The following is a 57,671-nucleotide window of genomic DNA, read 5'->3' on the forward strand; positions in this document are numbered from 1 at the left end:
GATCGCCCTCGTGGCCCCTCCCTCATCCCCCCGGATGAAAGTTCGTCGGCCCGAAAGACTCGAAGGAGTCGAAAGACCCGGAAGACCGGATCAGGCCCCGGGCCTCAGCCCACGTTCTCGATCCCGGCCATGCCCTTCTCCACGTCCAGCACCTCGACCGAGGAGACCTTGCGGCCGGTGTTGCTCTGCGCCCACTGCTTCGCCTCGTTGGCGAGCTTGCCCGCCTTGTCCATCCGGGCGCTCTCGGCGGTCGGGTTCTCGCCGAGCGAGACCTCGGCGGGCAGCGTGGTCATGACGGCGATGTCGTAGCCGGAGTACGTCTTGGCGATCCGAACCTTGGTGACCAGGGAGCCGTAGGTGGTGGTTTTCAGCTTGGCCAGCATGTCGGCGGCGTACTTCTCCGAGCCGGCCTTGTCGCCGTCCTTCTCCGCGCCGTTCTCGATCCCGGCGGTGCCCTTCTCCTTGTCGAGCACCGACACCGAGGAGATCGTCAGCGTGGCCGAGTCCTGGGTCCACTGCAACGCCTCGACGGCGAGCTTCCGGCCCTTGTCCATCCGGGCGTTGGCGCCCTTGATGTCCTCGGTGATGGAGATCTCGGCGGGCAGCGTGGTGTTGATGGTGACCTCGTACCGCTCGTACTGCTTCGCGATCCGCACCTCGGACACCACACCGCCGTGCTTGGTGGTCTTGAGGTAGGCCAGCAGGTCCTGGGCGACCTTGTCGGTGCCTCCCTTCGGCTCGCTCTTGTCGCCCTTGTCGCTCTTCTGTGTCTTGGCCGGCCCGGCGCCGGGCGCCGCGCTCGCGTCCGCCGCGCCGGTGGTCTTCGGCGACTCGACCGTCGCACTGGACGCCTTGCCCTCGTGCTTCTTCGGGCCGCACGCGGCGAGCGAGCCGGTCAGGGCGATCGTCGCGGCGACCGCCACGGTGATGATCAGGCCCCGGCGCCGGCCCCGCGAAGTCGCGGTCGAAGCGGACTGCCGGAAAACGATCGGCCGGGGAGCGATCGGGGACATGAGGTTTCCCTTCGGAAGCACTGCTTGGAGTCACTGCTTGGCGTCACTGCCCGGAGGCACTGCGGAAACAGGCGGACGGTGCGGGTGTTTCCGGGGTCACACCGTGCTGCCTGCATCAATGGAAACAGTAGCTGTGAACTCTGTCAACACCTTCCCTGTTCTGCCATCACGTTGCTTCTCTATGATTGACTTCTCGCGGTTCACACCCCAGGTCATGAGGAGGAGACGGTGCCCACCAGCCCCCAGGTCACCGCTGCCGAGATCGCCCGCATCGCGGGTGTCGGGCGCGCCGCCGTGAGCAACTGGCGTCGGCGCTTCGACGACTTCCCGCGACCCGTGGGCGGCAGCGACGCGAGCCCCACGTTCGCGCTGGCCGATGTGGAGGGCTGGTTGCGTGCCCAGGGCAAGATCGCCGAGGTCGCGCCCGAGGAGCGGCTGTGGCGCCTGATCGCGGCCGACGGCGACGTGGCCGAGCGGCTCGCCGACATCGGCGAATACCTGCTCGCGGGTGCACCCGCGCCGGTCGGCCCGCACGCCGATCGACTCCGCGCCGCCGGCGACCTCGCCGCGACCCGGGGCGCGCCCGCCGTGTTCGCCGACCTGTACGCGCGCTTCGCCGAGTCGCCCGCCGGCCCCGGCGGCGCCACCCCCGCGGCCACCGTCGCGCTGATCGCCGAACTCGCGGGCGCCGGGCGGGAGAAGCCAGTCACCGTACTCGATCCCGCGACCACCCACGGCGACCCGCTGCTCGGCTTCGTCCGCTCGGCGCGCACACTGCGCGGGCAGACCGAGGCACCGGCCCTGGCCCGGTTGATCCGGGTCCGCCTGGCGCTGCATCCGGACGCCGCGCCGGACACCGACGTCGCCATCGCCGAGGGCGACGGACTGCGCACCGACGCGTGGCCCGGCGCCCGCTTCGACGCCGTCGTGGGCAACCCGCCGTTCAACGACCGCAACTGGGGGCACGACGAACTGGCCTACGACCAGCGCTGGGAGTACGGCCTGCCGCCGCGCACCGAATCCGAGCTGGCCTGGGTGCAACACGCGCTCGGGCACACCGAGGCGGGCGGGCGGGTGGTGCTGCTGATGCCGCCGGCGGTGGCGGCCCGCGGCTCGGGGCGTCGGATCCGGGCCGAACTGCTGCGCCGGGGCGCGCTGCGCGCGGTGTTCGGCCTGCCCGCCGGAGCCGCGCCGCCGTTCGGGGTGGCGCTGCACCTGTGGATCCTGGAGCGGCCCTCGGGCGAGCACATGCCCTCACACGTGCTGTTCGCCGAGCTCGACGATCTGGCGGACCCCGTCGCGGCGGACACCGCGCTGCGTGCCTGGCGCGACTTCCGCGCCGATCCGGCGGGCCTGACCGAGATCCCGGGCCGACACCGCGCCGTACCGCTGATCGAACTCCTCGACGACAACGTCGACCTGACCCCGGCGCACAACCTGCCCGCGCAGACCGACGTGAACGTGGCCGAGCGGGTACAGGACACCCGCGCCCGGCTGCTCGCCCTGCTGGCCCGGCTGCCGCACCTGGTGCCCGCCGTGCCGGCCGCCGAGGAGGGCGCCGGGACGTGGCGCTCGGTCGCGCTCGCCGACCTGGCCCGCACCGGCGCGGTCACCCTGTACCGCAGCGCATCGCGGGCCGGGCGGGTCGGCCACGAGACGCCCCCCGGCCCGACCGTGCCGATGCTCACCACCACCGACCTGGCCGCCGCCGTGCCGCCCAGCGCGCGCCTGTCCGCGGCCGAGGCGGACGAGGCGCAGCACCCCCGAATCCACGCCGGCGACGTGATCGTGCCGACCCTGCTCGGCGGCGACGAGCACGGCTGGGCGAGCGCGGTCCGGGTCGCCGGGACAGCCGAGCAGGGCGCGGTCCTCGGGCCCAACCTGCACCTGCTGCGCCCCGACCCGGCCGCGCTGGACCCGTGGTTCCTGGCCGGATTCCTGACCGACCCCGCGCACGCGCGGCGGGCCGGCTACGGCTCCAGCATCGTGCGCGTCGACGTGCGGCGGATCGAGATCCCGCTGCTGCCGCCGGACCGGCAGCGCGCGTACGGCGAGACCTTCCGCGCGCTGCGCACGTTCGTCACCGACCTGCGCGGCGCCGCCGCGCTCGGCGAGGACCTGGGCCGGGGCCTGCTGGAGGGCCTGACCGCGGGCCTGCTGCGACCGCCGGGGTAGCCGCGACGGCGGGCTCTCAGCGCCCCTCCAAGGCCCGCAGCACGCGCCGGGAGCGGTCGGCGGGCGCGGCGGCGCGGAGCGGGCCCGACGGGGTCAGCCCGGCCGCCGCGGCGCTCCAGTCGGGGCCGGTGTAGCAGCGCACCAGGGCCTCGGCGGCGGCGCGGTGCACGTCGCCCATCGAGTACAGCTCCTCGCCCGGGACGATGCGATGCCGCCGCCGCCCGGCTGCCCGCGCCTCCTGCTCCGGCCACCGCGCGTGCACCACCACGCGCGGCTCGTCGACCGGCTCCGGCGCGGCCAGCGTGGAGAAGGACAGCGTGTAGGGCAGCAGCGGGCCGACCAGGTCGCACAGGCCCCACAACACCGCCTCGGGGTCCGGCACGCCGTCCGCCTCGGACAGCGCGAAGGTCTCGTCGGGCCGGGCGAGCACCGCCGCGACCACGTCCGTCAGCACGTCGGCGTGTTTGCCGGCGCGGGCCCGCAGGCGGGGCGCGCAGCGGGCCAGTTCGGCGTCGAGCACCTTCGGGTCGATCCGCGGCGAGGGACGACCGGTGGGCTGCTCCAGGGCGGCCGGGTCCCCCGAGGCGGCGAGGGCGAGCGCGTGCCGGGGCCCGGCGAGCGAGACCGCGGCGGGGTCGGGGCGGGCCGGGGCCATCAGCACCAGTGCCCGGCCGGGGGTGCGCCGGATCAGCGTGGGCCGACCGCCGAGCGGGCCGAATCGGACCGCGGGCCGGTCCGCCGTGCGCCCTCCGCCCGGTTCGGGGTCGATCATCGGCGCCAGCACCGGGTGCCACCGGCGCAGGTCGGCGTCGGCCAGGGACGAGGCGAGCACGCCGGCCGGTCCCGCTCCGGGCAGGTCGTACAGGATCCGGTCCAGCATCGGCGCCCGCGCCGACCGGTACGGCTCGCGCGTGTAGGGCCGGGTGGGCGCGGGCGCGGGCATCGGCTGGGTCGGCTCGGCGGGCGGCGGGCGGTCCGGTCCGGTGCGGTGGGCCCCGCCCGGGCGCGGCCGCTCGGGCGTGGGCGCGCGCACCGCCTCGGGCTCCGGCGCGGGGCGCGGGGCGCGCGGCCGGGGCGCGTCCACGGCGGGCCGAATCCGCCGCTCGTGCTCGTGCAGCAGGTCCAGCACCGGCCGGGGCAACCACGCGGCGGCCTCGTACGGGCGCCGGCGGCCGGTCAGCAGCTCGGCGAAGTCGGCCACCACCCGCTCCGGCGTCGGCCGCCGATCGGCCCGGCGGCGCAGGCACGACTCGATCAGCGGCAGCAGTTCCGGAGGCAGCCCGCTCAGGTCCGGGTCGCGGTTGCGCACGGCGCTCATCACCCGCATCGCGCTGCCCTGGTACGGCGCGTGCCCGGTGCCCGCGAACAGCAGCGTGGCGCCCATCGCGTACACGTCGGAGCGGACCGTGCCGGATTCGCCCTCGACCTGCTCGGGGGCCATGTAGGCGATCGTGCCGACCAGGTTGACGGTGTCCTGGTCCTGGGCGAGGGCGAGCCCGAAGTCGATCACCTTCGGCCCGTCCAGGGTGACCAGGATGTTGCCCGGGGCCAGATCACGGTGCACCAGGCCCGCCCCGTGGATCGCGCCCAGCGCCTCGGCCACTCCGGCGGCCAGCCAGCGCACCGCGTCCGGCGGCAGTGGGCCGCACTCGTCGACCACCTCGCGCAGCGACGGCGCCGGCACGTACGCGGTGGCCAGCCAGGGCCGCGCGGCCGCCGGGTCGGCGGCCACCACCGCGGCCGTGAACACCCCGCTCACCAGCCGCGCCGCCTGCACCTCACGGGCGAACCGCCGCCGGAAGTCCTCGTCGTGGTCCAACTCGGCCAGGATCGTCTTGATCGCCACCAGCCGACCCGCCGGGGACAGCCCCAAAAAGACCCGGGCCATGCCGCCGCGGCCGAGCCGGGACAACACCCGGTAGGGCCCGATCCGGCGCGGATCGTAGGCGTCCAGGGGCGCCGGCCCCCGTCGTCCGTCGTCGGTCACGCAACGTCCCCCCGGCTGCCCGATCGTGTGCCCCTCATCATGACGCCGCATGGGTGACCCCCGAAGCGGGAAGCCGAAACACAGGGCACCGTCGCGACTCGAGCCGGCGGTGACCAAGGGCGTTGCGACCCGGCACCCTGGGTCAGGTGACGCGGCTCACGGTTTGTCCCCCAGGTGGGAGGTGGCTGCGAGGCCGCCTCGTGCGCCTGCTATTCGTACTGATGCACACATGTCACAAAGACCGGAACCGCACGGACACGATCCGGGTGGCTGCCGGAGCCTGAGCCGAGAAGTAGGGGACCCCCATGAGCGAGGACTCGGTAGTACTGCGCCACCAAGGAAACGAGCACACCTTCCCGCTGATCGAGGGCACCATCGGCGACACCGCCATGGACATCTCGACGCTGCGCGCCAAGACGGGGCTGGTGACCTACGACGGAGGGTTCGTCAACACCGCCGCGTGTAAATCGGCGATCACCTTCATCGACGGCGAGGAGGGCATCCTCCGCTACCGTGGCTACCCGATCGAGCAGATCGCGGAGCAGGGGACCTTCCTGGAGACGGCGTATCTGCTGATCTACGGCGAGTTGCCGTCGGTGAGCGCGCTGGACAACTTCCGCGACGAGATAACCCAGCACACGCTGCTGCACGAGGACGTCAAGCGGTTCTACGACGGCTTCCCGCGCGACGCGCACCCGATGGCGATGTTGTCGTCCGTGGTGTCCGCGCTGTCGACGTTCTACCAGGACAGCCACAACCCGTTCGACGAGGAGCAGGTCCGGCTCTCGGCGATACGGCTGCTGGCGAAGCTGCCGACGATCGCGGCCTACGCGTTCAAGAAGTCGGTCGGCCAGCCGATGCTCTACCCGGACAACTCGCTCGGCTACGTCGAGAACTTCCTGCGGATGACCTTCGCCGTCCCGGCCGAGTCCTACAAGGCGGACCCGGTCGTGGTGGACGCGCTGGACAAGCTGCTCATCCTGCACGGCGACCACGAGCAGAACTGCTCGACCTCGACGGTGCGCCTCGTCGGCTCCAGCCAGGCGAACATGTTCGCGTCCATCTCGGCCGGGATCAACGCGCTGTGGGGCCCGCTGCACGGCGGCGCCAACCAGCAGGTCCTCGAGATGCTGGAGCAGATCAAGAACGACGGCGGCGACATCGACGCCTTCGTGAACAAGGTGAAGAACAAGGAGGACGGCGTCCGCCTGATGGGCTTCGGCCACCGGGTGTACAAGAGCCGCGACCCGCGCGCCACGATCATCAAGAAGGCCGCCGACGACGTCCTGTCCCGGATGGGCAAGAAGGACGAACTGCTCGACCTCGCGATGCAGTTGGAGGAGCGCGCGCTGGCCGACGACTACTTCGTCGAGCGCAAGCTCTACCCGAACGTGGACTTCTACACCGGGCTGATCTACCGGGCGATGGGCTTCCCCACCGAGATGTTCACGGTGCTGTTCGCGATCGGCCGGCTGCCGGGCTGGATCGCGCACTGGCAGGAGATGATCGCCGACCCGAAGGCCAAGATCGGCCGTCCGCGCCAGGTGTACACGGGCGTCGCGCTGCGCGACTACACCCCCATCGGTGCCCGCTGACCCGGATCGAACACCCGACGACGATCCCGGAGTCGAAGGTCGCGAACCGCGGTTCGCGAGCGACGGCTCCGGGATCGTTGCGTGTCGGGGGTGTCGGGGCGGGCGCGTGCGCCCGCCCCGCGCTCAGCCGTTGGTCCCGACCGACGGGCCCTTGCCGGTGACCGCGTCCAGGACGTACAGGTGGCGGTCGGCGCTGCCCACGAAGAGCAGGCCGTCGGCCACGATCGGGGAGGTCACCCGACCGCCGGTGGTGAACCGCCAGCGGGGCTCACCGCCCATGCCGACCGCGAGCACCGAGCCGTTGCTGCTGCCCGCGTACACCATGTCCTCGGCGACCACGGGCGAGGTCACCCAGCCCTCGGCGCCGTAACGCCACACGCAGCGCGTGGTGTTGACGTCGACCGCGTACAGGCCGCCGTCGCCGCTGCCGAAGAAGGACAGGTTGCCCGAGGTGGCCGGTTGGGCGACCGGGCCGCCCGCGCCGAACCAGCCGCGCATCGCGCCGTCGCCGGCGTTGAGCAGGTACAGGTACTGATCGGTGCTGCCGACGTGCACGATCCCGTTGGCCACCGTCGGCGAGGACACCCAACCGCCGGTGGGGAAGCGCCAGCGGCACCAGCCGGTGGCCGCGTCCAGCGCGTAGACGCAGCGGTCGCTGGAGCCGAAGTAGACCGTGCCGTCCACGACGGTGGGCGAGGTGGCCCAGCCGCCGGTGGGGAACCGCCAGCGACAGCGCCCGGTGGCCGCGTCCACGGCGTAGAGCGCGTTGTCGCTGGACCCGAAGTAGACGGTGCCGTCGGCGACCACGGGGGCGGCCACGACCTCGCCGCCGGTGGGGAAGCTCCAGCGCCACTGTCGCGAGGTCAGCTCCAGGGCGTAGACGTGGTTGTCCTGGCTGCTGAGGTACATCAGCTCGCCGTCCACGGCCGGCGGGTGCGACCAGCCCGAGGAGTCGAACCGCCACTCGCGCGTGGCCAGATGCAGGGTGTGCAGCCCGTTGTCGTTGCTGTGCACGTGTACGCGGGCGGTCCGCCCGGAACCCGCGCGCACCGGCGGGGTCAGGATCTCGCCGGTCGCGGCGAACCGCCACACCGGCGCGGCCTCCATGCCGCCGGTGGGGGTGCGCGGCGGCGTGGGGTGCTGGCGGGGCACGTCGGGACCGCTCTCCGGCCACGTGACCGGAGAGTTGGGTATGGGGGCGGGCGGCCGGGCCACCCGCTCGGTGGGCAGCGCCGGCGAGGGGGAGGACGTGGACACCGGTCGTCCCGAGACCGGTCGCGAGCCGCCCGGCGGGCCACCCGTCGGCGAGTTCGTCGGCGGGGCCGGCGGCCGGGGCGGCGGCTTGCGGGTCGGGTTCGTCGGCGGGCGCTGCGGCGGTGGCGGCCGGTGGGTCTCCGGGCGCGGCGCCGGACGCGGTTCCTGGCGGACCTGGTTGGGCAGTTTGCCCATGTTGTTCGGGTCCGGGCGCACGTTCTCCGGCAGTTCGGGCCGCTGCTCGCCGTCGGGCTCGACGAGTTCGCGGACCGGCGGCGTGCGCGGGCCCATCGTCGGCCGGTACTGGCTCTCGAACCGCTGCACCATCGCCGACGCGTTGTCGGGCAGTTGGCTGTCCGCGTCGCTGTCGTCCAGGAGCGGGGCGAGCTGGTTGAGCAACTGGGTCGGGCTCGGCCGGTGTTCGGCGGCGCGCTGCATGCACAGGTTGACCAGGCCGGTCAGCTCGGTCGGCAACCCCTCCAGGTCCGGCGAGCCGGTGACCAGGCGCAGCAGCGCCTCGGCGGGCTTGCGGTCGGGGTAGGGCGAGTGCCCGGTGGCCGCGTACACCAGCGTGGCGCCGAGCGAGAACATGTCGCTGGCGGGGGTGATGTCGCGCACGCCCTGCGCCTGTTCGGGCGACATGTACGCCGGGGTGCCCACGGCGACGCCGGTCATGGTGAGCGAGCCGAAGTCGGCGGCGCGCGAGATGCCGAAGTCGATCACCTTGGGGCCGTCGCTGGCGACCAGCACGTTGGACGGCTTCAGGTCGCGGTGCACCAGGCCGGCGGCGTGTACGGACTCCAGCGCCTCGGCGATGCCGGCGGCCATCCAGCGCACCGCGCGCGGCGGCAGCGGGCCGCAGGCGCGGACCAGCGACTCCAGCGAGGGCGCGGGTACGTACGCGGTGGCCAGCCACGGCACCGCGGCGTCGGGATCGGCGTTGACCACGGCGGCGGTGAACACGCCGCTGACCCGGCGGGCCGCGGCCACCTCCTGGGCGAAGCGCGCGCGAAAGCCCGGGTCGCCGCCCAGCTCCGAGCGGATGGTCTTGATCGCGACCAGTCGCCCGAAGGGCGAACGCCCCAGATAGATACGGCCCATGCCGCCGGCACCGAGTCGGCCGAGCACCGCGTAGGGGCCGATCCGTTCCGGATCCCCCTTGGCCGGTGGCTCACCCGGCCATCCGTGTTCCGTCACAATCCCCCCGAAGTCGCTCCACCGCCCATCATCCCCGCCGAGCGGCTGTTTCGACAGGAACAGGCGGGAGGAGTGCCACGGCGCCGGTCGTCCCGTCGTCGCGATAGAGGTGCCCCGGGGCGGAGCACCCGCTGCCTGTCGCAGGGTACCCGCCTGCTCGCTCTGCCGCCCACGCCGCGTCCCGCTTGGACCGAAACACGGGGGAATCCCCCAGGCGTCGATCACGAAGAGTGGCCGCCGAAGCGGAAATTACTCCACTGATCGGTGTTTTTCGGACGTGTCGCACCTTCGGACCGCGAACACCCGGGCCGGTTCGCGGGAACCGGTCCGGGTGTCGAGGTGTCGACGGGCGAGCGGAGGACCGCCCGGCGACGACGGCCGATGCCGTTCTAGTGCAGACCGCCGGTGGTCTCGGCGGGCAGCTCCGACTTGTCCACCCGCAGCACCGCGACCGCGATCACCGCGGCGACGGCGAGCAGGATGCCGGCGGTCGTGAAGCCCGCCGTGTAGCCCTCGGTGAGGGCGACCTTGATCGCGTGCAGGTCCGGGGCCTTGCCGCCGAGCTTGGCCACCTCGTCCCGCAGCTTGTCGTCCTTGGCGCTGGAGTAGATCGTGGTCAGCACCGCGATCGCCACGGCGCCGCCCACCTGCTGGGTGACGTTGAGCATCGCCGAGCCGATGCCCGCGTCCTCCGGGGCGATGCCGGCCACCGCGGTGGCCATGATCGCGACGAAGATCAGGCCCATGCCCAGACCGAAGATGATCATCGCAGGCAGCAGGCCGGTGACGTAGCTCGAGTCGACGTCGAGCATCGCGTAGTAGAACAGGCCGACCGCGGCCAGCACCGGACCCACGGTCAGCAGCACCCGCGGGCCGATCTTCGGCAGCATCACGCTGGTGAACTGGGCCGAGACCATCACGCCCGCGCACAGCGGGAGATAGGCGAGACCGGACTTGATCGGCGAGTAGCCCGCGACGAGCTGCATGTAGAGGGTGATGAAGAAGAACGAACCCATCATGCCGCCGGCGGCGAGCGCCATCACCACGTAGCTGGCGGAGCGGTTGCGGTTGCGGAAGAGCCGCATCGGCATGAGCGGTCGCTCGACCTTGAGTTCGATCACGATGAAGGCGGCGATCAGCACCGCGGACAGGGTCAGCGAGCCGATGGTCAGCCCGTCGCCCCAACTCTTGTCCGCGGCCCGGATCACGCCGTAGACCAGCGCGGTCACACCGAGCGTGGAGGTGAGCGCGCCGGGGATGTCCAACCGGCCGCGCCAGATGGCCTTCTCGCCGGTCTTCGCGTCGTCCGGGATGGCCAGCGGGAGCGCGGCCACCAAGGCTATGCCGATCGGCACGTTGACGAACATGACCCAGCGCCAGGACAGGTACTCCACGAGCAGGCCGCCCATGAGCAGGCCGACCGCCGAACCCATGCCCGACACCGCGGCGTAGACGCCGAACGCCTTGTTGCGTTCCGGCCCTTCCTCGAAGGTGGTGGTCACCAACGACAGGACCGCGGGGGCCACCATCGCGCCGCCCACGCCCTGGAGGGCGCGCGAGGCGAGCAGCATGGCCTCGTTGCCGGCGAACCCGCCGAGCAGGCTCGCGACCGTGAACACGATCAGGCCGAGCGCCAGGAGCCGGCGTCGGCCGAAGAGGTCACCGAGTCGACCACCGAGCAGCAGCAGGCCGCCGAAGGTCAGCATGTAGGCGTTCATCACCCAGGAGAGCGATGTTTCGCTGATGTCGAGCGCCTTGCCCATGTCGGGAAGGGCGATGTTCACGATGGTCGCGTCGAGCACGATCATCAACTGAGCCCCTGCGAGCAGGGCCAGGGCCAGTCCGCGACGCGCGTGCGGCGCCTCGGCGGACGGGGATCCGGTCGAACCGGCCACCTCGGGAGGTGCCGTCGTCATGGATTGCCTCGCATTGCTAGTGGACGTGAGCGTTCTCTACGTGAATCTAGAGGTTATGCCTTAGAGAACGCAAACGTTTTCTGTAGCATGGCAGTCGGAGGTGACAGTGAGCACAGGAGTACGCGCCGGTCACGTCGAGACAGCCCTGCTGGTCTCCGACTACCGACAGCGCCCCCGCAAGCGCGGCGTCACGCTGGAGCGGGCGATCACCGAGGCCGTGGTCGCCGAGCTGGGCGAACGCGGCTACGCCGGGGTCACCTTCGAGGGCGTCGCGACAAGGGCCGGGACCGGCAAGTCGGCGCTGTACCGGCGCTGGCCGGACAAGGTGGGCATGGTCGCCGACGCGCTCTCCGCCACGCTGCCCGACCCGGAATCCCTGTCCTTCCCGGGCACCTTGCGCGGCGACCTGATCGTCTACCTGGAGGCCATCGCGCGCGGCATGCTCGGCCCGCTGGGCCTGGGCACGCGGATGTTGTGCAGCGAATTGAGCCGGCACCACGAGTTCGCCGAGATGTGGGAGCAGCGGGTGGTCGGCCCGTGGACGGCGCTGCTGACCGACGTGATCGCCGACGCCATCGCCCGCGGCGAGGCCCGCCAGGGTGCCCTGGCCCCGGAATGTGTGCTGGCCGGACCCACGTTCCTGTGCCAGCGCTTCACCGTCTCGGGCGTGCCGATGACCGGCGCCGAGATCGAGTCCCTGGTGGACAACGCGCTGATCCCGATGCTGGCCTTCCACGACTGAGGACGGGCTCGCTCCGCCCCATGGCGGAAGCGGACACAGATCGCCGAGGCGCCCGGCAAGGCGTAGCGGGGGCCGGACGCTACTCCCAGGGCAGGTCGGCCAGGGCCGTGGCGGCTTCGTCGCGCAGGACCGTGCCCTCGATCAGGCCGTACGGCCGGTCCGTGACCTGGTACACCTCCCCCGGGTTGGTTTGGCCGAACGGGCTCAGGTCCACCTCGACGTGATGGCGGTTGGGCAGCGTCAGGCGTACCTCGGCCAGGTGCTCCTGCTCCGCCAGGACCGCCTCGCCCATCGTGTACAGGGTGTGCTGGAGCGAGAGGCTGTGCGTCTCGGCGAAGGTGCGCAGCAGGGTGTCCCGGGCGGCGCGGAACGAGGCGTCCCAGTCGGCCGGTGCGTCGCGGTCGCGGCGATGGCGCCAACGCGCCCGCACGGTGGTGGCCAGGATCCGGTCCCGGGTCGGCGCGAGCGTCGTGTAACGGTCCGTCGGGAAGCCGTGGAACTCGGATCCGGTGGACTTGAGCACGGCCACGTCCGCCAGGCCGGAGCAGACCTCGACGCCCTCCGGCCCGTGCACGACCCCGGCGCAGCGCACCCCCGCCGCCCGGGTCCACGCGTGCGGGTGCGGACCGTGCGTGCCGGCGATCCGGACCCAGGGGTATTCGAGCAGGCGCACCCGCGCGGTGTCGATCGAGGCGTGCGCGTCGACGAAGTGTCCGGCCAGGCGCAGGCCGAACTCCTCGATCGAGGGCAGCGGTCGGTCCTGGGCGAAGGCGTACACCACGGCGCGCATCGTGTCCGTGGGCACCACCCGGGCGTTGTCGCCGCGCAGATGAGTGTCGGCGAGGTCGCCGGACAGGGACACCGAGACGTCGAGATCGCACAGTTCGTGATCGGTCGCGGTGGCCCGGGTCACCCGGGCCAGGCGCACCTCCGCCTTGCCATATCGATTCGGCCCCAGAACGATCGCCATCGGTCCGACTCCCTCGTCATATCGGGGTGTGGTTGCCGCGAAGCCAGTGTGCCCACACGGCCCGGCAGAACCTCGTAATCCGGACATGTCCCGGTGTTCCGGCGCCCGTCCGGAGTCGGTAACAGGAGATCGACGGGGCGGTCCGGGTCCTCGGTGACACCCCGACCCGAGGGGTAGGCTGCGGCGAAGTCCGCGGGGAGGCGAGACCGACAGGGCCGTCGGCGTGCCCTGGGGCCACTCCCTGCCTTGGCACAGAACGTACGTACGTGGAGGGGGCGGCAGTCATGGATCCGCTGAAGCCGGGCGATCCCGGGGTTGTCGGGCGGTACCGACTGTCGGCCCGACTCGGTCGGGCCGGCCTGGGGACCGTGTTCCTCGGTCGAGCGCCCGGTGGTGAGCAGGTCGCGGTCAAACTGGTGCGGTCGGACCTGGCGGCCGACAAGAAGTTCCTCGAACGGTTCCGTACGGACATGGCGACCGCGCGCGAGGTCGGCGGCACGCATGTCGCCCACGTTCTGGACGCCGACGCCGACGGCACGCCCCCGTGGCTGGTGGTCGAGCATGTCGCGGGGCCGTCCCTGGAGGCGGCCGTCGAGGCGCACGGGGCGTTTCCGGAGCGGACGTTGCGGGTGTTGGGCGCCGGGTTGGCCGAGGGCCTGGCGGCCGTGCACGAGGCGGGTCTGACGCACCGTGACCTGAAGCCGGCGAACGTCCTGCTGGCCGCCGACGGGCCCCGGGTCGCGGACTACGCGCTGGCCCGGGCGCTGGGTGCGGCCGGGCTGAACCGGACCGGCGTGGTGGAGATACCGGTGCTGCCGGCGCCGGAGCAGGTCACCGGCGGGTCCATCGGTCCGGCGATCGACGTGTTCGCCCTGGGCGGTGTGCTCTGCCATGCGGCGGGCGTGGCGCCGTTCGGTACGGGGTCGGCCGCCGAACTGGCCCAGCGGGTGGTCCGGGAGACGCCGGACCTGACCGAACTCCCGGACTGGCTGCGCGAGATCGTCGCCGACTGCCTGAAGAAGCGGCCCACCGCGCGACCCACCGCGGCCGACCTGGTGGCCCGCTTCGCGGCGGCCGACCCGGCGACGGACTGGCTGCCGAAGGCGACGGCGGCCCTGCTGGCGACCCACGCGGCGGAGGCGGCAGCGGCCTCGGCCAAGCGGGTGGAGATACCGGACGCCGACGAGGCGGACACGGTGGAACCGGGCGACGCGGACGGCTTGGACGCGGACGGCTCGGACGGCTCGGACCCGGCGGAGGAGCCGGAGACGGCCGAGGTCGCGGCTTCGGCCGCGCTCGCGACACCTGCGGCAGCGCCGGCCACCGGGGCCAAGGCGAGCAAAAAGACCAAACCGCGCACCAGCGTAGCGGTGGCTCGGAAGACGGACGACGAGGCGGATCGGCCCGATGCGGCGGCCGACGACACCGAGGCGAAGCCCGCTCGAACGGCGGCCAAGGCCACGAAGCCGAAGCCGGGCGGCCCGGCGGCCGACGACAATGACGACGCGGACGACGCAACGCCCGTCGCCACCCCGGCGGCACGAGGCAACAAGGTCGGCAAGGCCGGGCCCGCCACCGATGTGCCTTCCGACACGGAAGCCCCCGAGGAAGACGCAACCCCGGTTGCCACCCCGGCGGCGCGAAGCGCCAAGGCCAAGCCCAACAGGCCCACCAGCGAAGCAAGTTCGGACTCGAACGACGCCGAGGACGACGCCACACCCGTTGCCACACCGGCAGCGCGAAGCGCCAAAGCCAAGCCCAATACGCCCACCACCGAAGCAAGTTCGGACACGGACGACGCCGAGGACGACGCGACCACCCCCGTGGCCGTGCCTGCCGCCCGCGACGACAAGCCGAAGGGCAAGGCCGGAGCGAAGGACGCGCCGCCCGCGGACGACGACGTGACCACTCCCGTGGCGGTGCCCGCCGTCCGTATCGGCAAGGACGAGGACGACGCGCCGGCCGCCGATCCCGCGCCCCCCGCGCCCGAGTCGGGCAAGCCGAAGGGGGGCTACGACGGCGGCGAGCCGGTCAAGGTGCCGGTCGTCCGGCGCGGCAACAACGCCGAGACGGTCAAGGTCCCGCGCAAGCCCGACGGCCCCGCACCGGCGGGGGCCGGCGCCGAGACGGTCAAGGTGGAGCATCCGGCCGTGAGCCCGGTCGGCGCCACCACGGTGTTGCCCGCCCCCGCGCCACCGGTCGCCGCACCGCCGCTCCCGACCGCGACCCCCGCGGCCGCCGCGACGGCGGCCCCGCAACCGGGCTCCGGCCTGCCCTTCCCACTCGGCCTGACCGAGCAGCGCCCCACTCCCGAGCAGCGTCCGGCCAATCCGCTGCTCTGGCACGCGGTAATCGCGCTGCTCGGCGTGACCGCCGTCGGAATAGGGCTGTTCCGGCTCACCGACTCCGCGTGGCGCGACGCCCAGAACACGATCCTGGGCATGGTGCTCCCCGGCATCTCCGTACTGGCCGGCCTCGCCGGCCTGGGCACGCTGGTCCTCGCCGTCATCGACGCCCGCAAGCCCACCTCCCAGGGCGCACCCCCACTCGGCGCCGCTCCCCACCACCACCCCACCGAGGCGGACTCACCCCGCTAGCGCGTGTCTTCGAACCCCCGTCGGGCTCCGCGGCGTGAGCGCAGCGAGGAGCCCGAAGGGCGGATGCCGTGCATCGGCGTGCCGGAGAAGCAGGTGCACAGTGGTTCTATTCGCCTGTTTCTCCGGGGCGGCGAGGTGCGGTGCCGGGCGTCGTGGAGCTCGGCGGGGGTTTGAAGACACGCGCTAGGGCCCATCACGCGGCACCCGGTCCGCCGGTCGTCCACCCGACGACCGGCGGACTCGGTTCCGGGCTCAGTACGAGCCGGCGCAACTGCCCGACGTGTCCGGGTAGCTACCAATGTCGTAGTTCCGGAACGTGGAGTTGTAGCCGCTGCTCGGGTCGTACATCTCCCGCCCACCCTCGTCCGCCGGGCGCTTGCCGCGTTTCCCCTCCCGCAGCCGCCGGATCCGCGCGTCGGACACACGGAAGGCGGCGCCCGTTTCGGCGTCGTGCAGCCCGCGTCGCCCGAACAGCGCCGCTCCGCCGATCACATCCGGCGGGCCCTCCGCCGCCCAGTCGACCCGGCCCCACTCCCTCCGCGCCGCCCCCAGGCACCGCACGCCGGCCGGCGTCACCGCCGCCACCCGCCGACCGAACGGTCGCGGCGCCCGCCGCAGCAGTCCGACCGCCACCAGTTCGTCCCGCACCGCGAGGATCGCCGGAGCCCCTGCCGCGGTCAGCCGTACCTCGGTGAGATCGGCCCCGCTCTCGGCCGGCACCAGGGCCAGAATCGTGTCCTCGATCGGCCCCTCCCCCACGCGCGCCGTCGCGGTCAACCGGCCGTCCCGGGCCACGAGCAGCAGTTCGCGGACCCGCAGGCCGACGATCGTGGTGTCCACCACGCGTCCGGGGCCACCGGCCAGGAAGGCGAGTTCGTGGACGCCGACGGAGATGGGAGTCGACCCGGAAGTCTTCATGGGTCAGGTGTACCGCTCCACCCGCCATGCTCGAACATTCGGTCGACCATCGTGGGCAACTCCCTCACCGTCCCCGCCCGTTCAGGCGCGGGCCGCGCCCGTGGGCCACACCACGTGGACCTGCTTGCCGGCCGCGCGGGCCCGGGTCACCGCTTCGGCGGTGCTGCCCCGGTTGTCGTCGGGCCGGCCGTCCCAGACGGCGAAGAGCACGTCGGCCGCCGCAATCAGGTTCTCGTTGGCCGCCGCGTAGGCGTCCCGCGAGGCGTGGGGGTACGGCATCACCCGAACCTCGTCGGCCTCCGCCAACAGGTGGTCGAAGGTCGTGCGATAGGCCGCGCCGACCCTGGACTCGCCGTAGTCGGCAGACGGCAGCAACACCACCAGCCGGCCGCCCAGGTCGAGCACGGCCCGGGCGAAGATCGCGTCCGCACCGGCCGCCAGGCAGCTGTAGCCGACCAGTTCGTCCGCCGCGACACCGGCGAGCAGATCGCGGAGCGCACGGTCGACCAAGGGCGCCGTTCCCGCCGCGAGGCTGATGTGCCCGGTGATGCCATAGCTGGTCACACGCGCTCCAAAGTTGATCGATCACACCGAGGGAACCCCCCATTATTTGGGTAGCCGGTCCCGATTTCCGGCGGATCCGATCGATAATCGGACCGCACCGGCACTCGGGAACACCGGCCCACGGGGAGTGGCATGCACTGGGGAGCCCACCGCACGGCGACCGCGGCAGCCGCCGTCGCCCTGGCCGCCACGCTGGCCGCCTGTACCGGCTCGTCGGGCGCGCCGCCGGCGGAGGTCCGTACCGCCGCCGAACCGATCGTCTCGGGAGCACATCCGGCCGGCCCGGACGACTACCCGAAACCGTCCACCGCCGCGCCGTGCGACCCGCGCCGGAGCCTCACCCCGCCCGACCCGCTGCCCGCCGGCGGTCGCATGCCGGCGGGGTCCACGATGGAGACCGTCCAGCGGCGCGGCTACCTGATCGTCGGGGTGGACCAGAACACCCGCTACTTCGCCGAGTTGGATCGGCGCAGCGGCCGGATCCAGGGCTTCGACATCGAGATGGCCAAGTCCCTCGCGCAGGCGATCTTCGGCGGCCCCGACGACCCCGCGCGCATCCGGTACAAGGTGATCACCCAGGCCCAGCGGCCCGAGGTGCTCCGGTCCGGGGTGGTCGACGTGGTGATCGACACGATGACCATCACGTGCGAGCGCAAGCACGAGGTGGCGTTCAGCAGCGACTACTACACCGACGGCCAGCGGGTGCTGGTCCGCAGCGACTCCGATGTGCATTCGCTCGCCGATCTGCGCGGCAGGCGGGTGTGTACGGTGCGGGCGACCACCTCGATCGTGTTCCTGCGCGACGATCCGGCGGGCGTGCTGCCCTACGCGGTGGAGAACTGGACGGACTGCCTGGTCGCGTTGCAGCAGGGCGAGGTGGACGCGATCTCGACGACCTCCGCGCTGCTGCACGGACTTCGTGCGCAGGACTCGGACACCGTCGTGGTCGGGCCGGCGTTCAGCGACGAACCGCACGGCATGGCCTTCCCGTTGGCGCACGAGGACTTCGTACGCTTCGCCAACGGGCTGCTGGAGCGGATGAAGCGCGACGGGTCGTGGCAGCGGTTGTACGACACCTGGCTGGCCGTGCCGCTGGGCCCGCAGTCGCCGCCGCCCGCGTCCTACGCGAACTGATCGCGCCGCACCCCGGATCCGCGGTGTCCTACTCGTCGACGAGCGTCGGCCGCAGGGCGTCGAGTACGGCGGGATCCTCGATCGTGGACGGCGGTTCGGGTCGTTTGCCGTCGGCGATGTCGCGCATCGTGCGGCGCAGGATCTTGCCGGACCGGGTCTTGGGCAGCGCGGGGACCACGTCCACCCGACGCAGCGCGGCCACCGCGCCGATGGTGTCCCGCACCCGGCGAACCAACTCCTCGGCCACCTCGGCCGGTTCCCGGTCCACGCCGGCCTTGAGCACGACCAGGCCGCGCGGCACCTGGCCCTTGAGCTCGTCGGCCACCCCGATCACCGCGCACTCCGCCACGTCCGGATGGCCCGCCAGGACCTCCTCCATCGAGCCGGTGGACAGCCGGTGTCCGGCCACGTTGATCACGTCGTCGGTGCGGCCCATCACGTAGACGTAGCCGTCGGCGTCCTTGCGTCCGCCGTCGCCGGTGAGGTAGTGGCCGGGGAAGGCGGTCAGGTAGGAGGCGACATAACGCGCGTCGTCGCCCCACAGGCCGGTCAACGTGCCCGGCGGCATGGGCAGTTTGAGCACCACGGATCCGTCCGTGCCGGGCGGCATCTCGACGCCGTCCGGGTCCAGGATCCGCACATCGTAGCCGGGTACCGGCAGGGTCGGCGAGCCGGGCCGGGTCGGTTGCGGCTCCAGGCCGATCGGGTCGGCCACGATCGGCCATCCGGTCTCGGTCTGCCACCAGTTGTCCACCACGGGCACGCCGAGCAGGTCGCCGGCCCAGCGGTAGGTCTCCGGGTCGAGGCGCTCGCCGGCCAGGAACAGGGCGCGCAGGGCGGACAGATCGTGTCCGGCGAGCAGCTTCCCCTCCGGGTCCGCCTTGCGGATCGCGCGAAACGCGGTCGGCGCGGTGAACAGCATCGTGGTCCGGTGCTCGGCGGCCACCCGCCAGAACGCGCCCGCGTCGGGGGTGCCGACCGGTTTGCCCTCGTACAGCACGGAGGTGCAACCGGTGAGCAGCGGCGCGTAGACGATGTACGAGTGGCCGACCACCCAGCCCACGTCGGAGGCGGTCCAGCTCACCTCGCCCGGCCGCACGCCGTAGATGTTCTCCATCGACCAGCGCAGCGCCACCGCGTGCCCGCCGTTGTCCCGGACGATGCCCTTGGGCGGGCCGGTGGTGCCGGAGGTGTAGAGGATGTAGAGCGGGTCGGTGGCCGCCACCGGCACACACGCGACCGGCTCGGCGCTCGCCATCGCGGTGTCCCAGTCGAGGTCGGTGTCCGTCAACTCGGCGGTGAGCTGTGGGCGTTGCAGGATCACCACGTGGTCCGGGCGGTGTGTGGCCTCGGCCAGGGCGGCGTCCACGAGCGGTTTGTAGGCGATGGTGCGGGTCGGCTCGATGCCGCAGGACGCGGCCACCACCACGGTGGGCCGGGCGTCGTCGATCCGCACCGCCAACTCGTGGGCGGCGAATCCGCCGAACACCACGGAGTGCACCGCGCCGAGCCGGGCGCAGGCGAGCATCGCCACCACCGCCTCGGGCACCATCGGAAGGTAGAGCACGACCCGATCGCCCCCGGCGACCCCGAGGCCGCGCAACACGCCGGCGAACCTCGCGGTCAGGTCGAGGAGTTCGGCGTAGCTCAACCGGCGCCGGGTGTCGGTGACGGGCGAGTCGTACACGATGGCCGCCTGGTCGCCGCGGCCGGCCGCCACGTGCCGGTCCAGGGCGTTGAAGCAGGTGTTCAGCACGCCGTCGGGGAACCAGCGGTACAGCGGCGCGGCGGAGTCGTCCAGGGCCCGGGTGGGCGGGGTGATCCAGTCGATCGCCTCGGCCGCCGCCAACCAGAATCCGTCGGGGTCGTCGAGGCTTCGCCGATACGCCGACGCGTACGCCCCGCCCTGGTCGCGACTCATCCGCGGTTCCTCTCGGTGGTTGCGGCAGGGCGCGGTGTGACGATGCCGCCCCGCCGGCAGGATCCCGACGGAGCGGCACGAAGTCAAGACGCACGAACGGGCGTTCGGACGCGCGCCGGCGGGTCGGGGCGGCCGGTTCGGGTCACCCGTGCAGGCCGCCGATACGAGCCGGTTCGGGCCGCCCTGTTCAGGCCACCGGGTTCAGCGTGGTGACGATGCTGGACGCGGTCGGCATGGCGTCCCGGCCGCTCTGCTTGCCGGCGTCGATCGCGGCGTCCAGGTCGTAGCCGTTGCGCGCGCCGAGTTCGTTCTCCACCAGTTGGGACAGCAGTTCGTTGGCGGTGCCTTCGAGGGCGGCCACGGCGGGTGCGGTGGCGATCTCGATCACCCGGGCCATCAGCTCTTCCTCGAGTTCCTTGAAGATGCGTTTGACCGCGGTGCGCACGATACCGACCTCGGCAAGGCCGGCGATCGCGGACAGGCCGAAGGTGAAGGTGGCCGCAGCCGCGGCGGCGGCGATCGCATCGGCCAGGATGATCAGTTGGGCGATGGCTCTGCCCTTGGCCACCTCGATCACCACCGCCGCCGCGTCCAGCGCCTTGGCCAACATCCGGGCGCCCTCGGCCAGGTCGTGCAGATGCTCGTTGTTCAGCTTGCCGTAGTGCGCCTCGAACGCCTCGGCGGCCATCCCGCTGGTGCCGGAGAGGATCCACGCCGCGCCGTTCTTGCCGTCGGCCCGCGCCTCGTCGATCTCGTCCGCGAACTCGCGGTAGGCGACCGCCAGTTCCTTGAACTCGTCCTCGTCGAGATTGGGCCAGTCGATCCCGATGACGTCCAGTGCCGTGTCCAGATAGCCCGGTACGGTGATGCCCACAGTCGACCCCCGTCGTCGTCGCCCACGCCCGAGCCGGCGGGGCGCGTCCTGTCGACGCTACGCACCGATTCCGGCCTTGTACATGCTTTTCGGGCCCGGTCGGCCCGTCCCACGCCTGCGCCGAACATGCGAACAACCGTCATCCGGCGGGTCGTTCGAGGCGCAGTCCGATCACCCCCGCGGCCGTGCCCAGCACGATGTGGCCCTCCACCGACATCGCGATCCCGGTCACCGGCAGACCCGGGTTCAGGTCCACCGTCGTGTCGTCGCCCGGTCGGCGCAGTCGGACCGGGCCGTCCGCCCACGCCACCGCGATCAGCAGGCCCTCGGTGGTCTGTTCGCAGGCGAGCGCGGTCACCGGGGCGGCGCGCGCGTCCAGCGCGTCCGGGCCCGGCTCGGCGCCCGGGCTCCACATCCGCACCCGGCCGTCGCGTCCGCCGCTGATCACCAGCGTCGGCGCTCCGGCGGTGCCAGTGCGGACCGCGCCCAGCGCGGTGACCGGGCCGGTGTGCAGCGGCGCGGAGAACACGCCGCGCGGCGGTGGCTCGTCGCCGGCCGGGGCCGATGCCGAGGTCGGCGCCGGGGCGTAGCACCACACCGCGCCCTCGGCGTCGCCGAGCGCGGGCAGCGGGTGTGCGCACAGCACGGTCGGCTCGGCCCCGCAGGTGTTGACCAGGCGCTGGAATCCGGCCTCGAGCGCGCCGCGCGGGCCGTGGTAGGCCGCGTCCAGGACGTCCACGCCGCCCCATCGGTTCAGCGTGGCCACCCGGCCGCCGTAGGTGCTCGCGAGCGCGCGCAGCGGAATCGGCCCGAAGGAGGCGCCGACCCGGCCGACGATGCCGCCGTCGGCGCCGCGCACGGTGCGGATCGTGCCGGTGTCGTCCACGAGGAGCGCCTGTCCCGCCAGCGCCCCGCGGCCGGATGCGGCGGCGAGCACCGGTCCCGGCCACCGGTCGGGCCGCTGTGGGTCGCCCTCGCCCCACCGGGCCCACTCGGCCCGCCAGCCCGGCGCCGCGGCCCGGGCCGCGAGTCGGCGCGCGGCGTCGTCGTCGCGGCCGAGTCGGTGCATCGCGAGCAGGGCCGCCCGCACCCCCGGCGCGGGCTCCGCGACCAGCGTGCCGTACGCGCCGCGAAACGCCGCCTGCGCCGGGTCCGCCCACTGCCCGGTGGCCACCAGTGCGCCGGCCACCACGTGCGGCCGGGCCAGCGCCTGCACGATCGGGTCGACCGCGAGCGCCGCCGCGTCCCCGATCCGCACGCTGTGCTCCAGGATCGCCGACAACCGCTCCTCGCCCGCCTCGTAGAGCGCGGCCAGGTCCACGATGCCCGCGTCCGCGTCCCGCCGCAGTGCCGCGTGCACCCGGGCCGCCCGGCCGGGATCGCGGCATTCCCGGCGCTGCCCTGCCACGAAGTCGGCGAGCGGCCCGGCCGGCAGCGCCCAGGTGTCGCCGCCGTCGAGCAGCGGGGGCAGCGCACGGGTCGCCGCCGCGATCGGCGCATCCGTAGCGGCGCCGCCGGGGCCCGGCACCGGGCCCGGATACAGGGTCGAACAGGCGATCGCCCACTGCCGGGCGGTCAGCGGCAGGTCGAGGCCGTACAGGGCGGCCACGGCCGAGCGCACGTCCTCACCCAGGCCCGCCCACCACGCCCGGTGGATCCGGGCGAACCGCTCCGTCGTGCCGCCCGGGTCGACCGCCGAGACCGCCGAGACCGCCGAGGCGGGCGAACCGGGCGACGCCGAGGCCCCGTCCACCCGCGCGGCGAGCCGGGCCAGGCCGGGGTGCGGGTAGGCGACATCGGCGTCGGGCGGCGCCGTGCCCGGCGCGGCGGCGAGCAGTTCGGCGTACCAGCGGGCGAACCGGCCCGGATGGGTCCACCTGGGTTCGTCCAGATCCAGCGCGGCCGGCCCGGCCACCCGGGTGAACGCGGCCCGGGTCGCGGCGTCCGCGCACTCCACGAGCAGCCGTACGTGCGGCAGGTCGAGCAGCGGGTCGAGCAGGTCGGTGACGATCCGGGCGCCCTCCCCGGGGCGACCCGGCACGCCCGCGTGGTCGAGATCGGCGATCGTGATCACCGTGCGCCGGGGGTCCAGGGCCGCCCAGGCCACGAGGTGGCGGGGGGTCCTGGCCGCGACCCCCAGGTGTCGCGCCAGTTCGACGGTGACCCCGGGCAGCGTCGATCCGCCGGCCGGGACGAACGCGTGCAGTCGGCGTGCGGGCGGCGTGTCCTGCCCGGCAGTGGCCGCGTACAGCCAGGCCAGCAGGTGCGACTTGCCCGCCCCCGGCGAGCCGCCGACCAGACACAACCGGGGCGAGCGCGGATCGTCGAGCCACCCGAGCAGCGCGCGGGCGGCGAGGTGTCGCCCACCCGTCATGTGCGGCAGCCGATGCCCGTCCTGGTCGACCACGGTCTCCGTCCCCCGATTCCCACCGCTCGTACCGCTGTGTGCCGCCCGTACCGTGCCCGGTCGGTGTGGCGCTCCGTCAGCGGTTTCCCGCCTGCTCGGCGATGTGCGTCATCAGCGCCCGTACGCCGTCCTCCCGGGACTGCGCGCTCTCCCCGTAGCCGAAGCCGTGGGTGAACTCGGCGTCGGGAAACAGGCGACCCATCCAGAGCGCGCAGTAGTGGCCGGGCATCAGGCAGGGTTCGAGTTCGCAGTAGACCCGCCGAACGTCCTCGGCGTCCACTCCCCCGGCCGCCAGCCGATACCACAGCAGTTCCTCCGGATGCGGCAGCCCCGGGCGCGACGACTCGGTCAGGATCTTCGGTTCGCCGCCGGCGTCCACGATCTCGAAGGCGGCCGAACTGCCGATGTTCAGCGGCAGTCGCACGTCGTCCAGGACCCTGGGCCACCACGCCTCGCGCTCGACGAACGCGGCGGGATCGGCCGCCGTCAACGCCTCGCGCAGCTCCCGGTACAGCGGGAACCCCTCCATCGGCTCGTCCACGGCGGCGATCCGGGGCAACATCTGATCGAGCGTCAACAACCCTTCGGCGAACGCCTCCACACTGCTCGCCACGGCCATCGCGGGCAGGTCGACGCCGAGGAACAGGGCTCGCACCGACCCGTCGCCGGCGACGTACAGCTCCGCCCCCTGGTCGGTCCCGAGCCGAACCCGGTCCCGAAGCTCGGCATCGGGCAGCACCTCACCCACCGCGTCGGCGAACGCCCCCATGGTGAGCGGGTGTTCGTCCTCCGCGGCGATGAAGTACGCGCCGACCTGCACGGGCAGCGGCAGGCCGTCGAGGTCCGGCGACGCGTACGTGCGCAGCCCGTCCCGGCCGAAGCGCTGGTGGAGGGCGGCGGAGAGGTCGACGTTCATGGTGGTGCGGGTTTCCTTCCCGATCGCTCGGCTCGATCGCTCAGCTCAGTGGATACAGGCCGTCGGTGTACGACCCGAAATAAAAGACCCACAGGCTGTCCCCCTGATAGGGAAGCGGATCGTGTGGCTCGACCCGCGCTCGAATGGAGTCGGCCACGTGCGCGTATTCGTCGTTGCTCGGGCCCCGGGTTCCCGGTGCCGTGCGCGGGGTCTCCTGTTCCAGCAGGCACAACATGGTGCACAACGAGGACAGATCCCCGTTGATCGTGCAGTAGTCCGACCCGTCCTCGGGAAATGCGTGGATCCGGCCGGTCTCCAGGTGCAGGAAGACGTACCAGTACTGGATTCCGCCCAGCAGGAGTACCGGGCCGACGCCGTCCAGCTCGGGCAGGTCCACACCCTCGTCCGGATCGCCGAGATCCAGCAGCCGCGACAGTTGCGCGCCTTCCTCGCCGGCCAGCGCGGGGGCGATCTGGAACAGCCCCTGCGGCAGGCCCACGTCGCACAGGAAGTCCAGATCCTCGGCCCGACCCTCCACCTCGGCGAGTGCGGCGCGCGAGGCACGCACGACCCGTCGCTCGGGAAACGCCTCCAGGAGCCGGCCCCGGTCGATGTCGAAGATCATCCGTTACTCCAGCGTCGGCCTCAGGGATACCGGTACGTGTATACACCGGCGAGCGGACTCGTGTTGCCGGCCTGGTGCTGCTGCTCCAAGTCGAACATGTACAGGTTGAACGGCCCGTTGCGGTCCGCCCCGTCGAGCCGACTCGAATCGAAGTCCGCGACGTGACCGACCTCCAGCGGGGAGCTGCGCCCCGGGCCGTTGAGATGCATGTCGACCCACAGGTCGCAGCCGGCCCCGCCGGTCCGCGGGAAAACCTGGCAGGGCGCACGTTCGGTATACAGCCGGGTCACGTCGTTCTGCATGCCGTTGTGCACCATCGGCAACCCGATCGCTCGTTCCGAGTGACCGCCGTTCTGGCCGCTGCTGCCCACCAGGATGAAGTCGCCGGCGGCTTGTCCGGAAGGGTCCCGATAGTACAGCGACGCATAGTTGTTCCCGCCGTAGTCGTTGCCCGCCCGGCGCACGTCCTCCACCGCCTGGGACAGATCCGTGGGGTGTTCCAGGCGCTGCGATTGCACGGGAGTGCGCGGACCGGCGCCGTCGTTGTTGTCCGCCTGCTCCTGCTTCGCGAACCGGTCGTATCTCCCCTTGCCACCCGGCACCGGGACCCGTTTCGGTTTTCCCTTGGGGGTGAGTTCGGGATTGCCGTCGTCGTCGGTCTTGATGTTGACCCTGATCGTGCCGTCCGGATTGAGCACCCGGTCGATGCCGCTGTTCGTGCCTCCGGGGGTGACCGGCACGAGTTGGCCGTTCACCAATTGGTGGACCCGGCCGTTCTCGTCGACGAAGTACACCGGGGTGCGGTTCGAGCCGGGCTTTTGCGCGGCGTTGCCCGACGGGCCCTTGCCGTCGCGCTCGGCGTCGCCGATCTTCTTCGGGTCGCCGTCGATGCGCTGCCCGAACTTCTTGAGGTTGGCCTCCTCGGTGGCGGCCGTCTTCTTGGCGCTGACCCGCACGTTCCCGGCGGTCTTGGCGACCGCCTGCTGGAGCGCCCCGCCGGCCCGGGAATGGCCGGTGGACAGCGGCTCGAAGACCTTGCCGAAGGTCTGGCCCAGGCTGTCCTTGTTCCAGAACGAACCCTTGGCCTGGAGTACGCCGCTCAACTTCGTGTGCGCGGCCTCGATCCGGGCGGCGGAGGCGTCGATGCCCCGGGCGCCGGACTCCACGTGTTCCGGCTTGTGGCTGAAGCCGTTGCCGCCCCTGGGCGGTGGTCCGGCGGGCGCGCCGGTCTTGGTGGTGGTGGTCGCCGGCGGGCCGCCGGGGGCGCCGCCGGTGTCGCCGCCGGTGTCGCCGCCGGGACGTTTGGGTGCCTTGGGCACGGTCGCGGTCGGCGCTCCGCCGCTCGGCTTGGTCGTGTCGTGGCCGGTGCCCGAGGCGCCCGAATTGCCACCTTTCGGGCCGGTCTTCGTCTTGCCCATCCCCGATCGCCTCCCCGTAGGACGTCGTGTGCGTACGACGTTCCGGGAGAAGGCGAACCGAGGTCGCCGAGGCCGACGCGAGGCGCGCCCGCCCGTTCGATGCGGGGCGGCCCACTCGCGGCCGCCGCGCGCCACTGCCCCCGTAGTGATCGAACGACGCCGACCAACCTACGTTCGATGCGCGAGGGAACCAACCGGATTCGGGTCAAGTAATGGAAATCCTGGGGCAGTCGAGGGTGTTTCCGCACGGACGTGTCGGCCGATCGCGCCGGGTCTCGACCTCAACTGCGCTCTGCTGCCGCGCGGTTGGTCAGCACCAGGGTCGCCGCGACGGTGGCCGCGCCGATCAGGACGATCGCGAAAGTCGTGGTTCCGGTACGCAGGCCCACCGCGTCGCTCAGGTAGCCGACGGCGACCGGGAGCAGGCCGGCGGGCAGGTAACCGCCCATGTTCAGCGACGCGTTGGCCTCGGCGGCGCGCTCGCGCGGGACATGCGTGCCGAGGAGGGTGAGGCCGCCGAGTTGGCCGAGGCCCTGACCGGCGCCGGCGAGGATCGCGGCCGTGATCAACAGGGGTGCAGACGCGAGGTATACGGCGGCGATCAACACGATCATGCCGGCGGCGATCGCGGCGGCCCCGGCGAGCAGCACCGTGCGAACCGCCCACCGGCGCACCGCGAACTGCACGCCGGTCGCGGCGGCGAACATCACGAACGCCGTGGAGCCCGCGACGATCCGGCTCGACGTGTCGAGGAGGTCGGCCAGGAGGGCGGGGCCGAGCGAGAGCACGAACGAGGTGGCCGTGATGCCGGGCGCGAACACCGCGATACCAAGGAGCAGTTGGCCGCGATTCGCGGCGGGCACGGACGGCACGCGGAACCACCGGGCGGTGGCGGGCGCGGCGGCCGGTCGGGCGAGCGGCAACCGGTACACGACCACGAACGCCGTGGCGAGCAGCACCGCCTCGACCACGAACACGGTGGTGGTCGGCCCGGCCACGGTCTCGGACAACACGCCCGCGAGCATCGGCCCGAGCCCGGCGCCGAGCACCATCGCGGACGAGGCCGCCAACGCCCCGAGCCGCCGGTGCGTCGACCCGGCGACGTCGGCGACCGCGGCCATCCCGGCCGACACGGTCGCGCCGACGGCGATGCCGGTGAGCAGGCGCGCGACGACGAGCGCGGGCACCGAGGCGGCGGTGGCGAAGACGAGGCACGCGAGCGCGGCCAGAGCGAGGGCGGGCAACAGTACCGGCTTGCGGCCGATCCGGTCGGAGAGCGCGCCGGCGACGGTGAGCGCGCCGAGCAGGCCGACGATATAGGCCGCGAAGATCACGGTCGACGTGCCGGAGGAGAAACCGAGTTCGCGCCGCCAGACGACATAGAGCGGGGTCGCCGCGTTGGAGAGCACGAAGACGGCGGTCACCGGCCAGGCGGCGAGCCGGATCCGGGCGGGCGACACGGGCGGCGACGGGTACGGGGCGGAGGTGGGCGCGGTGGGCATCGGCGCATGGCGGACCTCGGTCGGTGACATGGAACCCCCAGGACACGGCTGTACGAATCGAGTCGTACTGACTGTACGAGTCGATTCGAACATGAAGTGCAGTACGATGCAACTCGTACAGCAGCGGCCGGCGCCGGCCGCCCATGGCGAGGAGAGATGCCCAGTGGCCCACAACGCGGTCGTCCGCCCGGTCCCCGACGACGCCCCCGAGCCGCTGCCGGAGCCCGCGGTCGGGGAGTTGCGCCTCGAAGCGGTCATGGGCGCGCTGAGCACCCCGCTCCGGATGGGCATCGTGCGCACGCTGCTCCTGGACTCGACCGAGTTCGACCACACGTGCGGCTGGTTCGGCCTCGGCCAACCCAAGTCCTCGCTCACCCACCACTTCCGCGCCCTGCGCGAGGCCGGCCTGATCCGGCAGCGCCAGTACGGCCTGGAACGCCGCAGCCACGTCCGCGTCGACGACCTGGACCACCGCTTCCCGGGCCTGCTGGACCTGGTCGCCGCGTGGACACCCGCCCCCGAACCGACCGACGCCTGAGGACGGTTCCCGGACCGGGCCACGCCCTACAGGCGGTCGTACCAGCCCGGGTGGCTGTTGTGCAGGGCCGCGAGGGCCAGGAGTATCCGGCAGTCGGTGTGGCCCGGCGGCAACTCGTAGGAGTCCGTGGTGCCGACGCTGCCCAGGTATTCGAACACGCGCCTGCCGTCGTGGCGCCAGATGGTGCGCAGCGGCAACCTCGGTGCCTTGCCGCCCAGTACGGCCACGGCCATCATCAGCCCCCACAGCGGGGACAGCGCCCACCACGCGATCCAGCCGAACGTGGTTCCCTTGGCCGCGTGCAGCGTCGGCCCCTCGGCCGGGCGGATCGTCCAGGACGTGCGGCGCAGTCGACGGATGCTGCCCTGCTCGCGGTGCACCGTCGCCAGGTGCTCCCCGGCCGGTCCGGTGATGCTGTAGACCGCGTAGTCGGGCGCGGCGGAGTAGGTCCCCACCGCGGCGATCCGCTGTCGGCGGGCGCGGTCGGCCCACAGGACCAGATGCCGCGAGGGGGAGCTGCCCATGCCGTCGGTGGGCGCCGCGTCGATGTACGCGACGTCCTCGTAGTGCCGTTCGCCCTGCGGGCGGACCCGGACGATCGGGCCGACCCACGTATGGGCGGGCACGTCCCTGGCTTCATCAGCCTGGAGTGCGCGGCGTACCTCAATTGCGGCACCCGCGCCGGTGTGAAGCGCGACGGTCATGTGCGTCCAGAGTTCGGTAAACGGCCGGTCTGGACAGCAGGGTAGACAGCACGGAGGCCCCGTGGGGAACGTGGGAGCGAGAACCCCACCAAAGCGTGCACCGGTCGGGCGGAATGTCCGTCCGACCGGTGGGTCTGTGCCCATATCGGGCTCTGCGCAGGGGACTTACCGGCGCGGGGCGGCGAGTTCGGCGAAGTCCTCGCGGTGGTCCAGGACCCAGGCGCGGAATCTGCGCCCGGGCCGGCCGGTGATCGCCTCGGTGGTGCCGGAGACGGGCTCGGGGTCGACGGCGTGCTGCCACAGGTCGAGAAGGGCGTTGGCGTAGCCCTCGTTCATGTGCCGGGTCAGCCCCGCCAGCGCCTCCTCGCGGCTCACCTCGGCGAACGGCAGCGCGTGGCCGAGGACATCGGACAGGATCGCGATCTGCTCGGCGAAGGACATCGATTCGGGGCCGTTGAGGTCCAGCGTTTCGCCGAGGTGGTCGCCGGACAGCAGCACGGCGGTGGCGACGTCGGCGATGTCGTCTTCGTGGATCGGGGCCGACTGGGCATCGGGATAAGGGAGTTGGATGCCGCCGGCACCGAGCACCTGGTACTTCCAACCGATCGTGTTGCCGGCGAACGCGCCGGGGCGCAACACCGTGTACGGGAGGCCGGATTCGGCGACGGCGACCTCGACCGCGTGGTGGCTCGCGGCGAGCGGGTTGGCGGCGGGGTCGGGCGCGGCGGCGGCGGCCGAGGACAGCAGCACGATGTGCCGGACGCCGGCGGTGCGCGCGGCCGCCAGGAAGTCGGCGATGCCGGCCGCCTCGGCGTAGAGGAAGACGTTGTGCACGTCGCGCAGCGCGGCGGCGGCGTCGGCGGCGGGCTCGCGCAGCGACAGCCGAACGGCTTCGACGCCGGGGGGCGGGGCGAGGGCGGTCGGGTCGCTGCTCGCGATCCGGACGTCGCGGCCGGCGGCGAGAAGGCGGGTGACAACGCCGCGGGCGACACTGCCGCGGGCGCCGGTGACGAGGGTGGTCATGGTGATCGAAGTCCTTGCATATGTATGGGGCCGCCGTGGCGCGTCGGCCAGGGGCCCGCGCAATCCGAGCGAACGACGTTCGTTACGAACAACGTACGTTCCGAACAGTGTTCCGTCAAGGCGTTATGCTCGGACCATGTCGAACCCTCCCGGCGCACCTCGACGGTCCGCCCCCGCCGCCCCGGTCAGCCGCCGCACCCGCCCGGCCAAGGCCGCACTCAGCGCCGACGCGCTCGTGTCCGCCGCGCTCGCGATCCTGGACGCGGACGGGCTGGACGCGGTGACCATGCGGCGGGTCGCCCAGGCGCTCGACACGGGCGCGGCGTCGCTGTACGTCTATGTGGCGAACCGGGACGAACTACTGGCGCTGGTCTACGACCGGGTGGTGGGCGAGATCCCGCTGCCCGCCGTCGGGCCGGTCGGCGCGCCGGTGCCGCACTGGCGGGCGGAGCTGGCCACGCTGATCGGCAACGCCGTGACCGTCCTCGGCGACCGGCGCGGCATCGCGTCGGTGGCCCTGGGCGACGTCCCGACCGGCCCCAACGCCCTGGCTCTCGCCGACACGATCCTGGCCCTGCTGGCCGGCGCGGACATCGACGACCTCACCCGCTCGCTCGCCCTGGACCTGATCAACCTGTACATCACCGCCGCCGCGACCGAACAGTCCGCCTACGCCGCCAAGGGCGAACGGGGCCAAACGGAGGAGAGCACGGTGGCCGAAATGAACGAAACCTTCGCCCGCCTGTCCGCGACCGAATACCCCCATCTGGTCGCCATGCGCCCCACCCTCACCGAAGGCTCCGGCGACGAACGCGACGCGTGGGCCATCGAGGTCTTGCTCAACGGCATCCTCACCACTCCCGCCCGCCCACCCCGATCCCCCTGACCCCAACCCCCGCCGCGGGCCGATCCTCGGCAGGGCCGGCGTCGTCGTTCAGGCCACCCGAAACGACATGTCGCCGATGTTGACGGTGACGTCGAGCCGCCCACCCAGCGCGGCCGCATACGAGCGCAGCGTCTCCAGCTCCATGGCCTCCAGGTCACCGGTCTCGATCTGGGACACGCGCGCCTGGGAAACCCCGAGGACCGCCGCCACCTCGGCCTGCGTTCGTCCCAGGGACTTGCGGAGTTCCTTCAGGTGGAAGCCGACGACATAGGCGTCCAGTTCCGCCCGGGCCCGCGACCGCACCCCGGGATCGGCCAGGTCCGGGTTGACGCGGTGGGCATCGGCCTTGACGTCCTGCCAGCGCCGTGCGGGACTCATGATCGCTGCTCCTTCTGCTCCTCGCGGTACTCCTGATACCGAGCCTCCGCGAGCGGAATCGCTTCCTCGTACCACCGTGACCACTGACCGGCCTTGTCGCCGGCCACGAGGAAGATCGCCTGCCGATCGGGATCGAAAACAAACAGTATGCGAATCTCGGTGCGCCGCCGGGAAGCCGGGCGCAACTCCTTGAGGTTCGGCAGGCGACTGCCTTGCAAGGTGTCGACGAGCGGACGGCCCAGCGTGGGCCCACGCTGCGCCAACAGATCGATGGCTTCCACGATGAGGGCTGCCGAATCCGCGTCGGTCTCGCACAGCTTCAGGAACCAACTCTCCACGGGTTCAAGAAGGCAGATCTCCCATGACACGCGTCGAATATAACATATGGCTTATATTTTTCGGGTGAAGCGCTTGACCATGGAGGTCTTACCGGGGGCGTGAGGAGGGCCACCTGGCTGGGTGGTGTCGTGGCGGCTATTCGGGTGGGCAGATCATCACAATGACCCTCATGGAAGATCTGGCCGAACCCGTGGCCCCGGCTCCACGTTCTCGACCCGTCGGCGGCGCCGATCGCACTGCCGCCGAGGTGGAGAAGTTGCGTGGGGTGCGGCGGATGAAGGTGATCGCCACCGGGTTTCTGGTGTTCGCCGTCGTGTTGTTCGTATTGGCGCGGTGGGCCGAGGCTCGGGGGGCCGGGGCGTGGGCCGGGTACGTACAGGCGGCGGCGGAGGCCGGGATGGTCGGCGCGATGGCCGACTGGTTCGCGGTGACCGCGCTGTTCCGGCGCCCGCTCGGGCTGCCGATCCCGCACACCGCGATCATCCCGACCCGCAAGGACGCCCTCGGGCGCAATCTCGGCGAGTTCGTCGGCGAGAACTTCCTCTCCGACGCGGTGGTGCGGCAACGCCTGGCCCGCATGGACGTCTCCCGACGCGCCGGCACCTGGCTGGCCGCCCCCGGGCACGCCGAACGGGTCACCGAACAGCTGGGCGCGCTCGCCCGCGCCGCGCTGACCGTGCTGCGCGACGAGGACGTGCAGAACGTGTTCGGCCAGGCGATCACCCGTCGGGTCTCCGCCCAGGCCGTCGCCCAGCCGATCGGCGAACTGCTCGACCGGCTCGTGCGCGACGGCGCCCACCATGGCCTGGTCGATCTGGTGGCGACCAAGGCGCACGACTGGCTGGAGACGCATCGCGAGGCCGTGCTGCGCGTGGTCAGCGAGGAGTCCCCCGGCTGGTCCCCGCGTTTCCTGGACCGCCAGATCGCCAACAAGGTGCACCGCGAACTCGTGCGCTTCGCGGGCGCGGTACGCGACGACCCGGAGCACACCGCCCGACTCGCGGTGGACACCTTCCTCGCCGACGTGGCCCGCGACCTCCAGCACGACCCGGCGATGATCGCCCAGATAGAGCGGCTGCGCGACCGCACCATCGCGCACCCGGCCGTACAGGACCTGATCGCGTCGGTGTGGGGTGCCGCGCGCGCGATGCTGGTCGAGGCCACCGAGGACCCCGACAGCGCGCTGCGCAACCGGGCGACCGACGCGATCCGCTCCCTGGCGACCCGGCTCGCCGAGGACCCGCGCGTGCGCGACAAGGCCGATCGCTGGATCGAGCAGGCCGCCGCCTACGTGGTGACCACCTACCGTGACGAGATCACCGCGCTGATCACCGACACCGTCGGCGCCTGGGATCCCAAGGAGACCAGCCGCAAGATCGAGATCAACGTCGGCCGCGACCTCCAGTTCATCCGGATCAACGGCACCGTCGTCGGCGCGCTGGTCGGCCTGCTGATCCACACCCTCACCCAGGTGCTCGGCTGAACCGACCCCGACCCCGACCCCGACGACGCCGCCGCCGCCGCAGTCAGCTGCTCGGCCGCGCCGACTCCGACAACTCCTCCGCCCGCGCCTTGGCCGCCCGCAGGTCCACCTTGCCCGCCGCCGTGCGCGGGATCGACTCGACGAAGTGGATGCGCTTGGGCGTCTTGTAGCCGGCGATCCGGGTCCGGGCGTGCGCGGTGATCGCCTCCGCCCCCGGGTCGGCGCCCTCGCGCAGCACCACGAGCGCGGTGACCGCCTGGCCGAAGCGCGGGTCGGGAACACCCACCACGACGGCGTCGAACACGTCCGCGTGCGACTTCAGCGCGTCCTCGACCTCGTCCGGGTACACCTTCTCGCCGCCGGTGTTGATGGTCGCGCTGCCCCGCCCGAGCAGCAGGATGCTGCCGTCCTTGTCCAGCTGCGCGTAGTCGCCCGGCAACACCCACCGCCGCCCGTTCGCGTCCCGCACGAACGTGGCGCGCGTCTTCTCGTCGTCGCCGTGATACCCGAGCGGGATGTGCCCGCCGACGGCCAGGCGGCCCACGTCGCCCGAGCCCGGCTCGACCGGCACCAGGCGATCGTCGAGGACCGTCGTGGTCTCCGAGGAGGCGAACCGGGTGGCCGTGCCGGGCGCGCCGGTCTGCCGCATGGCGGCGCCGGTCTCCGACGCGCCGAAGCTGTCGATCACGAACATCCCGGCCTGTTCGAGCGCGGTCCGCACCGCCGCGCTCATCGGCGCCCCGCCGTTGCTGATCGCCTTGAGCGCGGACAGGTCGTAGGTGTCGGGGTTGGCCGCCAGCCAGTCCGCGAGGGGCCGGCCCATGCCGTCGCCGACCACGGCCATCGACAGCGCCTTTTCCCGCGACGCCAGCGCCATCACCGCGTCCGCCTCGAAGGCGCGCCCGGTCCACATCAGGAACGTGTTGCCCATGTAGAAGGTGTTCCACATCGACCACTGCCCGCCGCCGTGCATCATCGGCGCCAGGCCGAGCGTGGTCATACCGGCCGACTCGCGCACCGTCTCCGCGAGTTCGCCCGGCGTGCGCAGCTTCGGCCGGGCGCCGCGCCCGGCCTGCAGGGCGGCGAAGAAGATGTCCTCGCCGCGCCACAGCACACACTTGGGCATCCCGGTGGTGCCGCCGGTGTACAGGCCGTACAGGTCGTCGTCGCTGCGCGCGCCGAAGCCGCGCGCGGGCGAGGCCGCGGCGAGCGCGTCCTCGTAGCCCACGGTGCCCTCGGCCGGCTCGGTCGAGCCGTCCTCCAGGATCACCACGTGCCGCAGCGTCGGGAAGTCGGCCCGGATCGCCGCGGTCGCGCCGGCGAACGAGCGCTCGGCGATCACCGCGACCATGCCCGAGTTCTCGTACAGGTAGCGCAGTTCGGCCTCGACGTAGCGGTAGTTGATGTTGATCGGCACCGCCCGTGCCTTGTGGCAGCCGATCATCGCCTCGACCCACTCCGCGCGGTTCCACGCGTGGATCCCGACGAAGTCCCCGGGCTCGATCCCGGCCCCGAGCAGGTGGTGCGCGACCCGGTTGGCCCGCTCGTCCAGTTGACGGTATGTCAGGCGTACCTCGCCCGCGATCATCGCGGTGCGGTCGGGGATCGCGTCCACCACGATCTCGAACAGGTCGGCGAGGTTGAACGACGGGCTGACGGGCGTCATGGTCGGCTCCCACGGCGGATCTACGGATGCTCCCGACGCCGGGGATCCGGGGCCGAGGCAGGGATCCCATCCGGTCGGAAGCAGGGTCGGGCCAACTTACCCTTGACTCGATCAAAAGAATAGCCGCGCCATGATCCGGCAAAGCACTGTCGGAACCCGCCCGCACGGCGGTACTTTCTCGCCACGAAGGCCCGGCATATGTCCCCGAACAGCCGGTTGCTCCACACTTGCGCGGCCACGCCCGACCCACGACCGAACTCCGGGGGGAGACATGCGCGTTCTGGGTGGCAGATACGAATTGCTGGAGTCGGTCGGGCACGGCGGGATGGGCGTGGTCCGGCGCGGCGTCGACCGCGAGCTGGGCCGCACCGTCGCGGTCAAGGTGTTGCCCGTCGAGCTGACCCGGCAGCAGGAGTTCCGGGACCGGTTCCGGCGCGAGGCACGCACCGTCGCCGGGTTGTCCCACCCGGGCGTCGCGACGCTGTACGACGTCGGCGAGGACACCACCGGCGCCGAGCCGATCCCCTTCCTGGTGATGGAGTTCGTCGACGGTCGCACGCCGGCCGAAGCCCTGCGCGAGGGCCCATTGCCGATCGGCCGCACCGTCTCGATCGCACACGACGTCGCCGACGCGCTCGTGCACAGTCACGGCCACGGCGTGGTGCACCGCGACCTGAAGCCCGCCAACATCATGCTCACCTCGACGGGCGGGGTGAAGGTGCTCGACTTCGGCATCGCCAAGGTGCTCGCCGAGACCACCACCCGGCTGACCGCGACCGGGATGACCGTGGGCACTCCCGCGTACCTGTCCCCGGAGCAGATCGAGGGGCGCGACGTCGACGCCCGCACCGACCTGTACTCGCTCGGCGCGCTGGTCTACGAACTGCTCACCGGCCGGCCGCCGTTTCTGGCCGATTCGCCGTTCGCGGTGATGCACCAGCACCTGTCCAAGCCGCCGACCCCGCCGTCGGCGATGCGCCCGCAGGTGCCCGAGGAGCTGGACGCGGTGGTGTTGCGGCTGCCGGCCAAGCATCCTACGGCGACTCCGACCGGTGGAGCGCGAACGACCTGGCCGCCGAGGAGTTCACCGCCATCGTGCCGTTCGCGCTGCTCGCCCTGGTCTTCCTGGTCGCGTTCCTGCGGCGGCGGGACACCCCCGCCCTGTACATCGCGGCGTTCTGGCTGTTCGCGGCCCTGACCGGCTGGTCGTGCACGTCGCTGACCAACGGCAAACTGATGATCACCCTGTGGGTCGTGCTCGCCCTGCCGGCCTCGATCGAACTGGCCCGCGAGGTGCGCTCCCGGCGCCCGGCCGCGACATCGCCGAAATTTTCCGATCGATCGACGCAACCTGCGTGATCGCACACGCGTCGAGATGATGAGGACCCGCCGGGGGATTGCCGTCCCTGACCCGGCGGGCCCGTTTCATGCCGAAGTTTTCCGATGGCACATCACGTGCCCTTGAACTCCGGGGTCTTCTTCTCCGCGAAGGCTCGCGGACCGATCTTGGCGTCGTCGCTCATGAATACCCGCATTCCGATCTGCGACTCCAGCTTGAACGCATCTTCCTCGGTCAACTGGTCGGTTTCACGCAGAACGCGCAGGACCGCCTGAACGGCGAGCGGACCGTTGGCGGCGATCTGGTGGGCGATCTCCTTCGCCTTCTCCAACGCGCCGCCGTCGGGTACGACATGCCCGATCAGACCGAGCTCCTTGGCTTCGGGCGCCTTGATGTGGCGGCCCGTCAACAGCAGGTCGGCGGCGACAGTGTACGGAATCTGCCGGCGCAGGCGCACCGCCGACCCGCCGAGCGGGAAAAGACCCCAGCGCACCTCGGAAACCCCGAAGCGGGCCGACTCGCCGGCCACCCGGATGTCGGTGGCCTGGAGGATCTCGGTGCCGCCCGCGATGGCCGGGCCCTCGATGGCGGCGATCAACGGCTTGGTGAGGGTGAAGCCCTTGAGACACCACTTCATCACGGACATGTCCATGGCCGGCCTGCCCTCGCCGCCCTTGAACGCGTCGCCGGGCGCGCGCCGGCTCATCGCCTTCAGGTCGGCGCCCGCGCAGAACGCGCCGCCGGCGCCGGTGAGGATGGCCACCCGGATCTCGGGGTTGGCGTTCACCTCGTCCCAGGCGGCCTCCAGGATCTCGACCATCTCGCCGGTGACCGCGTTGCGGGCCTCGGGGCGGTTCATCGTGATGACCAGGACGGGGCCGTCCCGCTCGACCAGGGCGTGCGGTTCGCTCATGTCTGTTCGTCTCCAGAAGATCCGGGAATCACGGGATGCGGCGCCGGCGCGACCGCACCTGGGTGGGCTGCTCGGTCGAGCCGGTCAGGCGAACTCCCCCGCCGGCGTGGCCGCGAAGCCGGCGCCGATCCGCAGCGCCTGCTCGGTGGCGCCGCCGAGGGAGAGTTCGAGCTGCTTGGCGTGGTTGAAGTAGCGGTGCACGAAGTGCTCCTCGGCCACGCCCATCCCGCCGTGCACATGCACCGCGGCGTGCGCGACCCGGTGACCGCCGTCGGCCGCCCAGAACTTCGCGGTCGCGATCGCCTCGGCGGAATCCAGGCCCTCGGCCACCCGCCACGCCGCCTGCCAGGTGGTCAGCCGGATCGCCTCGACGTCGATGTACGCGTCGGCGAGCCGGTGCCCCACCGCCTGGAAGGAGCCGATCGGCCGCTTGAACTGGACCCGCTCGCTCGCGTACTTCGCGGTCTCGCGCATCGCCTTCTCGGTCACCCCGAGCTGGGTCGCGCACAACGCGAGTGTGGCCAACTCGCGCAGGTTCACCGCCGCGTCGGCGCCGGCGAGCGCGGTGCCTACGGCCCGCTCCAGGGTGACCAGGCCCGCGATCTCCTTGGCCGTGGTCAGCTGGGCCTCGATCCGCACGCCGGGCGCCTTCGGGTCGACCAGGAACACCCCCGCGTGGCCGTCGCCGAGGTCCGCGGACACCAGGATCAGGTCGGCGACGGTCGCCGCCGGCACCCCGGTCTTGACCCCGTCGAGGTGCCAGACCCCGTCCGTGCACACCGCCTTCGTCGCGGGCGCGGCGCCGTCTCGGCCGTACGGCTCGGCGAGCGCATAGGTCAGGATCCGCGAACCGTCCACCGCGCCCGGCAGCCAGGCCGCCTTCTGCTCGTCGGTGCCCATCCGGCTCAGCAGCGACGCGGCGACCACGATCGAGGGCCCGAACGGCACCGGTGCGAGCGTGCGGCCGACCTGTTCCAGGATCAGACACTGCTCGAACACGCCGTAGCCGGAGCCGCCGAACTCCTCCGGCAGGCCGATCCCGAGCAGGTTGGCCTTGGCCAGCTCCGCCCACAACTCGCGGTCCAGGCGCGGCGCGCCGTCCTGCTCGACCCGCTTGTCCAGCGCGGTCAGCGCCTCGTGGGTGACCCGCTCACCGAGGATTCGCCCCGCCAGGCCCACCAGGTCCTGCTGTTCTTCCGTGTAACCGAAGTCCATTTCACCTGTCCTTGTCAGCGTGGTGACGGCGGGTCAGCGCGGCGGCCGGGGCAGCCCGAGGCCCAGCATCGCGATCATGTCGCGCTGTACCTCGTTGGTGCCGCCACCGAAGGTGAGGATGAGCGCCGTGCGGTGCATCTTCTCCAGCCGGCCGCGCAACACCGCGCCCGGCGAGTCCTGCTGGAGGTAGGCGTCCTCGCCCAGGCACTCCATCAGCAACCGGTAGGCCTCGGTGGCGAATTCGGTACCGAAGATCTTGGTCGCCGAGGCGTCCGACGGGCCGACCTTGGCACCGTGGTCGACCGCCCAGGCGATCTTCCAGTTGATCAGCTTGAGGAACTCCACCTTGGCGTGCACCCGGCCGAGGTTGGCCTGGACGTGCTCCCGGTCGATCACGCGCGAGCCGTCCGGCAACACCGCCCGCTCGGCCCAGCGCCGGGTCTCGTGCAGCGCGAGCTGGATGCCCGCGGCCGAACACAGCGCCACCCGCTCGCGGTTGAGCTGCCCGGTGATCAGCTTCCAGCCGCCGTTGAGTTCGCCGACCATGGCCGACGCGGGCACCCGGACGTTCTCGTAGAAGGTCTGCGAGGTGGTCTGGCCGCCCATGGTCTTGATCGGGGTCCAGGAGAAGCCCTCGGCGTCGGTGGGCACCAGGAACATGGTCAGCCCCTTGTGCCGGGGCGCGTCCGGGTCGGTACGCGCGGCCAGCCACACGTAGTCGGCGACGTGGATCAGCGAGGTCCACATCTTCTGCCCGTTGATGATCCAGTCGTCGCCGTCGCGGACCGCCTTGGTGGTCAGCGCGGCAAGGTCGGTGCCCGCGCCCGGCTCGGAATAGCCGATCGAGAAGTGCATGTCGCCGGCGAGGATCTTCGGTAGGAAGAAGTCGCGCTGCTCCTGCGTGCCGTACTCCATCAGGGTCGGGCCGACCGTGTTGATGGTCAAGAACGGCACCGCGGCCCCGGCCAGGGTGGCCTCGTCGGTGAAGATCAGCTGTTCGAGCATGGTGCGGTCCTGGCCGCCGTACTCCTTGGGCCAGCCGATGCCCAGCCAGCCGTCCTCGCCCATGCGCTTGACGACGCGGCAGTACGCGCCGTCCTTGCCCATCAGGCTGGTCTCGCCCGCGGCCTGCTCGGCCCGGATCTCGGGCGTCATGATCCGCGCGAAGTATTCGCGCAGTTCCCGTCGCAGGTCCTCCTGCTCGGGTGTGTAGGCGATGTGCACGTGGTCTCCCTGATAGCCGTGGACCTGGTTGGCCGTGGACCTTGCCGGCCGTGGACGCTGTCTGTCGGTCGCGGGACACGGGGTCGAGGACCCCGGGCGGTCGCCGGGTTCACCCCCGGGGCAGGCCCAGGATGCGTTCGGCGACGACGTTGAGCTGGATCTCCCGGGTGCCGCCGCCGAGCAGGACCGCGGGCAGCGAGAGATAGTCGGTGAGCGGTTCGCCGGCGGGGCCGTCGAGGTGTGTGCCGCCGGGTCCGAACCGCTCCAGGCGCGCGGTGACCACGGCCCGCTGGTGTTCGGTGACCGCGAGCTTGAGCACGCTGGAGGCGGCGCCCGGGTTGAGCCCGGACAGGCGCTGCAGGGTCGAGCGCAGGGTGAGGGCGCGCAGCGCGAAGTTCTCCGCCGCGAAGGCGCCGAGCCGGGCGAGCGGCGCGGGGTCGGCGGCGGGAGCGTCGGCGGCGGAGGCGTCTCCCGCGAGGTCGGCGACCAGCTTGCCGAACGCCTGCATGCCCGGACCGCCGGCGATCATCACCCGCTCGTTGGCCAGCGTCGTGCGGGCGATCCGCCAGCCCCCGTTCACCTCGCCGATCACCTGGTCGTCGGGGACGAACACGTCGTCCAGGTAGACCTCGTTGAACTCGGACCGGCCGTTGGCCTGCTTGAGCGGCCGCACGTCGATCCCGGGCGTGGCCATGTCCACCACGAAGTACGTGATGCCCTTGTGCTTGGCCGCGTCCGGGTCGGTGCGGGCCAGGCAGATGCCGAAGTGCGCCTCGTGCGCCTTGGAGTTCCACACCTTCTGGCCGTTCAGCCGCCAGCCGCCGTCGACCTTGGTGGCCCGGGTGGCCAGCGCCGCGAGGTCGGAGCCGGCGCCGGGTTCGCTGAACAGCTGGCACCAGACGATGTCGCCGCGCAGGGTGGCCGGCACGTACGCGTCGCGCTGCGCCTCGGTGCCGTGCGCCATGATCGTGGGCAGCGCGAACTCGCCGATGACGGTGCTCGGCGGGGTCAGCCCGATTCGGGCGAACTCCTGCTGGATGACCACCTGTTGGGCCGGGTCGGCGGCGATCCCGTAGGGCCTGGGGTAGTGCGGCGAGACGTAGCCGAGTTCGGCGAGGCGCTGCCGGCGGGCGGGCTCGGGCAGCACGTTCGCCGCCGCCAGGTTCGCGGCCACCTCGGCCCGGAAGGCGCCCGTGTCGCCCTCGTCGAGTTCGAGGTCGAAGCGCCGGGTGGGGCCGCCCGCGAGCGCGGCGCGGCCGAGCCGTGCGGTCCACTCCCCCGCCGGGCCGAGCCACTGGCCGAGGAAGATCGCCCGGCGCCAGTACAGGTGGATGTCGTGTTCCCAGGTGAAGCCGATGCCGCCGAGCATGGTGATGCAGTCGAGCGCCACCTCGCGGGCCAGGGGCAGGCAGAGCACGGCGGCCTCGGCGGCGGCCAGGGCGAGTTGTTCGTCCGCGTCGGGGGCGGTGTCGTCGGCGGCCCGGGCCGCGTCCCAGGCGGCGGCGCCCGCGAGTTCGAGCCGGGTGAACAGGGCGGCGGCCTTGTGCTTGATCGCCTGGAACGAGCCGACCGCGACGCCGAACTGCTCGCGGATCTTGACGTAGGCGAGCGCGGTCTCGAAACACCAGCGGGCCACCCCGACGGCCTCGGCGGCGGCCAGCACGGCGGCGAGTTCGCGCACCCGGGCGGTGGTGACGCCGGGCAGGACCTGGGACGCGGTGATCTCCAGGCCGTTCGCGCGTACCCGGGCCACGCCGCGGGCCAGGTCGAGCGGGCCGAGCGCGGTGACCTCGACGGCCGCGCCGGGCTCGACCACGAACCAGATCTCCTCGTCCCGGGCCGGGTCGGCGTCGGTCCGGGCGCCGAGCAGCAGGTAGGTCGCGCCGATCGCGCCCGGGAGCGGCTCGACGGCGCCGTGGATCTCCCAGCCGACCTTGGTGGCGCGCGCGGTCAGGCCCGGTACGACGGCGACCGCGCCGCGGGCGCCCTCGGCGAACGCGGGCAGCAGCGCCTTGGCCGGTTCGGGGCCGGCGTGGCGGGCCAGCACGGCGCTGGTGAGCACGCTGGGCAGGTACGGGCCGGGCAGCAGGCCGCGGCCGGTCTCCTCGACGGCGACGGCCAGTTCGAGCAGCCCGGCGCCCGCGCCGCCGTACTCCTCGGGCAGGTGCACGGCGGTCAGGCCCTGGCCGACCAGCGCGGTCCAGCAGTCCGGCAGCGCGCCGGCGGACAGGTGCTCGGCGGCGCGGCGGGTGCTCTCGATCGAGGCGTGGCGAGCGACGAAACCGGCTACCGATTCCGCGAACGCCTGATGCTCGGTGGCGAATCCGATCGGCACTGTGTACTCCCTCACCAATACTTGTCTCGATCAAGTAAGCAGACAGGCTACCTGACTGGATCCTGGGTGGCCAGATCCGCGCGGCCGGGCGGCCGACGGCGCATGGCGGGCGGGCGCGGGTGCGCCGGGGTTCAGTTCGGGCGGGTGGACGGCAGACCCAGCTTGCGGTGGTCCCAGGAGACGATCCGGTCCGGGACGACCTTGATCACCACACGCTTGTTCAGCATCATCTCCACGGCCGGGCGCAGTTCCTCGGTGTACGGCGCCGCGTAGCGGCTGAACACGCTCACCCCGAGCTCCCAGATCCGCTCCGGCTCCTCGACCACCTCGGCCCTGCCGACGATGGACACCCCGCGCAGTTCCTCGTAGTACTCGCCGGCCTCGACCAGGCAGGTGATGGTCGGATTGCGCCGCACGTTCAGCACCTTCTGCGCGCGGGCCTTGCTCTCCAGGGCGACGTCGCCCTCCAGGAAGCCGTACCACATGCCGATCGAGTGGATGCTGCCGTCGGCGTTGAGCGTGGACATCGTCATCGAGTGCCGCCCGGCCAGGAACGCGGCGACCTCCTCGTCCGTCATCCGGACCCGGTCCCGCTGCTTGACGCCGTGGCCCATGTGCTCGCCCATACCGCACTCCCCTTTTGATTGCCTGGGTCAACCATTTGTACACTGCCACGCCCCGGGCTCGATTGACAGACCGTCAGTTTTGCCATCACGCAGGCCCGGAACGATGATTGACACTGCGTCAGGTCCTGCCTAGCGTCGGCGCCATGACCCGAACCGACGACTCCGAGGTCCCCGACTACCCGGCCCGGTTCCGGCTCGACGGGCGCGGCGTCGTGCTGCTCGGGGCGGGCCAGGGCATCGGCCGGCAGACCGCACACGCCCTCGCCCAGTGCGGCGCCCGGGTGTTCGCCGTGGACCGCGACCCGGACCTGGCCGACGACATCGCCGGCGAGGTCGACGGCATCGCCTGGTCCGGCGACGCCACCTCCCGCACCGACGCCACACGCATGTGGGCCGACGTCGAGGCGCGCCTGGGCCGGGCCCACGCGATCGTCGACATCATCGGCATGAGCCGCTACGCCGACCTGCTCTCGATCACCGACGAGGACTGGGCCTGGCACCAGGACGTGGTGCTGCGCCACGCCCTGCTCGCCCTGCAACTGGGCGGCGCGCACCTGGCCGCGCACGGCGGCGGCGCGATCACCTTCGTCGCCTCGGTGTCCGGCCTCACCGGCGCCCCGATGCACGCGGCCTACGGCGCGGCCAAGGCGGGCCTGATCTCCCTGGTCCGCTCCGCCGCCGTCGAACTGGGCCCACACGGCGTCCGCGTCAACGCGGTGGCCCCCGGCGTCGTCTGGACCCCAAGAGTCTCCGCCTACCTCGGCGAAGCGGGCCGCAAGGCCAACACCGCCAACGCCCCCCTCGACGACGTGGCCCTCCCCGCCGACATAGCCGGCCCCCTCCTCTTCCTCACCACCGACCTGTCCCGCTACCTCAGCGGCCAGGTCCTCACCGTCGACGGCGCAGTAAGCGCCAAATTCCCCTACCCCCTGCCCGACATGGACACCGCCCCGCACTGACCGGCCCCCCGAACCGAACCGTCGCCGCACCCACCGGACCTCGCGTGCGGCGCGTCGACGCGCGCCGAACGGCACCTGAGAGGATGCGGGGAGGTGAAGACGGTAGTGAGTCGTGGAGCGAGGAGTACGTGGTGAGCGATGTACGGCGCGTAGGGGTGGTCGGGGCCGGGCTGATGGGGTCCGGGATCGTCGAGGTGTGTGCGAAGGCCGGGCTCGACGTGCTGGTGGCGGAGACCAATGCGGCGGCGGCCGAGGCCGGGCGCGCGCGGGTGACCAAGTCGATCGATCGTGGGGTGAAGGCGGGCAAGCTCGCCGAGGCCGATCGTGACGCCGCGCTGGCGCGGGTGACCTACACCACCGATCTGGGCGAGTTCGCCGATCGGGACCTGGTGATCGAGGCGGTGGCCGAGATCGAGGAGGTCAAGACGCAGATCTTCGCCACCTTGGACAAGGTCGTGACGCGCGAGGACGCGATCCTGGCGTCCAATACGTCCTCGATCCCGATCATGAAGCTGGGCATGGCCACGTCCCGCCCGCAGCAGGTCGTCGGGATCCACTTCTTCAACCCCGTGCCGGTGCAGAAGCTGGTCGAGCTGGTGCCCTCGCTGCTCACCGACGAGAGCACGGCGGCGCGCGCCGAGGCGTTCGCGTCCGAGGTGCTGGGCAAGACGGTGATCCGCTCGCAGGACCGCGCCGGCTTCGTGGTCAACTCGCTCCTGGTGCCGTATCTGCTCTCCGCGATCCGGATGTTCGAGTCCGGCTTCGCCTCCGCCGAGGACATCGACAACGGCATGGTGCTCGGCTGCGCGCACCCGATGGGCCCGCTGCGGCTGACCGACCTGATCGGCCTGGACACGATCAAGGCGGTCGCGGACAGCCTCTACGACGAGTTCAAGGAGCAGCTCTACAGCTCCCCGCCGCTGCTGCTGCGCATGGTCGACGCGGGGCTGCTCGGCAAGAAGACCGGGCGCGGCTTCTACCAGTACTGAGTCCGGCCCCACACACGACGCGAGGGCGGTCCCGATCGGGGCCGCCCTCGCGTCGTGTGTGGTCGGACTACGGCGTGCGCGCCTCGACCTTGTCGATCCGTACCGGCTCGCGGCCCTGCGCCGGTACCGTCTCCGCCCCCGGCGCCCGCTGATCGGCCTTGGCCACCACGACCGCCTGGCCCGTTTGCAGCGGGACCTCCTTGATCAGCAGCACCACGATCAGCGCGAGCAGCCCGAACGGCGCGGCGAACAGGAAGATGTCGCCCACCGCGTGGCCGTAGGAGTTCTCCACGATGCCGCGCGCCGGCTCCCGCAGGTGGTGCACGTTCGGGATCCCGCCCCCGCCGCCGGCGCCCGACTTCAGCCCCGCGTCGGAGAGGTAGCCCGTGACCTTGGTCGCCATCACCGCGCCGAGCGCCGAGACGCCGACCGCACCACCCAGGCTGCGGAAGAACGCGACGACCGAACTGGCCGCGCCCAACTGGTGCACCGGCACCGCGTTCTGCACCGCGAGCACCAGGTTCTGCTGGAGCGCGCCGATGCCCATGCCGAGCAGGAACATGTACACCCCGAGCACCCACAGGTTCGTGTCCGCGCGGGTGGTGCTCATCAGGGTCAGCCCGATGGTCAGCGAGACGCCGCCCATCACCAGGTAGCGCTTCCAGAACCCGGTCGCGGTGATCAGCTTGCCGACCACCGTCGAGGCGATCACCAGGCCGCCGATCATCGGCAGCGTCATCAGGCCGGACACGGTCGGCGACTTGCCGCGGGCGATCTGGAAGTACTGGCTGAGGAAGACCGACGAGCCCATCATCGCCAGACCCACCGCGAGGCTGCCGAGCACGGCCAGCACGATGGTGCGCTGTTTGAACAACCACAGCGGGATGATCGGCTCCGCCGCCCGACCCTCGACCCGGATGGCCAGCGCGATCAGCAGCAGCGAGCCGAGCACCATGGCCGCGGTCTGCCAGGAGACCCAGGCATAGTTCTTGCCCGCCAGCGAGACCCACACGAGCAGCACCGACACACCGGCGCTGATCAGCGTCGCGCCCAGGTAGTCGATGGTGACCTCACGTTTGACCACCGGCAGCTTCAGGGTCTTTTGCAGGATGACGATCGCGGCCACCGCGAACGGTACGCCGACGTAGAAGCACCAGCGCCAGCCCAGCCACGGGGTGTCCACGATCACGCCGCCGATCAGCGGCCCGCCGACGGTGGCCAGCGCGAAGGTGGCGCCGAGGTAGCCGCTGTAGCGGCCCCGCTCGCGCGGCGAGATCATCGCGGCCATGATCACCTGCGCCAGGGCGGTGAGACCGCCGACGCCGACGCCCTGGATGACCCGACAGCCGATCAGCATGCCCGTGTTCTGCGACAGGCCGGCCAGCGCGGAGCCCGCCACGTAGATCACCAGCGCGAGCTGGACCAGCAGCTTCTTGCTGGTCAGGTCGGCGAGCTTGCCCCAGATCGGGGTGGTCGCGGTCATCGCGAGCAGCGTCGCGGTGACCACCCAGGTGTAGGAGGTCTGGCTGCCGTGCAGGTCGGAGATGATCCGCGGCAGGGCGTTGGACACGATCGTGGACGACAGGATGGCCACGAACATGCCCAGGAGCAGCCCCGACAGGGCCTCCATGATCTGCCGGTGGGACATCGGCTCCGCCGATGTCTGCGCGGCCGATGCCGCGGCCGGTGCGTTGCTCATACCTACCCCTTCTGCTGCGGATGCTCTGCGCCCGGACGCGGCTTCCCCACCCCCGACACTCGTTGCTTGGTACAACCATAGCAATCTTTGTTGCTGCAAGCAACTTTCAAGAGATGGTCAAGTCGGCGCGCCTCAAAGTGACCGACCGACTACGCGGATAGGATCTGCGCCATGGCAAAGACCCCTCAATCGGGCACTTCGGGCGGCAATATCGGCGGTGTCTCGTACCGCACGATCGGCATCGCGGTCATCGTCGTCCTGAGTGTCTGGTTCGTGCTGGCCAACACCGGCTCGGTGAGCATCCGATTCTGGATCCCGACGCTGGCGGCGCCGCTGTGGATCGTCCTGGTCGGGACGTTCGCCGTGGGCATGTTGACGGGGTGGTGGGTCAGGGCCAACCGGCGCTGAGCCGCCGGATATCCTGGGCCGCATGCTTCGCTCCAGGCTGCGTCCGGCCGTACACGTGGCGAGCCTGTTGACCGCCGGCGTACTCGTGGCCGGCTGTTCGAGCTCCGCCTCCCCCTCCGCCGAACCCTCCGCGGTCACGCCCACAGGATCGAAGACCACGCCCGTCGGCGACACGGTCTGTGCGGGTCTGCTGCCCACGTCGGCGGTTACCGCGTTGCTCCCGGCGGAGCCCGCGTTCACCGGCAAGGACCATGAGCCGCTGCCGCACTACCCCGTGCTGCGCTGCCAGGTGACGGCGGGCGAGCGCTCGTTCGTCGGCTCGGCGTACCTGTTCAACATGGCCGGCGCCGAGCGGGTGCAGTTGCCGGGGCTGACCACCACGGGGTCGGCGCCGCTGGGCAACGCCGTGAACAAGCTGTACGGCATGGCCGGTGCGGACGACGCCTGGCTGGTGCGGGACTGCAAGGTGCAGAACGTCGAGTATCCGGTCCCGATGCTGGTCCGGGCCCGCACCCTCGCCCCGGCCGGCACACCGAACCAGCCGGACCAGCGGCAGCAGTTGGCAAACCTCGCGGTGGACCTGGCCAACGGCGTGGCCAAGGCGGCCGGCTGCGAAACGGACCCGGCCCCCCGGCCCGACCAAATCAAGGCCGCGGAAAAACCCCAGCCGATCACCGACGCCCCCGTCTGCGGCATGCTCGACCCCGCCGCTCTCGGTCCCCAGGCGGCCGGCGATCAGCGCGCACGCTGGACGGCCGCCGCGACGCCGCCGGGGGCCGGCGCGATCCAGGGCTGCGATCTGTTCCTGGACAACCGGCGGGTGCTCTCCTTCGCGATCGTGCACGGCTACCTGGCCCCCGGTGCCGAGGCCCCGGGCGAACGCGCCATCCTGTCCGAGCGGCTGCCCACCGGCGGCATCGCCAACGACGCGCAACTCGCGGGCACCGTCGAGGGCAAGGTCCTCGGCGTCTGCGACGGTCACACGGTGGCCTACCAACTCAGCCGCCACAACGGCGAGGACCCCCCGGGCCGAACCCTGGGCCAACCCACCGAACAGTTCTTCCGCGCCTTCGCCGACGGCGCCTCGAAGTGGGGCCTCCGGTGCGAACCGATCAACCCCAAAACCGCCGAGGACAGCTGGAAGTTCCGCTCCTGACCCGACGCGGGCCGGCAGCGCGAAGGAGGGCGCCGCGCGAACCTCGCGCGACGCCCTCCCCGGTGCCGCCGGCCGACCACATCACCCACGTGGGTGACCGGCCGTCAGGACACCCCCGCCCGCTCCCGCGTTGCCGCCGGCAGCGACTGCGGTTGCGCGCTCTGCCCGTCCTTGCCGCCGTCGTGCTTCGGCTGCTCGGTGCCCCCCGTCCCGGATGTGCCGCCCGCGGGCGGCAATTCACTGAGGAACTTCTGCTCCACGTCCGGGTTTTCCTTCAGGTACGCCTTCACGCCCTCGGCCGCCGCGTTCGGCTTGCCCGCATAGTCGACGAAGACCTTCTTCTCCAGCGGACCGAGCACCGAGTCGTCCAGCTTCAGGTTCTTCACCCACGTGTTGACGTCGGGGAAGTCCTTCGCGAAGCCCTTGCGGCCGATCGAGCTGATCCACCCCGGCGCGCCGTACGACTGCTTCGGGTCGGCCAGCGGCTTGATGTCGTACTTCGTGTACGCCCAGTGCGGACGCCACATCGTCACCACGATCGGCTTGCCGGCCGCCATCTGCCGGTCCAGCTCCGCGATCATCGCGGGCGTGCTGCTCTTGACCAGGTCGAAGTCGAGCCCGTACTCCGGGATCAGCTTCTTCTCGGTCAGGTCCATGATGTTCGCGCCCGGCTCGATCCCGACGATCCGGCCGCCGAACTCCTGCTCGTGGCCCTTGAGATCCTCGACCGACTCGTACGGCAGGTTCTTCGGGATCGCGAGCTGCACGTCCACGTTGTTGTACCAGCGCCCGATCTCCTCGAGCTTGGACCCGTACTCGTCCAGGTACTTCTTGTGCAGCGTGGGCAACCACGCGTCCAGGAACAGGTCGATGTCGCCGCGCGCCAGGCCCTGGAACAGCGGGCCCACGTCGAGCTGCTTCATCGTGACGTCGTAGCCGCGCTTCTCCAACAGCTGCTTGTACATGTTGGTGACCACGACGTCCTCCTCCCACGGGATCCAGCCGACGGTGATCTTCTTGCGACCACCGTCGGAGGCCCCGAGGCCGAAGCCGCCGAGCAGCCCCGCGACCAGCGCGACGGTCACCACGCCGCCGACCGCCACGACCGGGCGCGGACGCCAGTCGAGCAGCCACTTCGGCGTGAAGCCCTCGGCACCGCGCACGGCCTTGGCGCGCTTGGCGCGCGCCTCGGCCCGCTGTCCGGCCGCACCGACCGTACGGTCCAGGTAGATCGCGAGCACGACCACCGCGACGCCGGCCTCCACGCCCAGGCCCACGTTGTTGTTCGACAACGCGCCGAACACCTCGCTGCCCAGGCCGCCCGCACCGACGATGCCGGCGGTGACCACCATCGACAGCGACAACATGATGACCTGGTTGACCCCGGCCATGATGGTCGGCAACGCGAGCGGGAACTGCACGTCCTTGAGGATCCGCCACTCGCTCGTGCCGAACGCCTCGGCCGCCTCGACCATTTCGGCGTCGACGCTGCGGATGCCCAATTCGGTCATCCGCACCCCGGGCGGCAGCGCGAAGACCACGGTGGCCACGACGCCCGGCACCTCACCGATGCCGAAGAACGTGATCGCCGGGATCAGGTACACGAACGCCGGCATCGTCTGCATGAAGTCGAGCACCGGCCGCAACACCGCGCCGACCGCACGACTGCGGGCGGTCAAGATGCCCAACGGGATGGCGACCAGCAGTGCGATCGCCGCCGAGACCAGCACCAGGGCCAGCGTGGACATGGCAGGCTTCCACATGTCCAGGCCGTCGATCAGCAGGAACCCCGCCGCCGCGACCAGCGCGAACACCGGCCCGCGCACGGCCCAGCCGATCAGCGCGAACAGCACCACCACGACCGGCAGCGGCGAATCCGTCAGCCAGTCGGCCAAGTGGGTGACCGCGCCGCCGACCACGCTCCTGATGAAGTCGAACAACCAGGAGAAGTGGTCGCGCATGAAGTCGACCAGGCTCTCGGCCCAGTCGCCCAGATGGATCCTAGGCATCGTCGCGCACCTCGCCCTCGGCCCCGAGCCGCTCCACGACCGACTCCGCCGCCGGCGCCGGTATCCGCACCTCGACCGCGTCGACCGGCGCCGCCGCGCCGGAGCCGGAGCCGGAGCCGGTCACACCGTCCGCGCCGGCCGTACCGCCCGTGCCGGTCGGGAGCAACTTCTCCCCCGGTCCGACCGGCACCAACTTCTCCCCCGGCCCCGCGGGCACCAGCATCTTCACGCTCCCGGTGTCGGTGACCCCGAGTGTGCCGCCGTCGGCCTCGCCCGGCCCCCCGGCGGTGTTGCCGAGTGCGGCCAGCAGGCTGACCCGGGGAACCACGCCCACCAGTCGCATGCTCTCGTCCACCACCGCGAGCGGCAGCCTGCTCTCCGCGCACGGCGCGAACAACTCGGCCACCGGCGTCTGCGGTGTCACCGTGACCACGTCGAGACCCGGGTCCGGCCGGACGGTGCGCTCACCGGTCCGCGCCGCCTCGGTGACGGCCGCGTCGGTGACCGCGCCGAGCAGCCGGCGGCCGTTCTCGCGCGTGTCCACCACGAAGGCCGCCGTGGTCTGCGCCTCACGCATCGTGCGCATCGCGACGCGGGGCCCTTCTCCGCTGGTCACCGTGGCACGCGAGTCCTCCATGATGGAGCCCGCGGTCAACACCCGGGTGCGGTCCACGTCCGCGACGAAGGACGCCACGTAGTCGTTGGCGGGGTCGGTCAGGATGTCCTCGGCGGTGCCGATCTGCACCACCCGGCCGTCGCGCATCACCGCGATGCGATCACCGAGCCGCATCGCCTCGTTGAGGTCGTGCGTGATGAACACGATGGTCTTGTGCAACTTCTGCTGGAGTTCCAGGAGTTGGTCCTGCATCTCGCGGCGGATCAGCGGGTCGAGCGCGCTGAACGACTCGTCCATCAGCAGGATGTCGGCGTCGGTGGCGAGCGCGCGGGCCAGGCCGACCCGCTGCTGCATGCCGCCGGACAACTCGCTCGGCGCGGACTCCTCCCAGCCGGCCAGACCGACCAGGGCGAGCGCCTCACGGGCCCGCCGGTCGCGCTCGGCGGCCGGCACCCCCTGGACCGACAGGCCGTACCCGGCGTTCTCCAGCACCGTGCGGTGCGGGAACAGCGCGAAGTGCTGGAAGACCATGCTGATGCGCCGGGCGCGCACGTCGCGCAACTCCCTGGCGGGCAACGAGGTCAGGTCCCGGTCGTCGATGTAGACGGCGCCGGCGGTGGCGTCCAGGAGACCGTTGAGCATCCTCAGCAGGGTCGATTTGCCGGAGCCGGACAGGCCCATCACGACGAAGATCTCGCCTTCGGCGACCTCGAAGGAGACGTCGATGACGGCGGGAACGGTGCTGCCCCCTCGTACGTCGTCCCGGCTTGCGCCGGCACGCAGCCGGTCGAGCGCGTCGTCGGCTCGACGGCCGAAAATCTTGTACAGGCCTTCGGCCCGAAGTCTGGACACGGATACCTCGTTGTTCGGGCCGCGGAGGAACGGAACCGTTGATACCGGTACCGGGCCGGAGCACCGCCGTGATGAGGGCGCCGGCGCCGCGGGCTGCTGGATGCGGGAGTACGGCCGGCGCAGAAACGTCACGGCAGCGGCGCACGTCCGGGGTCGAACGCCTTTCCCGAGTCCCCTCGGAAAAGTTGTATCCCGCATTTGTTACCGGGCGTGACTTGCCCGAGTGATTCCAACGGGAAACATATGGAGATTCACGTCTCATTAACGCGATGCCATATGTCCGAATTCATCCATTGATTACCGCATTTGACCTATCCCTTTCATCGTGATCCTCCGGTGATCATCGTGTGATCCCGGCGTAATGACACGGCCATATCCATAACCCTCGGTCATCGAATGGCCACTCGACGGCGCATTCCACGCGTCGATCGCCGCGCACGGGCGTGCACTCCGGCGCCGTCGCCCGAATGGCCGTGGCGCGGGCGGGGCGCACATGCCCCATAGGGGTGACGTTCCCGCGTTCTCCAGGTGACACAACGTCACCAGGCGGTAACGTCCCGGCGCGAGAACGCAAGCGGCGATCCCTCACTGTCGCACACCCCCCTACCGATGGAGCCTTCCGTGTCACGCTTGCTCGACGTCAGCCCCGAGGTCCGCGCCGAGATCGGCGACGACGAGGCCGCCCGCCTGGTGGCAGGGGAGACCGGCCCCCAGACCTACGCGTGCGCCTCGTGCCGCGGTGAGGGCGACACCACCTCCGTGGAGACCAGTGCGCTGTTGTACCTGGCCGAGGAGACCGCGGTGCTCGCGTTCGCACACACCCGCTGCATCCCCTCCCAGGTGATCCCCGTCTCCGAGGCCGCGGTCGAGCCGCTGCTCGCGGCGCAGGCGAACCCCGGGCTCGCGGTGCAGACCGTGGTACCGGGCGGTCCGGTGCCGATCTCGATCACCGGGAGCATGGTGGTGTGCGCGGGCGTGACCTACGCGGCGCTCGTGGTCGAGCCCGGGGCGGCCGTGGCCCGTCCGGGCACGCCCGGCGCGCAGGACGAGTTTCTGTCGCTGCTCGGCGAGCGCGGGTTCGCGCCGATCGCCTCCCCCGAGGAGACGCTGCCGCCGCTGCTCGGCGGCTGGTCGGTACAGATGACCGACGGCTACCTGACCGCGGTGCTGTTCCCGGGCGCCGGCGGGCGTACCGAGGCGTGGTGGCAGGCGCAGACCCCGGCCGAGGTGCCCGAGGCGTGGTTGAACGCGGCCAAGACGCACAGCGTCGTGCTGCTGTTCGCCGCCCCGGTCGGCACCATCGGCATCCACACCGGCAACGACGAGTTGGCCGCCGCGCTGAGCGAGGCGGGTCGGCGCAACCTGCTCGCGGCCGGATCGGTCCCGGTCAGCGGCATCTGACCGGGCCGTGCGCCGGCCTCGACCGCGCGCCGCCCATGTCGGGAGGCGACCTGTACCGGGTCGTCTCCCGACGCTCCGATAGCGTGCCGAGCCATGGAGCACTACGACGCGGCCTACGGCGACGAGCTGGTTTCCCAGGACCGGCGGCACATCTGGCACCCGTACGCGAGCACCGAGGGCGAAGCGCCGCTGTTCCCCGTGGTCGGCGCCGACGGGGTCCGACTCCACCTCGCCGACGGGCGTGAGCTGGTCGACGGGATGTCGTCCTGGTGGGCCGCGATCCACGGCTACAACCACCCGGTCCTGAACGCCGCCGCGCACGCGCAGGTGGACACGATGGCGCACGTGATGTTCGGCGGGCTGACCCATCCGCCGGCCGTGCGGCTGGCCCGGCGCCTGGTGGAGATCACCCCCGAGCCGCTGACCAAGGTGTTCTTCGCCGACTCCGGCTCGGTCGCGGTCGAGGTGGCGCTGAAGATGGCGCTCCAGTACCAGCGCGGACGCGGCCGGCCCGAGCGCACCCGGCTGTTGACCGTGCGCGGCGGCTATCACGGCGACACGTTCGGCGCGATGTCGGTGTGCGACCCGGTCGGCGGCATGCACCACCTCTTCTCCGGGGTCCTGCCCACGCACCTGTTCGCGCCGATCCCGCCGGCGGGCTTCGACACCCCGCTGCGCGCCGAGGACACCGCCGGGATCGAGGAGTTGCTGGAGCGACACGGCTCGACGGTGGCGGCCGTCGTCCTCGAACCGATCGTGCAGGGCGCGGGCGGAATGCGCTTCCACTCCCCCGCCTACCTGCGCCGGATCCGCGAACTGTGCTCGCGGCACGAGGTGTTGCTGATCGCGGACGAGATCGCCACCGGATTCGGCCGGACCGGCGAGCTGTTCGCGTGCGACCACGCGGGCATCGCGCCCGACATCATGTGCCTGGGCAAGGCCCTGACCGGCGGCTACCTGACCATGGCCGCGACGCTCTGCACCGACGAGGTGGCCCGAACCATCTCGCGCGGCGAGGGCGGCGCGTTCATGCACGGCCCGACCTTCATGGGCAACCCACTGGCCGCCGCGATCGCCGCGGCCAGTATCGACCTGCTCCTCTCCGAGCCCTGGCGCGACCGCATCACCGCCCTGAGCGACGGCCTCCGCACGGGCCTGGCCCCGGCCCGCACCCTGCCCGGCGTGGTCGACGTCCGAGTCCTCGGCGCAATCGGCGTCATCGAACTCGCCACCCCGGTGAACATGGCAACGATCCAACCCGCCTTCGTCGAACACGGCGTCTGGATCCGCCCGTTCGGCCGCCTCGTCTACACGATGCCCCCCTACGTCACATCCCCGAACGACCTGACCACAATCACCACAGCCATGGTCGAGGTAGTCCGCACCCACACCTGACCCCACCCCCCGCGCGCGGTCCGTCCACACGCCCACATGCCCCCACCTCGGATCGCGGCCCGCCCCCACGCCCGCCCCCACCCGCGAGCACGGATCCTCCGCGCCCACACGCGCCCCCACCCCGCGGCGCGTCAGCGCCCCCGACCCGGGCCGCCCGCGTGATCGACGCGCGCAGCGCGGAGAGCGGCGGAGCCGCGAAGTTCGGGCTGGGTGACCCGGAGCGAAGCGGAGGGGCGCACAGCCCCGAGCGAGGGGCCGCTTTTCTGCGGAGGAGCGAAGCGGGGGAGCAGAAAAGCGGCCCCTCGCGAGCCGGCGCGAAGCGCCCAAAAAGAAGCAACGCCGCCGACACGACCCCGCCTCCCGACCCGCTCACCCCGCGACCCAGCGCCCCGCGCCCAGGCCCCCGCGCCGCGCCCCGCCTCACCTCGCCCCCACCACAAACCCCAAAACACCCAGTAACGCCTCATGCGCCGTCAGTGACACTTCACCCCCACCCCCACAACCCCCACAGCTCTCGATCGTTGGACCCGATGTGTTCACTTTCGACGACTCCATCAGCAGCCGAGCCCTGGGCCACCCCGCCCTCTCCGTAGGGGCCGCCGCGCCCCCCGGTCACGACGTCCTGACGCCGATCTACAACGCGCTGGAGACCGAGTGGCGGCGGATGTTCCGCGCGGTCCCGCACGAGCGTACGAACGAGGACTACGCCGCGAGCCGGCCCTCGTACGGGGCGCCCGCCGCGATCAGCCACTCCTACGCGCAGGACCCCCCGTTCCCGAACTTCTCGCTGCCCACCCAGGGCGGCTACACCACGTACGGCCGGCACCGGGGCGCGTCCCTGGTCCCCGCCCAACCGTCGCGCGTCACGGGCCCGCACGGCCACCTGCCGCTGTAGCCCGAGGGTGCGCACACGAGGATCCCGAGACGACGCGGACGACGAAGGGCCCGGACGCACACGGCGTCCGGGCCCTTCGTCGTCGTTCGTACGGTCGGCCCCGGTCAGCGACCGGTCTTGCGACCGCGCTTCTCCCTGACCTTCATCCGGATCTCGATCGGCGTGCCCGGGAAGCCGAACTCCTCACGCAGCCGGCGCTCGATGAAGCGACGGTAGCCGGCCTCCAGGAAGCCGCTGGTGAACAGCACGAACCGGGGCGGCTTGGTACCCGCCTGGGTGCCGAACAGGATGCGGGGCTGCTTGCCGCCGCGGATCGGGTGCGGGTGCGAGGCCACCAGCGTGCCCAGGAACGCGTTCAGCTGCCCCGTGGGAATGCGCTTCTCCCAGCTGGCCAGCGCCGTCTCGATGGCCGGGACCAGCTTCTCCATGTGCCGCCCGGTCAGCGCCGAGACGTTGACCCGGGGCGCCCAGGTGACCTGGACCAGGTCCTGCTCGATCTCGCGTTCGAGATAGTAGCGGCGCTCCTCGTCCATGAGGTCCCACTTGTTGTACGCGATCACGATCGCGCGCCCCGCCTCGACCGCGAGCGAGATGATCCGGGTGTCCTGCTCGGTCAGCCGCTCGCTGGCGTCGATCAGGATCACCCCGACCTCGGCCTTCTCCAGCGCGGCCGTGGTGCGCAGCGACGCGTAGAAGTCGGCGCCCTGGGTCAGGTGCACCCGGCGGCGGATGCCCGCGGTGTCGATGAACTTCCAGGTCTTGCCGCCGAGCTGGATCAGCTCGTCGACCGGGTCGCGGGTGGTGCCCGCGATCTTGTCCACGACCACCCGGTTCTCGCCGGCGACCTTGTTCAGCATGCTCGACTTGCCCACGTTCGGGCGGCCGAGCAGGGCGACCCGGCGCGGGCCGCCCTCGGTGACGCCGAAGCGCTGCGCGGGGGCCTCCGGCAGGATCGCCAGCGCCGCGTCGAGCAGGTCGCCGCTGCCGCGCCCGTGCACGGCCGAGACCGGCCAGGGCTGGCCCAGACCGAGCGACCACAGCGCGGCGGCGTCCGCCTCCTGGGCCATGTTGTCGACCTTGTTGGCGGCCAGCACAACCGGCTTGCCGGCCTTGCGCAGCACCCGGACCACGGCCTCGTCGCTGTCGGTGGGGCCGACGATCGCGTCGACCACGAACATCACCGCGTCCGCCGACTCGATCGCATACTCGGCCTGGACCGCCACCGACAGATCGATGCCGACCACGTCGCGCTCCCAACCGCCGGTGTCCACGACGGTGAAGCGGCGACCGTTCCAGGTGGCCTCGTAGTAGACCCGGTCGCGGGTCACCCCGGGGGTGTCCTCCACGACCGCCTCGCGGCGCCCGATGATCCGGTTGACCAGCGTGGACTTGCCCACGTTGGGTCGCCCGACGACGGCCAGCACCGGCAGCGGTCCGGACGCCTCACCGTCGTGCCCGCCGCGGGCGGGGGCGTCCCCTTCGACGTCGACCCACTCGTCGGGGTCGTAGCCCGCCTCCCACGCCTCCGGGTCGAAGGCGCCCTCGGTCGTGGCGTCGGCGTGCTGCTCCATGGGGGTGTTCCTCGTTCGGGTAGCGGTTCGGGTGAGACTCGGGTGGGCTCGCGTGAGCCTGGGTCAGCCGGCGCGACCGGTCATCCGCTCGGCCTCGCGCAGGTGCGCGGTGAGCCGTTCGACGATGCGGTCGGACGCGGCCTGGACGGCCTTGCGGGTGGCCCGGCGGTCGGCGTTCTCGACGGCCCGGAAGGGCTTGCCGTAGACCACGTCGATCCGGGAGCGCAGACCCGGCAATGCACCGATCGAGGATCCCCGCGCACCGGTGCCGAGGCAGGCCACCGGGACGATGGGTGCCCCGGAGCGCAATGCCAGATATGCAAGTCCATTGTGCACTGCCGAGAAGTCGGCCTGTCCCCGCGTGCCCTCGGGGAAGACCCCGAGCGCGCCGCCGGCGGCCAGCACGTCGAGCGAATCGGTGATCATCCGGCGGTCCGCGACGCCGCGCTGGACCGGGATGTGGCCGATCCCGCGCAGTATCGGGCCGAGCGCGCCGGCGAACATCTCGCGCTTGACCAGCACCTGCGTGGGTCGCGGGGCGAACGCGAAGAGCATCGGCCCGTCGACGAAGTTGGCGTGGTTGCCCGCCAGGATCACCGGGCCGCTCGTCGGTACGTGCCAGGTGCCCAGCGCGCGCACCTTCCAGAAGCTGCGCAGCAGCGGCTCGCCGATGAAGTGCGCGGCGCCGGCGAGCGGGGGCCTGGGGGGTGCGGGCTTGGCGGGCGCGGGCTTGGCGGTGGTGCCGAGGGTCGCGGTCACCGCACGTGTTCCGCGACCAGGGCGAGCAGGTGGTCGACCACCTGTTCGCGGTTCAGTTCGGTGGTGTCGACCAGGATGGCGCCCTCGGCCATCCCGGCGGGGGCGACCGCGCGACCCGAGTCCAGCGCGTCCCGGCGGGCCAGGTCGGCCCGGGTGTCCTCGACGCTGGTGGCCTGCGTACCGGTCAGCTCGGCGTTGCGGCGCGCGGCGCGGGCCGCCTCGGAGGCGGTCAGGTATACCTTGACCGGCGCGTCGGGGGCCACCACGCTCGCGATGTCGCGGCCCTCGACCACGATGCCGCCCGCGCCGATCACCGCCCGCTGCAGGTCGACCAGGCGGGTGCGCACCTCGGGTACGGCGCTGACCGCGCTGACCGCCTTCGTCACCTCGTCGGTACGGATCGGGCCGGCCGCGTCCCGGCCGTCGACGGTGATGGTGGGCCCGTCCGGCGCGGTCCCGGAGACGATCTGCGGCTTGTCGGCGGCCGCGGCCACCGCGGCCGGGTCGTGGATGTCGACGCCGTTGGTGAGCATCCACCACGTCATCGCCCGGTACATCGCGCCCGTGT

General features: G+C 71.9%; 46 protein-coding genes and 1 pseudogene (1 of these 47 running past the window's edge). 17 read left to right on the forward strand and 30 right to left on the reverse strand.

All coding sequences use genetic code 11. From position 1 onward, the window contains the following. Window positions 1-104: 104 nt before the first annotated feature. Window positions 105-1,013 (reverse strand): hypothetical protein, encoded by a 909-nt coding sequence (locus ACFXKZ_RS39150; protein ID WP_380008322.1) that lies wholly within the window; start codon window positions 1,011-1,013, stop codon window positions 105-107. Between the two features lie 228 nt (window positions 1,014-1,241). Here ACFXKZ_RS39150 and ACFXKZ_RS39155 point away from each other — a divergent pair, with 228 nt between their 5' ends. Next, a complete protein-coding gene (locus ACFXKZ_RS39155; RefSeq protein WP_380008325.1) occupies window positions 1,242-3,188 on the forward strand; it encodes an N-6 DNA methylase in 1,947 nt (648 codons plus the stop codon). Between the two features lie 16 nt (window positions 3,189-3,204). On the opposite strand, the gene ACFXKZ_RS39160 is transcribed toward ACFXKZ_RS39155, so the two are convergent. Continuing rightward, window positions 3,205-5,175, reverse strand: a complete 1,971-nt coding sequence (locus tag ACFXKZ_RS39160; protein WP_380008328.1) for a protein kinase — start codon at window positions 5,173-5,175, stop codon at window positions 3,205-3,207. Between the two features lie 305 nt (window positions 5,176-5,480). Between ACFXKZ_RS39160 and ACFXKZ_RS39165 the strand changes: the two genes are divergently transcribed. After that, the gene (locus ACFXKZ_RS39165) at window positions 5,481-6,770 is read left to right on the forward strand and encodes a citrate synthase (protein ID WP_380008331.1); all 1,290 of its coding nucleotides are present in this window, start codon (window positions 5,481-5,483) and stop codon (window positions 6,768-6,770) included. Window positions 6,771-6,893: 123 nt separating this feature from the next. Here the strand turns inward: ACFXKZ_RS39165 and ACFXKZ_RS39170 are convergent, their stop codons facing one another. Beyond that, window positions 6,894-9,221: a PQQ-binding-like beta-propeller repeat protein gene (locus ACFXKZ_RS39170; protein ID WP_380008334.1), complete on the reverse strand. Its 2,328-nt coding sequence runs from the start codon at window positions 9,219-9,221 to the stop codon at window positions 6,894-6,896. Between the two features lie 389 nt (window positions 9,222-9,610). Further along, window positions 9,611-11,137, reverse strand: a complete 1,527-nt coding sequence (locus ACFXKZ_RS39175; RefSeq protein WP_380008337.1) for an MFS transporter — start codon at window positions 11,135-11,137, stop codon at window positions 9,611-9,613. 106 nt (window positions 11,138-11,243) lie between these two features. On the opposite strand from ACFXKZ_RS39175, the gene ACFXKZ_RS39180 reads away from it, so the two are divergent. Further along, on the forward strand, window positions 11,244-11,879 hold the full coding sequence (locus tag ACFXKZ_RS39180; protein WP_380008340.1) for a TetR/AcrR family transcriptional regulator: 636 nt from the start codon (window positions 11,244-11,246) through the stop codon (window positions 11,877-11,879). 79 nt (window positions 11,880-11,958) lie between these two features. Here the strand turns inward: ACFXKZ_RS39180 and pucL are convergent, their stop codons facing one another. Then, window positions 11,959-12,849, reverse strand: a complete 891-nt coding sequence (pucL, locus tag ACFXKZ_RS39185; RefSeq protein ID WP_380008343.1) for a factor-independent urate hydroxylase — start codon at window positions 12,847-12,849, stop codon at window positions 11,959-11,961. 284 nt (window positions 12,850-13,133) lie between these two features. Between pucL and ACFXKZ_RS39190 the strand changes: the two genes are divergently transcribed. After that, entirely contained in the window at window positions 13,134-15,446 is a 2,313-nt protein-coding gene (locus tag ACFXKZ_RS39190) for a protein kinase (protein WP_380008346.1), read from the forward strand. A 252-nt stretch (window positions 15,447-15,698) separates the two neighbouring features. Here ACFXKZ_RS39190 and ACFXKZ_RS39195 read toward each other — a convergent pair whose 3' ends face one another. Together ACFXKZ_RS39195 and ACFXKZ_RS39200 are read right to left on the reverse strand one after the other, a co-directional pair. Beyond that, complete coding sequence (locus ACFXKZ_RS39195) at window positions 15,699-16,364, reverse strand: TIGR04222 domain-containing membrane protein (protein ID WP_380008349.1); 666 nt, start codon at window positions 16,362-16,364, stop codon at window positions 15,699-15,701. Window positions 16,365-16,445: 81 nt separating this feature from the next. Next, window positions 16,446-16,928, reverse strand: coding sequence for a hypothetical protein (locus tag ACFXKZ_RS39200; RefSeq protein WP_380008352.1), 483 nt, complete (start codon window positions 16,926-16,928; stop codon window positions 16,446-16,448). Between the two features lie 132 nt (window positions 16,929-17,060). Here ACFXKZ_RS39200 and ACFXKZ_RS39205 point away from each other — a divergent pair, with 132 nt between their 5' ends. Then, entirely contained in the window at window positions 17,061-18,062 is a 1,002-nt protein-coding gene (locus tag ACFXKZ_RS39205; RefSeq protein WP_380008355.1) for a glutamate ABC transporter substrate-binding protein, read from the forward strand. 28 nt (window positions 18,063-18,090) lie between these two features. Here the strand turns inward: ACFXKZ_RS39205 and ACFXKZ_RS39210 are convergent, their stop codons facing one another. The 7 genes from ACFXKZ_RS39210 to ACFXKZ_RS39240 form a co-directional block, all read right to left on the reverse strand. Beyond that, window positions 18,091-19,983 carry a propionyl-CoA synthetase gene (locus ACFXKZ_RS39210; protein ID WP_380008358.1) on the reverse strand — a complete coding sequence of 631 codons (1,893 nt, stop codon included), beginning with the start codon at window positions 19,981-19,983 and terminating at the stop codon, window positions 18,091-18,093. Window positions 19,984-20,170: 187 nt separating this feature from the next. Continuing rightward, the gene (locus ACFXKZ_RS39215; RefSeq protein ID WP_380008360.1) at window positions 20,171-20,857 is read right to left on the reverse strand and encodes a hypothetical protein; all 687 of its coding nucleotides are present in this window, start codon (window positions 20,855-20,857) and stop codon (window positions 20,171-20,173) included. A 139-nt stretch (window positions 20,858-20,996) separates the two neighbouring features. Beyond that, window positions 20,997-23,264, reverse strand: a complete 2,268-nt coding sequence (locus tag ACFXKZ_RS39220) for a hypothetical protein (protein WP_380008363.1) — start codon at window positions 23,262-23,264, stop codon at window positions 20,997-20,999. Between the two features lie 76 nt (window positions 23,265-23,340). Beyond that, window positions 23,341-24,180 (reverse strand): nucleic acid/nucleotide deaminase domain-containing protein, encoded by an 840-nt coding sequence (locus ACFXKZ_RS39225; RefSeq protein ID WP_380008366.1) that lies wholly within the window; start codon window positions 24,178-24,180, stop codon window positions 23,341-23,343. Window positions 24,181-24,220: 40 nt separating this feature from the next. Further along, window positions 24,221-24,805, reverse strand: coding sequence for an SUKH-4 family immunity protein (locus tag ACFXKZ_RS39230; RefSeq protein ID WP_380008369.1), 585 nt, complete (start codon window positions 24,803-24,805; stop codon window positions 24,221-24,223). Window positions 24,806-24,825: 20 nt separating this feature from the next. Beyond that, a complete protein-coding gene (locus ACFXKZ_RS39235; protein WP_380008372.1) occupies window positions 24,826-26,223 on the reverse strand; it encodes a hypothetical protein in 1,398 nt (465 codons plus the stop codon). Window positions 26,224-26,504: 281 nt separating this feature from the next. Continuing rightward, the gene (locus ACFXKZ_RS39240; protein ID WP_380008375.1) at window positions 26,505-27,755 is read right to left on the reverse strand and encodes an MFS transporter; all 1,251 of its coding nucleotides are present in this window, start codon (window positions 27,753-27,755) and stop codon (window positions 26,505-26,507) included. A 133-nt stretch (window positions 27,756-27,888) separates the two neighbouring features. Between ACFXKZ_RS39240 and ACFXKZ_RS39245 the strand changes: the two genes are divergently transcribed. Continuing rightward, window positions 27,889-28,263 carry an ArsR family transcriptional regulator gene (locus ACFXKZ_RS39245; protein WP_380008378.1) on the forward strand — a complete coding sequence of 125 codons (375 nt, stop codon included), beginning with the start codon at window positions 27,889-27,891 and terminating at the stop codon, window positions 28,261-28,263. A gap of 26 nt (window positions 28,264-28,289) precedes the next feature. Here ACFXKZ_RS39245 and ACFXKZ_RS39250 read toward each other — a convergent pair whose 3' ends face one another. After that, the gene (locus tag ACFXKZ_RS39250; RefSeq protein WP_380008381.1) at window positions 28,290-28,967 is read right to left on the reverse strand and encodes a hypothetical protein; all 678 of its coding nucleotides are present in this window, start codon (window positions 28,965-28,967) and stop codon (window positions 28,290-28,292) included. A 165-nt stretch (window positions 28,968-29,132) separates the two neighbouring features. Then, window positions 29,133-29,990, reverse strand: coding sequence for an SDR family oxidoreductase (locus ACFXKZ_RS39255; protein WP_380008384.1), 858 nt, complete (start codon window positions 29,988-29,990; stop codon window positions 29,133-29,135). Between the two features lie 136 nt (window positions 29,991-30,126). Between ACFXKZ_RS39255 and ACFXKZ_RS39260 the strand changes: the two genes are divergently transcribed. Next, complete coding sequence (locus ACFXKZ_RS39260; RefSeq protein WP_380008387.1) at window positions 30,127-30,876, forward strand: TetR/AcrR family transcriptional regulator; 750 nt, start codon at window positions 30,127-30,129, stop codon at window positions 30,874-30,876. A gap of 48 nt (window positions 30,877-30,924) precedes the next feature. Here ACFXKZ_RS39260 and ACFXKZ_RS39265 read toward each other — a convergent pair whose 3' ends face one another. Together ACFXKZ_RS39265 and ACFXKZ_RS39270 are read right to left on the reverse strand one after the other, a co-directional pair. Then, on the reverse strand, window positions 30,925-31,254 hold the full coding sequence (locus tag ACFXKZ_RS39265; protein ID WP_380008390.1) for a helix-turn-helix domain-containing protein: 330 nt from the start codon (window positions 31,252-31,254) through the stop codon (window positions 30,925-30,927). Further along, window positions 31,251-31,622 carry a type II toxin-antitoxin system RelE/ParE family toxin gene (locus tag ACFXKZ_RS39270; RefSeq protein ID WP_380008393.1) on the reverse strand — a complete coding sequence of 124 codons (372 nt, stop codon included), beginning with the start codon at window positions 31,620-31,622 and terminating at the stop codon, window positions 31,251-31,253. Before ACFXKZ_RS39270 ends, ACFXKZ_RS39265 begins: the two co-directional genes overlap by 4 nt. A gap of 140 nt (window positions 31,623-31,762) precedes the next feature. Here ACFXKZ_RS39270 and ACFXKZ_RS39275 point away from each other — a divergent pair, with 140 nt between their 5' ends. Then, window positions 31,763-33,076 (forward strand): DUF445 domain-containing protein, encoded by a 1,314-nt coding sequence (locus ACFXKZ_RS39275; RefSeq protein ID WP_380008396.1) that lies wholly within the window; start codon window positions 31,763-31,765, stop codon window positions 33,074-33,076. 43 nt (window positions 33,077-33,119) lie between these two features. Here the strand turns inward: ACFXKZ_RS39275 and ACFXKZ_RS39280 are convergent, their stop codons facing one another. Beyond that, window positions 33,120-34,742 carry an acyl-CoA synthetase gene (locus tag ACFXKZ_RS39280; protein ID WP_380008399.1) on the reverse strand — a complete coding sequence of 541 codons (1,623 nt, stop codon included), beginning with the start codon at window positions 34,740-34,742 and terminating at the stop codon, window positions 33,120-33,122. 271 nt (window positions 34,743-35,013) lie between these two features. Here ACFXKZ_RS39280 and ACFXKZ_RS39285 point away from each other — a divergent pair, with 271 nt between their 5' ends. Together ACFXKZ_RS39285 and ACFXKZ_RS39290 are read left to right on the forward strand one after the other, a co-directional pair. Then, a complete protein-coding gene (locus tag ACFXKZ_RS39285) occupies window positions 35,014-35,940 on the forward strand; it encodes a protein kinase (RefSeq protein WP_380008402.1) in 927 nt (308 codons plus the stop codon). After that, window positions 35,838-36,101, forward strand: a complete 264-nt coding sequence (locus ACFXKZ_RS39290) for a hypothetical protein (protein WP_380008405.1) — start codon at window positions 35,838-35,840, stop codon at window positions 36,099-36,101. The genes ACFXKZ_RS39285 and ACFXKZ_RS39290 overlap by 103 nt, the downstream gene beginning before the upstream one ends. 92 nt (window positions 36,102-36,193) lie before the next feature. Here ACFXKZ_RS39290 and ACFXKZ_RS39295 read toward each other — a convergent pair whose 3' ends face one another. The 5 genes from ACFXKZ_RS39295 to ACFXKZ_RS39315 form a co-directional block, all read right to left on the reverse strand. Then, complete coding sequence (locus tag ACFXKZ_RS39295) at window positions 36,194-36,994, reverse strand: crotonase/enoyl-CoA hydratase family protein (RefSeq protein ID WP_380008408.1); 801 nt, start codon at window positions 36,992-36,994, stop codon at window positions 36,194-36,196. Window positions 36,995-37,078: 84 nt separating this feature from the next. Next, complete coding sequence (locus tag ACFXKZ_RS39300; protein WP_380008411.1) at window positions 37,079-38,209, reverse strand: acyl-CoA dehydrogenase family protein; 1,131 nt, start codon at window positions 38,207-38,209, stop codon at window positions 37,079-37,081. A 33-nt stretch (window positions 38,210-38,242) separates the two neighbouring features. Then, window positions 38,243-39,433, reverse strand: coding sequence for an acyl-CoA dehydrogenase family protein (locus ACFXKZ_RS39305; protein ID WP_380008414.1), 1,191 nt, complete (start codon window positions 39,431-39,433; stop codon window positions 38,243-38,245). Window positions 39,434-39,542: 109 nt separating this feature from the next. Then, a complete protein-coding gene (locus tag ACFXKZ_RS39310; protein WP_380008417.1) occupies window positions 39,543-41,768 on the reverse strand; it encodes an acyl-CoA dehydrogenase in 2,226 nt (741 codons plus the stop codon). Between the two features lie 131 nt (window positions 41,769-41,899). Further along, the gene (locus tag ACFXKZ_RS39315) at window positions 41,900-42,394 is read right to left on the reverse strand and encodes a pyridoxamine 5'-phosphate oxidase family protein (RefSeq protein ID WP_380008420.1); all 495 of its coding nucleotides are present in this window, start codon (window positions 42,392-42,394) and stop codon (window positions 41,900-41,902) included. Window positions 42,395-42,537: 143 nt separating this feature from the next. Between ACFXKZ_RS39315 and ACFXKZ_RS39320 the strand changes: the two genes are divergently transcribed. Further along, on the forward strand, window positions 42,538-43,353 hold the full coding sequence (locus tag ACFXKZ_RS39320; RefSeq protein ID WP_380008423.1) for an SDR family NAD(P)-dependent oxidoreductase: 816 nt from the start codon (window positions 42,538-42,540) through the stop codon (window positions 43,351-43,353). A 131-nt stretch (window positions 43,354-43,484) separates the two neighbouring features. After that, window positions 43,485-44,342, forward strand: a complete 858-nt coding sequence (locus ACFXKZ_RS39325; protein ID WP_380008426.1) for a 3-hydroxybutyryl-CoA dehydrogenase — start codon at window positions 43,485-43,487, stop codon at window positions 44,340-44,342. A 67-nt stretch (window positions 44,343-44,409) separates the two neighbouring features. Here ACFXKZ_RS39325 and ACFXKZ_RS39330 read toward each other — a convergent pair whose 3' ends face one another. Then, window positions 44,410-46,041: an MDR family MFS transporter gene (locus ACFXKZ_RS39330; protein ID WP_380008429.1), complete on the reverse strand. Its 1,632-nt coding sequence runs from the start codon at window positions 46,039-46,041 to the stop codon at window positions 44,410-44,412. A 171-nt stretch (window positions 46,042-46,212) separates the two neighbouring features. Between ACFXKZ_RS39330 and ACFXKZ_RS39335 the strand changes: the two genes are divergently transcribed. Continuing rightward, on the forward strand, window positions 46,213-46,449 hold the full coding sequence (locus ACFXKZ_RS39335) for a LapA family protein (RefSeq protein ID WP_380008432.1): 237 nt from the start codon (window positions 46,213-46,215) through the stop codon (window positions 46,447-46,449). A 22-nt stretch (window positions 46,450-46,471) separates the two neighbouring features. Then, window positions 46,472-47,605: a hypothetical protein gene (locus ACFXKZ_RS39340; protein ID WP_380008435.1), complete on the forward strand. Its 1,134-nt coding sequence runs from the start codon at window positions 46,472-46,474 to the stop codon at window positions 47,603-47,605. Between the two features lie 104 nt (window positions 47,606-47,709). Here the strand turns inward: ACFXKZ_RS39340 and ACFXKZ_RS39345 are convergent, their stop codons facing one another. Continuing rightward, window positions 47,710-49,614 (reverse strand): ABC transporter permease/substrate binding protein, encoded by a 1,905-nt coding sequence (locus ACFXKZ_RS39345; protein WP_380008438.1) that lies wholly within the window; start codon window positions 49,612-49,614, stop codon window positions 47,710-47,712. A gap of 292 nt (window positions 49,615-49,906) precedes the next feature. Next, window positions 49,907-51,082, reverse strand: a pseudogene (locus ACFXKZ_RS39350) (glycine betaine/L-proline ABC transporter ATP-binding protein); the annotation flags it as partial. 621 nt (window positions 51,083-51,703) lie between these two features. Here ACFXKZ_RS39350 and ACFXKZ_RS39355 point away from each other — a divergent pair. The 3 genes from ACFXKZ_RS39355 (at window position 51,704) to ACFXKZ_RS39365 (ending at window position 54,773) form a co-directional block, all read left to right on the forward strand. Beyond that, window positions 51,704-52,483 carry a hypothetical protein gene (locus ACFXKZ_RS39355; RefSeq protein WP_380008441.1) on the forward strand — a complete coding sequence of 260 codons (780 nt, stop codon included), beginning with the start codon at window positions 51,704-51,706 and terminating at the stop codon, window positions 52,481-52,483. A 93-nt stretch (window positions 52,484-52,576) separates the two neighbouring features. Beyond that, window positions 52,577-53,878: an adenosylmethionine--8-amino-7-oxononanoate transaminase gene (bioA, locus tag ACFXKZ_RS39360; RefSeq protein WP_380008444.1), complete on the forward strand. Its 1,302-nt coding sequence runs from the start codon at window positions 52,577-52,579 to the stop codon at window positions 53,876-53,878. 532 nt (window positions 53,879-54,410) lie between these two features. Beyond that, window positions 54,411-54,773, forward strand: a complete 363-nt coding sequence (locus ACFXKZ_RS39365; protein WP_380008447.1) for a hypothetical protein — start codon at window positions 54,411-54,413, stop codon at window positions 54,771-54,773. A 104-nt stretch (window positions 54,774-54,877) separates the two neighbouring features. Here ACFXKZ_RS39365 and der read toward each other — a convergent pair whose 3' ends face one another. The 3 genes from der to cmk all read right to left on the reverse strand — a co-directional run. Next, window positions 54,878-56,344, reverse strand: a complete 1,467-nt coding sequence (gene der / locus ACFXKZ_RS39370) for a ribosome biogenesis GTPase Der (RefSeq protein WP_078977813.1) — start codon at window positions 56,342-56,344, stop codon at window positions 54,878-54,880. A 63-nt stretch (window positions 56,345-56,407) separates the two neighbouring features. Beyond that, window positions 56,408-57,103, reverse strand: coding sequence for a lysophospholipid acyltransferase family protein (locus ACFXKZ_RS39375; RefSeq protein ID WP_380008450.1), 696 nt, complete (start codon window positions 57,101-57,103; stop codon window positions 56,408-56,410). Then, window positions 57,100-57,671: the 3' portion of a (d)CMP kinase gene (gene cmk / locus ACFXKZ_RS39380; RefSeq protein ID WP_380008453.1), read on the reverse strand. The gene runs 115 nt beyond the window's last position; the window shows 572 of its 687 coding nt (coding positions 116-687); its start codon lies beyond the right edge, outside the window; it ends in the stop codon at window positions 57,100-57,102. The genes ACFXKZ_RS39375 and cmk overlap by 4 nt, the downstream gene beginning before the upstream one ends.

The organism is Embleya sp. NPDC059237 (genome assembly GCF_042754105.1).
Lineage (GTDB): Bacteria > Actinomycetota > Actinomycetes > Streptomycetales > Streptomycetaceae > Embleya.

Excerpts from the sequence above, each read along its gene's own strand:
- ACFXKZ_RS39150 (WP_380008322.1), bottom strand. The coding sequence starts at position 1,013 with ATGTCCCCGATCGCTCCCCGGCCGATCGTTTTCCGGCAGTCCGCTTCG.
- ACFXKZ_RS39165 (WP_380008331.1), top strand. The coding sequence starts at position 5,481 with ATGAGCGAGGACTCGGTAGTACTGCGCCACCAAGGAAACGAGCACACC.
- ACFXKZ_RS39175 (WP_380008337.1), bottom strand. The coding sequence starts at position 11,137 with ATGACGACGGCACCTCCCGAGGTGGCCGGTTCGACCGGATCCCCGTCC.
- pucL (WP_380008343.1), bottom strand. The coding sequence starts at position 12,849 with ATGGCGATCGTTCTGGGGCCGAATCGATATGGCAAGGCGGAGGTGCGC.
- ACFXKZ_RS39190 (WP_380008346.1), top strand. The coding sequence starts at position 13,134 with ATGGATCCGCTGAAGCCGGGCGATCCCGGGGTTGTCGGGCGGTACCGA.
- ACFXKZ_RS39195 (WP_380008349.1), bottom strand. The coding sequence starts at position 16,364 with ATGAAGACTTCCGGGTCGACTCCCATCTCCGTCGGCGTCCACGAACTC.
- ACFXKZ_RS39205 (WP_380008355.1), top strand. The coding sequence starts at position 17,061 with ATGCACTGGGGAGCCCACCGCACGGCGACCGCGGCAGCCGCCGTCGCC.
- ACFXKZ_RS39210 (WP_380008358.1), bottom strand. The coding sequence starts at position 19,983 with ATGAGTCGCGACCAGGGCGGGGCGTACGCGTCGGCGTATCGGCGAAGC.
- ACFXKZ_RS39225 (WP_380008366.1), bottom strand. The coding sequence starts at position 24,180 with ATGAACGTCGACCTCTCCGCCGCCCTCCACCAGCGCTTCGGCCGGGAC.
- ACFXKZ_RS39230 (WP_380008369.1), bottom strand. The coding sequence starts at position 24,805 with ATGATCTTCGACATCGACCGGGGCCGGCTCCTGGAGGCGTTTCCCGAG.
- ACFXKZ_RS39235 (WP_380008372.1), bottom strand. The coding sequence starts at position 26,223 with ATGGGCAAGACGAAGACCGGCCCGAAAGGTGGCAATTCGGGCGCCTCG.
- ACFXKZ_RS39240 (WP_380008375.1), bottom strand. The coding sequence starts at position 27,755 with ATGTCACCGACCGAGGTCCGCCATGCGCCGATGCCCACCGCGCCCACC.
- ACFXKZ_RS39250 (WP_380008381.1), bottom strand. The coding sequence starts at position 28,967 with ATGACCGTCGCGCTTCACACCGGCGCGGGTGCCGCAATTGAGGTACGC.
- ACFXKZ_RS39255 (WP_380008384.1), bottom strand. The coding sequence starts at position 29,990 with ATGACCACCCTCGTCACCGGCGCCCGCGGCAGTGTCGCCCGCGGCGTT.
- ACFXKZ_RS39260 (WP_380008387.1), top strand. The coding sequence starts at position 30,127 with ATGTCGAACCCTCCCGGCGCACCTCGACGGTCCGCCCCCGCCGCCCCG.
- ACFXKZ_RS39265 (WP_380008390.1), bottom strand. The coding sequence starts at position 31,254 with ATGAGTCCCGCACGGCGCTGGCAGGACGTCAAGGCCGATGCCCACCGC.
- ACFXKZ_RS39275 (WP_380008396.1), top strand. The coding sequence starts at position 31,763 with ATGGAAGATCTGGCCGAACCCGTGGCCCCGGCTCCACGTTCTCGACCC.
- ACFXKZ_RS39280 (WP_380008399.1), bottom strand. The coding sequence starts at position 34,742 with ATGACGCCCGTCAGCCCGTCGTTCAACCTCGCCGACCTGTTCGAGATC.
- ACFXKZ_RS39285 (WP_380008402.1), top strand. The coding sequence starts at position 35,014 with ATGCGCGTTCTGGGTGGCAGATACGAATTGCTGGAGTCGGTCGGGCAC.
- ACFXKZ_RS39295 (WP_380008408.1), bottom strand. The coding sequence starts at position 36,994 with ATGAGCGAACCGCACGCCCTGGTCGAGCGGGACGGCCCCGTCCTGGTC.
- ACFXKZ_RS39300 (WP_380008411.1), bottom strand. The coding sequence starts at position 38,209 with ATGGACTTCGGTTACACGGAAGAACAGCAGGACCTGGTGGGCCTGGCG.
- ACFXKZ_RS39315 (WP_380008420.1), bottom strand. The coding sequence starts at position 42,394 with ATGGGCGAGCACATGGGCCACGGCGTCAAGCAGCGGGACCGGGTCCGG.
- ACFXKZ_RS39320 (WP_380008423.1), top strand. The coding sequence starts at position 42,538 with ATGACCCGAACCGACGACTCCGAGGTCCCCGACTACCCGGCCCGGTTC.
- ACFXKZ_RS39330 (WP_380008429.1), bottom strand. The coding sequence starts at position 46,041 with ATGAGCAACGCACCGGCCGCGGCATCGGCCGCGCAGACATCGGCGGAG.
- ACFXKZ_RS39335 (WP_380008432.1), top strand. The coding sequence starts at position 46,213 with ATGGCAAAGACCCCTCAATCGGGCACTTCGGGCGGCAATATCGGCGGT.
- ACFXKZ_RS39340 (WP_380008435.1), top strand. The coding sequence starts at position 46,472 with ATGCTTCGCTCCAGGCTGCGTCCGGCCGTACACGTGGCGAGCCTGTTG.
- ACFXKZ_RS39345 (WP_380008438.1), bottom strand. The coding sequence starts at position 49,614 with ATGCCTAGGATCCATCTGGGCGACTGGGCCGAGAGCCTGGTCGACTTC.
- bioA (WP_380008444.1), top strand. The coding sequence starts at position 52,577 with ATGGAGCACTACGACGCGGCCTACGGCGACGAGCTGGTTTCCCAGGAC.
- der (WP_078977813.1), bottom strand. The coding sequence starts at position 56,344 with ATGGAGCAGCACGCCGACGCCACGACCGAGGGCGCCTTCGACCCGGAG.